Here is a 55,114-nt window from a genome sequence, read left to right as displayed (position 1 = left end):
GCATCGGCCAGAACAGCCGGACGGTCGCCGCTGCGGTAGACGTGCGGTTGAAGGAAATCGCACGCTCGCTACCTGCGGACATGCTGATCCGGCCAGTGCTCGATCGCACCCGCCTCGTTGACGCGACCATCAAGACAGTTGCGATCAATCTGACCGAGGGTGCGTTGCTGGTGATCGTGGTCCTGTTTGCGCTTCTCGGGAATCTGCGCGCGGCACTCATCGCCGCAGCGGTCATCCCGGTCACCATGATGCTGACCTCCGCCGGCATGCTCAAGGCAGGCTTATCGGCTAATCTCATGAGTCTGGGTGCGCTCGATTTTGGCCTGATTGTCGACGGCGCTGTGATCATCGTGGAAAACGCGCTGCGCCGCATCGCGGAACGACAGCATTCTCTCGGCAAAGTGCTTTCCAGGTCCGAGCGGCTGGAAACGGTAGCGGCTGCAGCGCGCGAAATGATCAGGCCGAGTGTCTACGGCCAAGCAATCATCATTCTCGTGTATGTGCCGCTGCTGACCTTTCAAGGCGTTGAAGGCCGCATGTTCGCGCCGATGGCATTGACTGTCATACTCGCCCTCTTGTTTGCCTTTATTCTCTCCCTGACGTTCGTGCCAGCGGCAATCGCACTATGGCTTTCCCGCCATGTCGATGAGAAGGAAAACAGGATGGTGAAAGCCGTATCGTCGACTTACGCGCCTTGGCTGGACCGGGCTCTGACCCGGCCCAAGCTGATCGGCGTGATCGCCGTCGCCGCTTTTGCCGGTGCCATTGGACTGTTTTCCACCCTGGGCCAGGAATTCCTCCCGACGCTCGATGAGGGAGACGTACTGCTACAGGTGGCCCGCATTCCAGGAACCTCCATCGATCAAAGCCAGGCCATGCAGTTCGCAGTGGAGAAGGCTGTCGCGAAGCTACCAGAGGTAAAGCTGGTATTTTCGAGAACCGGGACGGCCGAACTGGCGGCAGATCCCATGCCGCCCAATATCACGGACACCTTTGTCATTGTCAAGGACCGGGCCGAGTGGCCGAAGCCGAAGATGAGCAAGGCTGAACTGGTTGAGAAGATCGAGCATGCCGTAGCGGGCATCCCTGGTCAAAACTACGAACTTACGCAGCCGATCCAGATGCGCTTCAACGAGCTGCTTGCTGGCGTCCGCGGTGACATCGCCGTTAAGGTCTATGGTGACGACTTCGACGTGATGGTACGGACCGCGGAACAGATCGCGACGAAGCTGCGTGCCGTGGAGGGTGCTGAGGATGTGCGCGTGGAGCAAGTGCAAGGGCTACCACTACTCGATGCGCGCCTTGATCGCGACGCCATGGCGCGAGTGGGGCTCACTGCGCAGGACGTGTACGACACTTTGGCGGCGGCCGTCGCCGGGCGCGAGGCCGGTTCGATCTACGAGGGTGACAGGCGTTTCGATGTCGTGGTGAAGCTGGGTGAAGGGATACGAAACGATGTGGAGGCGCTGCGCCAACTGCCGGTCCTGACTCCGAGCGGAAAATTTGTGCCGTTGGGATCGGTGGCGGTACTAGCCACGGCCAAGGGCCCGAATCAGATCAGCCGTGAAAACGGCAAGCGCCGGGTGGTGGTGCAGGCAAACGTGCGCGGTCGCGACATCGCCGGCGTCGTCAAGGAAGCCCAGGGTAGTATCAACGCTGACGTGCGGGTGCCTGCGGGCGTATGGCTCACATGGGGCGGACAATTTGAAAATCTTGAGCGTGCCCGCTTGCGTTTGGCGGTGGTGGTTCCAGCATGCTTCGCGCTTATCGTAGTGTTGCTTTACTCGGCCGTAGGCTCATGGCGCGCCGCTGCTGTGGTGTTCACTGGAGTGCCACTTGCTCTGATCGGTGGTATCGCAGCGCTGTGGATTTGTGGCTTGCCGTTTTCAATATCGGCGGCGGTGGGTTTTATCGCGCTATCCGGTGTGGCGGTGCTAAACGGTCTGGTGATGGCCGGCTCAATCGACGACCTGGCGAAAACGCTGCCGTGGGATCAGGCCGTGCGCGAAGGTGCGTTGCGGCGACTGCGGCCGGTATTGATGACGGCACTGGTTGCCTCGCTCGGATTCGTGCCGATGGCCCTGGCGACAGGCGCGGGCGCCGAGGTCCAGCGGCCTTTGGCCATCGTCGTCATTGGCGGGCTGATTTCGGCCACAATCTTGACTCTGTTTATGCTGCCTACCCTGTACCGGCGCTTTGCGCGTCCCGAGGAAAGCCTGGCCGAGGGAATCTGATGAGAACGAAACTCGATTGTTATTGCACCTGAAGGACGGGACATGGAAAAACATTATGACGTAGCGATTATCGGCGCGGGCTCGGGCGGGTACATCGCCGCGATTCGGGCGGGACAGCTCGGGCTTTCGGTCGCCTGCATTGAATCGAATCCTTATGCGGCGCCGGACGGCCAACCGCGTCCCGGCGGGACATGCCTGAACGTGGGCTGCATCCCGTCTAAAGCATTGCTTGCGTCCAGTCACTTGTACGAGCAGGTGGTACACCACACTGCCGAGCATGGCATTAGCACTGGTCATGCGACGATCGACGTGAACAAGATGGTCGACCGCAAAGACGGTGTGGTGACCAAGATGGCCAAAGGTATCGAATACCTGTTCAAGAAGAACAAAGTCGAATTTATCAAGGCGCGCGCTAAATTCGTGGGCGCGGGCAATGGCGTATTCGAACTGGAGGTATTGAAAGACGGTACAACGCAACGGATCTCGGCACGACACATCATCGTCGCCACGGGATCGAAGCCACGCCAGCTGCCCGGCACGCCAATCGATAATCAGACCGTCTGCGACAATGCGGGCGCACTGGATTTTCGAGAGGTACCAAAGCGCCTATGCGTAATCGGGGCGGGGGTCATCGGCCTTGAGCTGGGGTCGGTGTGGCGCCGGCTGGGCGCTGAGGTAACCCTGCTCGACGCCATGCCTGACTTCCTGCCTGGCTGCGATATCGCTGTCTCGAAAGAGATGTTCAAGTTAATGTCGAGCCAAGGGCTGAAGCTGGAGCTTGGGGTGACCATTGACAGCATTGCACTCTCCAACGGGGAGGCGGTGATTTCGTATCGCGGCCCAACCGGCGCACCGATGCATCTCATCAGCGACAAGGTGGTCGTCGCGATCGGACGAATACCAAATACCGATGGCCTGGAGCTCGACGTCATTGGCGTGCAACCAGACGGTCGCGGATATATTCCCGTCGATGAGCACTGCAAGACAGCGGTGCCTAACGTGTTTGCGATCGGCGATGTAGTGCGCGGCCCCATGCTCGCGCATAAGGCCGAGGAAGAAGGCATCATGGTGGCCGAAATCATCGCCGGGCAATCCGGCCATGTAAGCTATAACGCTATTCCCTCAATCATCTACACCAGCCCCGAAGCGGCATGGGTCGGAAAGACGGAGCAGGAACTGACACGTGAGGGCCGCGCCTTCAAGTCGGGGCAGTTTCCGTTCGCGGCAAATGGCCGCGCTCTCGGTGGCGGAGAGGCACAGGGGTTTGTGAAGGTACTTGCTGACGCCCAGTCTGATCTGGTGTTGGGCGTGCACATTGTCAGCTCACTCGCGTCCGAAATGATTGGTGAGGCGGCGATGGCATTGGAGTTTTCAGCCTCGTCCGAAGACATCGCCCGGATTTGCCACGCGCACCCGACCCTGTATGAAGCGATCAGGGAAGCGGCCCTCGCCGTCGATAAGCGCGCCCTCAACATTTGATGTCCTCTGTTAGCAAAAACCATATGCGTAAGCCTTTAACTCCCCTCGCTGCTGTGTTGTTTGCCGGCCTGATTTGTGCGGCCGACCTCGGAAGCAAGGCTCTGGTGATTAAACACCTGGCGTACGGTCAGAAAATCGAGTTGATGCCGTCGCTGAACCTAGTTCATGCGGTCAACGAAGGTGCGGCCTTTGGTCTTCTCGCCACCGCGGGAGGCTGGCAACGCTATTTGTTCATAGCGATAGCCGTACTGGCATCGGCATTTTTGATTCACATGATAAGAAAGCCCCGGATCGGCTCTGTGGAAAGGCTTGGTCTGGCGATGATTCTCGGCGGCGCCGTCGGAAACCTGGCCGATCGAACCGCTCGCATGGGAGTTGTGGACTGGCTCGACTTGTACGCCGGGGTACATCACTGGCCAGCTTTCAACATCGCTGACATTGGCATCACGCTGGGCGCCGCTGTGCTCATCTTAAACGAGGTTTTCCGCGCCAGCGCGAACGTGTCGCCTGCCGGCAAAGGGTAATGCTGAGAGACGCAATGAGGACCGTGTGGTAAATTTGCGTCGGGGTTTTATTTTCAAAACCACATAAGGACGGCGTAAATGCTTAATCGCAAAAGAGAAATCGCCAAGTTTTTTTCCGGCTTCGAGGCTTTTCATACCGTTTTTCACGGCTATCTACTTGTTACAGGCGCAGAAGTCTCCGTACTTGGAGTCGCAGCCACTCCAGGGTGGAATTTAACAGGAATTATTCTGAACGGAACGATTGCCATAGCGCTCGGCATCTACGCGTGGAAAGCATAGGAAACCAAAGCACATTATGATCTTCAAACATAGGGCGCGCGCAATCCAACTATTGCTGGCCATTCCACCGGCTTCCGACCGCCCCTGTTAGCCGTTACCGCCGTGCTTTCACCACATTGAATCCAAATCCGATCACTGCAGCCGAAAGCAGGAGTAGCTGGGCGCCGTAGGTCTGCAAGGTTGGATAGATGCCAAGGATAGGTAGCCGCAGGCCGTCCACCGGTGTCGCCATCAACCAGCCTGCTTCCTGCAAACCGGCTATTCCCTTTCCAACGAGGACTACGGCCAGCGCGGCGATCAGCACGGAGCTGTATGAGAAAAATTTTCCGATTGGCATGCGCGCACTGGTGCGCAAGAACACGAAGGCAATCACTGACAACAGAACTAGCCCGGTCACGAATCCGCCGAGCAGTGCAGATCCGTTTCCATCGGCCGCGAGTGCTGAGTAAAAAAGGACCGTCTCAAACACTTCCCGGTACACAGCGATGAAGGCAAGCGCAAACAGCGCCCACGCCGAGCGTTTCTGCATCGCTGCGCTGAGCTGCCCGTGCAGATATGCCTGCCACTGCCCTGCCTGGCCCTTCTGGTGCATCCACAGCCCGACGGAGAGTAGCACCACCGCTGCAAAGAGCGACGACAAACCCTCTGTAATCTCCCGGCTGGCGCCACTGATGCTGACAACGTAGGTAGCCACTAGCCAAGTGACGCCGCCGGCCGCCAGCGCGGAGATCCATCCAGCATGTACGTAGCGCAGTACCTGTGGCCGCTCGGCTTTACGGAGGAATGCAACCATCGCGATCACGATCAGTAAGGCTTCGATCCCTTCGCGCAGGAGGATGGTGAGGGCGCCGACGAACACTGTGGTGGCGTCGGTTTTGTCTTTGCCGGTGACCGCTTCCACACGGACAAAATAGACATCGAGTTGCCGTGCGTGTTCCGAGGCGGCCGCCAGGTTGCCACTGGTGACGGCCCCCCTGTACAGTTGCATGGTTCTTTCTACGTCGATCAGTAGCTGGCGGTCGGTAGCATCAAGCGTCGCCTCGAGTGGTTCGAAGCCATCCAGGTATGCCGACAACGCCAGTTCGGTGGCCGTGGCGCGGTCCCCCACTTTCAACGCTTGCAAGCTGCCCTGAAGCAGTTTACGAGACAGAGCGATTCCGGACTGCCCCTTTTGCTGACCAACCACTTCGGGATGGGTCCGTGTATACGCAACTACCGCCCGGGCGGTAGTTGGCGGCATTGCCTTTGCAAGTTCCTCCTCCGTCACGGTTACAAGTGCACTCATGTCCGGTAGCGTTTTACCTGGCGCGGTATCGCGCGCGAACGCTTCTTTGCCCGCTTTGATGTCCGTATCGTTGAAGCCGAGAGTTCCTACAAAGAACGCCAGGGACCAGCGATCCGCGTCTGACAAGCTGGCAAAAGCCGGCATGGACGTCCCCGCAACACCTTGGCTGATCACCTGGTGTAATGCCATGAGTGAGCGCGACCGAGCCCGCTCCCTGTCGGTGAACGCGATTGGCTTCGGTTCAAGCCTCGTTGCGAGAGGGCCGTCACCGGCTCCGGCCGCGCCGTGGCAGGACGCGCACTGCGCCTTGTACAGCGTGGCGCCACGGGATAGCTCGGGCACGCTTCTAGGCGCCACCGGAAAAGGATAAGCCGCCAGGAGCAACTTGTTCGCGTCCCGGGCGAGCTCGCTGACGCGCAGCGGTGGATCTTTACGTGCAACCGCCTGTTGCAGGCGAGTTACGATCGAAGTCAACGCAGCGTGCGAAGCGTGGGGTGGCAGCGCGATAACCTGAGAGCGGGCGCGCTCAGAAAACTCCTGCATTTCCTTGTATTCCATCTCGCTGATAACCGACCCGTTTTGGACGGCGCCGGCGTAGTCCACGGCCACATAGTCGAGCAGTTGCCAAAGTTGTCGGACCTCCGGCTCGTTTGACTGGGGAGATGCGTGGACATTGTGTAGCGCGAAACCGCAGCAAAATGCGAGATGGAGAAATAGTTTCCAGATGGGGTGCTTCATTCTTGACCGTTCACAGCGACGTTATTGCGGGTATTACACACCTTGTAGCAGGTTGAAGGTCAAGGCTTTTCCAACCGCGCGGGGCGTTTCGCAACTGGCATAGTTGAGTCTCGTCATTTCGTGAGGACATTGCCGACTTATCATCGGAATGTGATTGTATAATGCGGCCATGAAACGCCTTCTCCTCATCTTTCTGATCATCCTGTTGCCGCTTCAAACGGCCTGGGCGGCAGGGCTGTGCAATATCGTGGGAAGCGCGGACGCGGCTGGTACTATCGCGATACTGCCCGAGAATGTAGCTGAAGCAGAGGCATTCGATACAATTGCGGAGCAAGGTTGTGGGACGGTCTGTCCTGCAGGCTGCACCCTGTCGGCCGCTGTTATATCCAGCTCGCTAAATCTGAGTTCGCTCGCAAATGCTGAGCGTACCCGGCTGCCTCCCGAACTCGATTTCGAGTCGCACATTTCCGACGGCCCCCGCCGGCCCAAATGGTTTTCTCGTCGCTAAGCCTGCAACAAGCGCACATCAAGTCTGGCCATCTGGCTCCTATACCGCCAAGCCCCAGACTATTTGAATCCTTCCAGGCATCCCTCATTCAACGTTGAGATACGCTGGCCAGTTCCTGGTCTGCGCCTCTATACCTAAATTCGTATCCCGTCTTTTGGAAATCAGATGGCGGGAAATATCCGACTCGCCGGCGAGTTTCGCACGGCCATTTCGGACAAGACGAGATATCGCTCCACAGGCGGCGTTCGCCGCCTTCTAACTACAAAACAAGGACTCAAAAATGAAACTGTCATCTATATTTCTCTCATGCGTGGTCGCCGGCGCACTCGTCATTTCGTCGACCGCATCGGCCGCTGACGCTAGTTCGCCGCAAGCGCCGGCGGCCGATAAAGTCAGGACCAACAAGGAAGTTCGTGAGGATAGCCCGTTCGGTTATGTTGCCGTACTTGGTACTGCTGCCGAGGAAATCATTATTGTTCCGGGCAAGACACGTCACATCAAAGTGGTCCGACTTGAAACATATCGGATCGTCCATGGTTCCTCTGTTGTGGTTTGGACATTCGATACTTTTGGCCTGCCGACGTTTCCATTATCAAAAATTCTACCTGGCTCGTCGGACGTTACGGTTCATGTGGGTGAAAACCCTATGTACGCCAATTAGTCAGCTTATGATGTCTGAGCAGTAGCTCTCCACGCGCCATTCTAAAGTCAACCGGTCTCGCCTCCTCTACATCGGAGGCGTCCGGGTACATGGCGCGGCAAAATGAGCCCCCCAGACAGCGGCCGCAGCCTGACGCCTTGCTGTCGTTCGCCCGGGAAGACGACACGGTAGTCGTGCACAGCATGTACCGTCTGGCTCGCAACCTGGACGATCTGCGCCGGCTGGTGCAGACCTTGACCAAACGCGGGATACGAATCGAATTCGTTAAAGAGTGCCTGAGCTTAGCCTGTGAGGACTCGCCCATGGCGAATTTGCTGCTGGCGGTTATGGGGCGTTTGGCGTTTTGCGGAATTCGAGCGTGCCTTGATCGGCGAGCGGCAACGCGAAGGGATCGCATTGGCCAAACAGCGCGGCGCCTATCAGGGCCGTAAGAAAGCTCTGGTGGAACCAGCTTGTCGAGCTGCGTCGCCGCGCTGGTGCCGGCGAAAAGAATCAACGCTAGGGCGCGAGTTCGGCATCAGTCGGGAAACCTTATATTAAAGGTGGCGCCAGCTACTTGACCTGGCTTTCGCTCATCAACACGTGAACCCTTATAACGCGCAACTGCAAGAAAAAAGGGCGGCTAGTTCGCCGCCCCGCTTACCTACCGCTTAGAAGCAGCAGGAAAGCATGTTGATACAGCACTCAATGCTGACGCAGCAATCGCTGGTCGCAGCGAAGGCAACGGCGGAAGTCGCCATCAGGGCGACAGCTGCTGTAACTTTAACGATTTTCGATTTCATTTGCGACTCCAGTTGTGAGATTAGATTGAAAAAATGGCCTATTCTTGTCTCGTTCAATCTGGTGGAGTCCAAATTTCTTTGTAACGACTCGGCAAGTAATGGCTAAGTTCATCGGGTATATCCCGCACGAACTGCTGGGCGACGAACACAGTAAAACGAACCCCAGCTATTGGACTAGCCGCAGGTAGGCAGCCCATCTCCAGGCATTGGACAACGCCGCACTCATCGTTCGCGCAACACGTGCGAACTTGTTCTGTCGCATGCACAACTGCGCTGGCAGCCAAAGTTAATGCGAGCAAAAGTGTAAGTAGGAACTTCATTTGTCCAGTATAAAACAAAAATTCGTGCCTAAGCTTAGTAAGCTGCCAGCCGCCCCACCTGTACAGCGTGTTCAGCGTTGGGTAAAGTCCGGGAATGGCAACAGCGAGTCGATCTGGCTGTTGGGGCACGTCGGGAGACGTTCCAATACGGTGGCCAGCCAGCGCGCCGGATCAAGCCCGTTGAGCTTGGCGGTGGCGAACAGGCTCTGGATCGCTGCGGCACGGCGGCCGGCCCGTTCCGAGCCGGTGAACAGCCAGTTCTTCTTGCCGATGGCGATAGGACGAATGGCGTTCTCGACCGGATTGTTGTCGATCGGCAGTGTGCCCGAGGCCGCATAGCGTTCCAGCGCCGGCCAGCGCTTGAGCGCGTGGTCGACGGCCTTGGCCGTGCCGCTGCCGACGGCGACGGTCCGTTGGGTCGCCAGCAGCCAGGCGTGCAGCTCGGCCAGCGCCGGCATGGCCAGTTTCTGGCGCAACGCCAGCCGCAGCGGCGGATCGAGTCCGGCGCCTTGCTGCTCGATCGCGTACAGCGCCGCGATGCGGCGTAGGGCCTCCTCGGCGACGGGGCTGCCGCTGGCGGCGTGCACGTCGAAGAATTTGCGCCGGATATGGGCCAGACAAGCCAGTTCGGTGGGGCCGTCCGTAAACAGAGCCTTGTAGCCCACATAGTCATCCACCATCAGGTGGCCGCGCCAGCCCTGCAGGAAGGCACGCGCATGGGCGCCGGCGCGGCTGGTCTGGTAGTCGAACACGACGATGGGCGGGCCGTCGTCATGCGCGCCGGAGCGGTAGGCCCACAGGTAGGCGTGGCGGGCCTTGCCGCTGCCCGGGTCGAGTTGGCGCACCGGGGTTTCGTCGGCGTGCAGGCAATCATGTTGCCGCAGCAGTTCGGCCAGCCGGTCGGCCAGCGGTTGCAGCGCCACGCCGATGCGGCCGATCCACTCGGCCAGCGTCGAGCGGGCCAGCGGCACGCCCTGGCGGGCGGCGATCTGCTCGATCCGGTACAGCGGCAGGTGGTCCAGATATTTGCAGGCCGCGATCCACGCCAGCAGGCCGACGGCGGCCATGCCGCCATCAATGACGGCCGGCGGGATAGTCGCGGCCGTCACCGACTGGCAAGGACGGCACGCGTATTGCGGACGGATATGGCGGTGCACGAAGAAGCGCGCCGGCTCCACGTCCAGCTGCTCGCTGACGTCCTCGCCGATCTTGACCAGGTCGGCGCCGCACTGGCCGCATTGGCACGACTCGGGTTCATGGCGGTGCTCGATGCGCGGCAATTCTGGCGGCAGCGGCTGGCGGCCGGCGCGCTTGCGACGCGGCTTGGCCGGCGCCTGGCCTTCGAGTTCCTCTTCGATCGCGGCCAGGTCCATGTCGACCGTTTCCTCGAACAGCAGGCGTTGCTCGCCGGCGAGTGCTTCACTGGCCTTGCCGAAGCGTATGCGCCGGTAGTAGGCCAGCTCGTGCGTCAGCGCGGTGATCTTGAAGTCCTTCTCGGCCAGCTTGGCCTGCTGCTGCGCGAACAGCGCCTGCACCTGCGCCAGCAGAGCCGGATCGATGTCGGTGCGGGCAAGTTCGTTGAGCAGGTCCATGCACGGTAGTTTACCGGGCGGGCGTGACGTTTACAAGTAAAACAGTTGACGTCGTCACAGGCGCCACTGGGTCGGCGCGGGCGCCGACAGACGCTGCCAGTCCACTCCGGCCACCAGCCATTGCCACTGCTCGGCGCTGATCTGCCAGCTCGCTTCGTCGGCCTGCGGCCAGGTGAACTGGCCACGATGCAGCCGGCGCACGCACATCCACACGCCGGTGCCGTCCCAGCACACCAGCTTGAGGCGGCTGCGACGGCGGTTGGCGAACACGTAGGCCGTGCCGTCGCACGGCGGGCGCCCCAGCGCCTGCTGCACATGCAATGACAAGCCGTCGATGCCGGTGCGCATGTCCACCGCCGCTGTCGCCAGCCAGATTGCATCGGCCGATAGTTCCATCACAGCGCGCGCATCAGTTCGGCCAGCCAGCTGGCCGGCACCTCGCTCGGCAAGCTCAACGTCCAGCCGCGCTCGTTGCGCAGGCTGATCGTAGCCACCAAAGGTGCCGCCGGCGCCACCCGCACCGGCAACAAGCTGGGCACGGACGACACCTTGGCCAACCGCCGTACCCAATAGCCAACTTGGCGAATCGGAAAGCCATGCTCGATGGCGTATGCCCTCTGCGACAGTCCGCTGGCCCGCCACTGCGCCACCCGCTCCTCCCACACCTTCTGCCGGTCCTCGTTTGACATCTTTACCTCCCGTAGTGATCGAGAGGATAGTTTGGCGAGGCCAATCAGGAATTCATAGATGGGATGGTTGGCCGCTTACGATCATCCAGTAAGTTATGGCCGATAGAAATGCGCCATGGTTCGCCTCGCCTGGCGCGACTTGAACCGGCAACGGATCGCTGTGCCGATCCGATTACACTAGTTGTCCAGGCGGCGACCAGTCTGATCAGTGGGCGATGTCCGGGGTGAGCGGGTGCAGGCACTGGCGCGACAGCGCGGTGAACTCGATTTTCAGCCATGTTCAGCCAGCTTCCATGCTTGTGCGTGTAATGGAATTTCACCTTTTGCAACAGGACGTTCGCCTTGTCGGGCGTGAAATTCGGTATCTTCCCGTGCCGGCTGGCCCGGCTGCATAGGCTGCGGGGGCCTGGCGTCGTCAATTAATTGTCGCGGCGTTTCATCGAAGCAGATGACCGGCCGTTGTCGGTCATACGGTGCGGCATTGAGATCGAGCGCATCTTCCATGGCCGCCACGAAATCGCCGCTCACTTCGGCGGTGCACCACTCCCGCTTTGCCAGGGCATGAGATCGTTTTTTTGAGGCGGGGGCGCACCGTCTCCGGCGAGATCGATTTGGCCAGCCTCAAGTCCACCACGCGCCCGACGAGCAATTTGAGCGTCCAGCGCGCATGTTGCTCATCGGGTGTGCTGCATGCCTGCGCAATCAACGGCGTTTGCGCCCGCTTTCATCATGATCGTGCTCCAGAAGAAATTTTCCTAAGGCTTGGGCATCACCACTGACGCTCCGCTGCACTCGTCTGCCGACGGGACGTCAAATTCAATTGGTTAGGCCACTAGCGTCATCCGTGGTCATTCTTTTCCCATGTCGATGATTGTCACCTGCACCTCAATGCGCTTGCAGGTCACGTGATGAGGCCTTGGTTGTTGCGCCACGGATGTTCCGCGTCGGGAGGCCCCATCAGCTGGTTTCGCGCGCGAAAGTCCAAAGCAGCCGCAAGGTCACGACCTGGGCCGCAATCCCGGTCTGTCGTGAACCGAGCCCCATATGGCCGGGTCTCGGCCCTGCGGGCTCGGCCCGGCGGCCTTCCGCTGCGCTCCAGCGCGACGAACGCGTCGCTCGGCATTGGTGGCGAGGCCAGCGCCGGCAGGGTGGCATGTACGCATAGAACCTGAAGTGATGGACCAGCGCTTTCAACCGCCGCGCCAGCCGAACAGCCCGGCTGTCACGCCGGTTGCGCCGCCGCTTGCGCTGTGAAGCCGGTCGCGCGAGGTCCAGGGGCCGGGTGCTTTCAAGGGCGGCGCCAGCCCAAAACCCGGCTGTCACCGTCCTTGCGCCGCCGCTTGCGCTCTACAGCCGGCCGCCCCGACCAACCCCGACGATGGCAGCACGGGCCGCGGCACCCCGTTCCTGCATCCCCGAGCAAGCGCCCCCCAGGCCAAGCGAGGGGGGCTTGCTTGGGGATAGAGGACGGAACGGGGCAGAGACAGCGGCCCCGTTCCTCGCTGCCTGAAACAAAGTCCCCCTCCCTCCGCCCTCCCAAGGGAGGGAACGAGGAAGTTCGAGCAAGAGGATCCGATTCGACCTCTTACCTCAGATCAACTTCTTCGAAGGGAAAGACCATGCAAACCAACCCGCACCTGAAACAGTCTGCGCGCGATCTGCCGATCGTCGCCACGCTGGTGGACAACGACCACGAGCGCCTGCGCTGCCTGCCAGCGATCGCCGGCAACCGTTGCGTCGTGCTGGAAAACACCATCTACGCCACGCTGGCGCGGATCTGCGCCTCCTATGACGGCGGCTATTGGCATTTCTACCAACTGTCCAATGGCGGTTTTTACATGGCTCCCGACTCGGACGCCATGTTGCGCCTGTCCTGCGCGAACTACTTCGAAGATGAGGTCAGCGCGAATACGGCGGGAATCATTGCCACCGCCTCCGCCTACAGCACGCTGTCATTCCTCCAGGACGGCGCGTGTTTCGCGATCGCCTATCACCAGTTGTCCGATTTTATCTTTCAGCACCGCGACGCGGGGCTGATCCGCGCGGCACTGGACTAAGCACAAGGCCTCAGGAACCGGTCCAGCCTGAGTTCCCTGGTAGCGGACCGCACCCTGCCGGGACGAGCCGATCGCGGCAGGGCACAGCCAACCATCCACTTCAGGAGCAGCAATCATGCAAGCAGAAATTCACCATACTACCCTCGCCAATGGCGTGCCTAAACTCGCGGCAATCGCGGACGCGGTGGCTGAACTGACCCGACACGCCACGGTTGTCACCGCTACCTGCGCGCAGCTGGTGCGCAGCAAGTACAACGTACGCACGAAACAAACCGACCTCAAGGTCCTCGCCGCCCTGATCCGCGCGCATGGGCTATTGCAGAACCTCGTCGGCTACAGGCAGCTGGTGGACGGCGTCGAGACGGGGGTGATCGAAATCGTCGCTGGCGGGCGCCGGCTTGAGGCCATCGGACAGCTGGTCGGTGCGGGCGAACTGCCATCGGACTACGGCATCGATGTCCTGCTGGTGACCGAGGACGAGGCCATCGACATCAGCTTGGCGGAGAACAGCGGCCGTGAGGATATGCATCCGGCAGACCTCTACGTGGCGATGCAGGCCATGATCCACCATGGCCGCGCCATCGAGGATGTGGCGTTGCGCTTTGAACTGGAGGTGGCAACCGTCAAGCGCTACCTCAAGCTGGCGAACATTTCGCCGCGCCTGCTCGCGATGTTTCGCGACGGCGAGTTGAACTTCGAACACATGATGGCGTTCGCGCTCGTTGACGACCACGCCGAGCAGGAGAGCGCGTGGGACAGCCTGTCGAAGTACAACCGCAGCGCCTACGATCTGCGCCGACTGCTGACGGCGCAGAAGATCAATACGCAGTCGGATCGCCTGGCGCGCTACGTGGGCATGGACAGTTTCGAGCAAGCCGGTGGCATGGTCGAACGCGACCTGTTCAGCGACAGCGGCACCGGCTACATCAGGGACGCGGGCTTGCTGGAGAAGCTGGCGATGCAGAAACTGGAACAGCACGCCAAAACACTCCGGAAAGAAGGCGCCGCATGGGTCGACATCATGCCACGGGCCGACCATGCCGATCTGGCGCAGTTCGGCCGCGTGCGTACCACGAACAGCGTGCTGAGCGAGGAGGCGCAGCAGCAGGTGGATGAACTGACCAAGCGCATGACCGTTCTTGTCGAACGCATCGACGCCGCCGATGAAAACGACGAGGAGGAGCTGGCCGGGCAGCTGCGCGAGGAGCAGGAGGCCTTGTCGACGCAGCGCGCAGCCATCCTCGCCACCTGTACCAAGGTGCCGCATGCCGAGGACAAGGCGATTGCCGGTGCCGTGCTCTACATCGACAGCAACGGCAAGCTGGCGGTGCTGCAGGACGCCATCCGGCTGGCCGACATGGCAAAGCGCGCCAGCGAGAAGGTCGGCGTGGCGGTGAGCAAGCGTCCCAAGGCCGACCATTCGGATCGGCTCACCGCCGAACTGAGCTCCCATCGCACGCTCGCCCTGCAGGCCGAAATGATGGACCAGAGCGATGTGGCATTGGTCTACCTGACCTACACGCTGCTGAAATCAGTGCTGATGGCCTACGGCGGCTACTCGCGCAGCACACTGGCGAAGATCAGCCTGAGCCGCCCCACGCTGACCGAGGAAGCCGGCAAGGGCGAGGCGGCAGCGGCCGTTGCGCAGCGCCGTGAGCAGCTGCTGGCCCGCCTGCCAGAGGGCAGCAATGCCGAAGGCTGGCTGGAATGGCTGGGCGCACAGCCGCAGGCGGTGGTGCTGGAGATGCTGGCCTTCTGTGTCGCCAACTCGCTCGACGCCACCCTGTCGCGCGAAGAAGCGTCGCCGCAGTTCGCCACACTGGGCCGGGCGCTCAAGCTGGACATGCGCAAGTGGTGGCGCGCATCGGCAGAGCACTACTTCGAGCATGTGTCGGTGGCGCGGATAGTGAAGGTGGTCAGCGAGGCAGCGTCGGCCGAGGCGGCGGTACCGCTGGAAAAGATGAAGAAGAAACAGGCCGCTGAGGCCGCCGAACGTGCGGTGGCGGACTGCCGCTGGCTGCCTGAGTTGCTGCGCACGGCCTAAACCAAGTGCCCCGGTCGCAGCTGGCCGGGGTTCCCGGCGGCCGCGTGGCCGCTGCCTACTGACTTTCGCGCGCGACAGTCGAAGGAGACCAGCATGACTTTACAGCGACATTGGATCGCGACGATGCGGGCGGGCGCGCGGCGTGGCAACGCCGACGCGGCTGACCTGGTGGCGTCGCGTCTGGAAAAACTGGAAACCGCCACGCAGCGCCTGCAAGTCGTCAGCACCCTGGCACGCAGCCGAGACGCGGGCGGCCTGCAACAATTCGGCTACCGAAGACCGGCGGTCAGCCGCTTGCTCAACTCCAGCGGCGAGCGTGCGCTACTGGCTGAACCGACGGTGCGCATCTTGAACACACAGCGCCAGATAGCGACGTTGCGCGAACTGGCGCAGCAGCTGGCGGTGGGCGAGGGCGCATCGGAACAGACTGGCGCCGCCGTGGTGGACGAGACTGGGGCACGCGTGTTGTACCGTTTTGCCAGCAAACCGGACAAATCACTGCGCGCGCTGGCAAGGCGGGCGGGTTTTTTTTCGGCCGAGGTACGCAACACCCATGTGCGCGCGCTCGATGCCCAGGCGTTGACCGCGCTGCGCTGGTTGCGCGATGAAATCGCGAAGCGTCAGCGCTGAGGGGGAGATCATGCGGGCAAGTATTAACCAAGTCACACTGATGGGAAATGTCGGCCGCATGCCCTGCTGGAGCGCATTGCCGAGTGGCGCGCCGGTATGCCATCTGCTGCTGGCCACCGACGACTTCGAAGAAGACTGGCGCACAGGCCAGTCCAGGACTGTCACCCACTGGCACCGGGTGGTGCTGACGGGAGCGCTGGCGCAGTCGATGCGCAAGCGCATCGCCAAGGGTGATGCATTGTATGTGGAGGGGCGGATGCAGAGCCGCAAGTGGACTGACAGGGCAGGCGGGATAAGGTACACCACAGAGGTCATTGCCAGCACCGTACTGGTGTACCCGAAACCGATGCCGTCGGCAGGCCGCAACCGGCATGGTGGCGTACCGGTGACCGACCGGGAAATTGCAGCGTGGATCGCCGACTACGATGCGGCAGATGCCTGCCTGCGGCGGGAGCAAGCGATGCGCGTGCCGCCAAGGCGAAACGGCGGTCTTCAGGGACGGCGCTGGCCGACGTGAGACGGAACGCTAGGAACCCAAGGCACGGGACTACCCGCTAAAACTTTGGAAACTCAGGCGGGTTGCCCGCCAGCACGCCTATCTACTTCGGCAAGACCTACTTCAAGAGCCACCGCCGACCTGGCCGGAGCCCAAAGATTTTGCCCTCCGGGCCGCTTGTGCCGCCACCCCCAAACCGCCGCATTGTCGCCCTGAAGCGCGTTTGATCTGCCGCAAAGTTACTATAGTATCTATTGATAGTCAATAGTTAGTGACCTATAATTAATCATGTAGGTTATTGATTATGTTGATATTTTACTGGAGGCAGTCATGCACAAAGTAGAAATTCAGGTCGATTTTATCGCTGACATCGGGCTGGCTGCGTGGCGGCAGGAATGTCAACGCATGTTTGATGCATCGTATCCCGGCTGCGGTCTGTCGCTGGAGGTGTTTGTTGCGCGTTTGAGCGCAGCGATTGACGAACGGCTTGCGCAAATTCCCTTCGCCGACCGAGATAACGCCATCGCTATTGCCGAGCAGTTTGGCTATCAAACCATGGCAGAACGCAATGAGGACGCGGCTTCGAATGCAGAGCACGGTGATTGCTGCCATGGCATTGCGTGGGGATGCTGCCCTGCGGGATGCGGCTCCGGTTACGACGATTAGACAAGCGCGTGGCGCAGTCGCCGCGCCGATCCGAGATTTTATGGAGGCACGATCATGCATACATCATCAAAACTGTATCTGAAACATCGCGTGGAGCGGCGGCGGGAACACACGCCCGGTCAGCTCAAAGCGATTTTCCAAAGAACACTGTCCCTCGGCAAGGATATGGATGACCGCGGGCTGCACTGGACGTTGCCAAAGGAAGTGATGCCAGAGCAGCGTCTGGCGTTTATGTTGGCCGTCTATTTCACCGGTGGCGGCTATGTCCTGATCGACGGCGCGCGCGGCTTGTTACCAGTGGAAAAGGTGGCACAACAATTTGCGAAGTTGCAAAAGGCGCGAAAAGCCGGATCGTATCACGCCGGACATGCGTTTGCGCAATTGCACGAAGCATTGGGCTATGGCCATCATGAAACGCAAGGCTTCGGCCTGATCCACGCTGACGATCTGCGTCCGGTCTACGGCTTCATCAAAGGATTTTCGGACAGCCTGGCCCAGTCACTGGAAGCGGACGTGATGCGTGTCATTCGGCCGGAATTAACAGCTGGCAATGAGTTATTGATCAATAACTTGCGCCGCTTCATCGGCGACCATCGAACCCTGGAAACTGTTGTTGATGACATTCCAGATCACGGGAGGGGAGCGTAATGAGCACCATGTCGATCGTGGGCCTCGAGCAGGCCATCAACCAATGCAAGCGACTGCATCCGCCGGTCGATTATGTCCTGACCCCCGAACTACGGATGCTGGCCACCTTATGGGGTGACATGATTTATCGGCACATCGAGACGATCGAACTGGATGCCTTGCCAGCCGAGCTCAAATCATTGGTCGAGCGGTGGCATCTGGGAATCGCATGCGATGTGTGTCAATAACAATCGGTTTCTAACGGAGAACAGCATGGAAAACAGTCAAATTGCAAAATCGGTAACGTGCAGTGAGATGATGATCGCCCTGTCCGAATTTATTGATCAGTGTGGTAGTCTGCCGGTCCAGGCGTCCGGTACGCAATGGGCCATCGGCATTCAAGCGCATGGTTCCGGCGCCATGCATCTGGCATCCCCCTATGCATTCCTGATCGAGGCGGTCGATGTCCAGTCGCCCCTGCCGCTCGATACCCGTGAATTACTGGGGCGCATGTCGGCATTTGTACGGAGCAACGGCGACCACCCGGTTTTCTTCCGGCACTACCGTACCTGCTTTGATGTCGTGCTGGGAGCCAATCCGGTGTTGGAAAATGCTTTGCCGCTATCATTCACGATTGAGGTGACTGCGGCTGTTGCCGACGAACACGGCAACTATATGCCACTGGATCAAGGCGACATCTTGATTCCCTATTGACACAGGTTTCAACGATTGACCATGCGGCGCAAGTGCACCCGTAGTGCCCGGTAGCACTTGCGCCTCAAGACCCTGCCCGATGATCGTCATTTCCACGCTTTTGCGCGCAATAATTGCCAGCACGTCATTTTCCCCTCGCTTTGTCATCCTTTGTTGGTGCCACCGCCTCTTTTGCCATGGGGGACAACTCAAATGTCTCGCGGGCCGATTTTGACAGCTTTGGCCAGGCTTTATCCAGCAACAAACCGTTGTGCATGAGCCTGATTTGGTTTTCGGATAACTCGCGACCGCTATTGCCGGAAATCATCATGCCACCTATCAAGCCTGCCGTGATACCTGCCAAGGTGCAAGCGCCCGCTCTCCACCAAAGACTGATGCCTGGCGCCTTGTGCGTGGCTTCCCGGCGCACCTGCTCGAGCGTGTCGGATGCCATGCGCGCAAATCTGGCTTGCATGGCCGCAAGCTCCTGCTCGGCCACCTGTTTGGTGCCATCGGCGATTTGCTGAAACGTCGATGCGACCATCTTTTGTACCTCGGTCGCCTGCTTTCTTTCCGCTTTTACTGCGTCGGCCAGTTGCGCGACAGCTTGACTGACCGCTTCTTGCATTTGCGAGGCCGCGTTGGCGCCAGATTTATTGATCAGTTCGGACTGAAACAGCGCTGCGAGGATGATGGGATCGTCCTGGGTGATCTTCTGTCCGGTCAGCCGGAATACCTCGGCACACAACGCCTCGACCTGGCTGGCCTGGCGCTGATGGGCCTCGCCGCTGCCGCCCTTCGCTTCAAGGACTCGGCCCAATGCGGGTTCCTGTTTGCCGCCCAGCGGCAGCTGGCGTTGGTCTTTCATATCAGAAACTCGCTGCGTCGAGCTGTGCGAACAGCGACTGACGCACCATTTTCAGGCGTTGTCTGGGCATGATGCTGAACATCGAAGATTGCTGGGCCTCATCGAATGTCAATTTGCTTTTGCCCAGCAATTCCATGTCTTTACCAAAGGTATCCGGATTGCCTTTTTCGATGCGAATGACGCTGTGTATGCGCGCCTGGTTTTCCTGATACAGCGTCGAATCTACAAATGCTCGCCCATCGCGTTCGACCACGCCAAAAAACTCGTTTAGCCAGACTATGATCGGTGCCGTCTGGTTGTGCAGCATGATGGACAATCCCTGCAGCGTATCGTCAAATGCCTGGCCGCCCGTGATCACAGAATGGATGAGCACCTTCTTGCCCGCGTCCTGGAGCAGCTCGATTGCCTTGTTTTCCACCATGTACGACATCAGCGGAATAAAGGTGGATGCCCCATTATCAACCACACAGGCATTGTCGCTGGTCAACAGGTCCTCAATCAGGCCATCAAATTCCCTGGCATTAATATTGTTCATCTGATCCAGAATGTCGATGCGTCGCGACGAAAATGCCTTGTATTGCGACAGGGTGTCGTTGACAGGATCGGTGTCGAACGGCTTGACCGCACCATGTCGATCTGCAAAATATTGCACAAGTATTGCCGCAATCAGTGATTTGCCAACACCGCCTTTTCCCTGCAAAATAAAATGTATTTGGTTCGAGTTCATATTGTCCTCACCAGGTTGGTTTGTCTTTCGCTCTATTTTTGCTCCAACTAAATTTTGGTAATTGCGACCTGTCTTCTGCTTGTTCCGGCTCCTGAGTAATGCCTGGAATCTCTGAGCCGGAGTGAATTTCTGGTTTGCAATTCGTCTGTGTCGATGTCTGCTGTGCAGGCAGATCATCTTCGGGCCGCAGCAGGTGGGTGCGCTTCTTTCGGTGAATAAATCGGTACACCTCCATTTTCGTCGCTTTAACACCGTTGAGCGCCAAAAAGGTGGCGATTTTTTGATATGAAACCCGTGCCCGATACAGTTGAAATATTTCGGCTTCCCATGCAGCAAGCTTGCCCATTCCACCTGCTAGCTGTGCCAAGTAAGTTTCGACGTCGACAGTCATGTCAAAAGGAAAAAATTTTTTGTGAAATTTGTTTAATGAAATTCGTTAAGTTTCAATAATTAAATGTATTCAAGCATTGCGCTTCAAAGTTTCAATTTGAAAAAATACTTCAAGCCATGTTATGTGAATATTTTAGTATAAAAATCGTGAATCGTATCCTTTTTGTATGCGGACCGTAGTATAGTTTTATCGAGCGTATCCTGAATGTATTCCTTATAAATTCATTTAATAAAATTTATTTGAGAAATTCTTTACAACATGAAATTTGTGGATAAAAAAAAGTCCTGCATCAGGGAACCCCACCCTGATGCAGGACGGCCCTGAGATCCCCACCAGGGGAAAAATCCCCCTGGTGGGACGGCGTTACATAAAGACAGGGCACCAAGAGGTGCCACGGGGGAGCCCCCGTGCCCCCTCTAGAGCCCCACACATCACGCAACCTCCGGTTGCCGCTGAAAGCCGCGCTGCGCTTGGCTTTCAGCGTTAACGAGTCGCTTGCGCTCTGTTAACGCGTTGCTTTTCTCAGGTCGCAAACCCTTTGATTTAAAAGGAGTTTTTGATGATGAAGAAAGATCCCAAAATTCTCGGGCTGCGTCTGCCAGCCGATCTGCGCAACTGGATCGCCAACCAGGCCACCCTGCTCAACAAATCCGAGACATTCATCGCCACAGAGTTGCTTATCCGCGGCTTGCGGGACAAGACTACCGATGAGTTGATCGCCAGCATCCAGGGCGCCGCCAACAATGGATATCAGCGCGAGACCCTGCGCCAGACCCTCGCCACGCGATACGTCGTCGAGGCGCAACTGCGCGGCATGGTTCGCCATCCGGAGACGCTCGGCACCGAGGCGTTGCGGTGGGCCGACAAGCAACTGGAGGCCATATATCCGCCCGGAGCAGCATCATGACCATCAGCCGAAACGACAAGCGGCACCAATTTACGCGCGGCGCCGAGGTCATGCGACATGAATATGGCCTGTATTTCAGCGCCCTGTTTTTCAGTTTCATGATGGCGCTGATCACTGCAGCCGGATCTTGCCTGTTCATCGGCAATGCCATGCTGAGTGAAGAAGAGGGACAAATCATCGTGAGCCGCACTGTCGCCACATTCAACGTAGAGTCAAACAAGCCGCAGGCTAAAGTCAAATTCACATTGGCCAGGCGTGGAGAAGACAAGACATTTCTTGTGCCGGCCGAGAAGCTCCTGCAAATAACCACTCCCGAATGGTCGGAGATAAAACGCAAGCTCAAGATGTGCGCATGGGTGTCGGTGGCCGCCGGCGCGGCGGTATTTTTCCTGACCAACTGGGCTTGGCGGCAGTTCGGCAAAAAGGTATCGAAAGACGAATTTGTGCGCGGAGCGGTATTTGCCGAACCAAAAGCCGTCATCAATGACCTTGAAGCGCAGGGAAAGTGCAGCGAGATCCATATCGCGGGCATTCCGATGGAAGCCGGACGCGAGGTCTACAACATAGCGGTATCCGGTGCGGTGGGTTCCGGTAAATCGGTCGCGATCAAGGCGGTGCTGAAAGACATACGCCGCATCGGCAAACGTGCACTGGTTTTTGATTCGACCGGTGAATTCATCGAGAATTTCTACCGACCCGGCATCGATATCATTCTCAATCCCTTCGACGAGCGCAGTCCCCCCTGGACGGCATGGAACGAGGCGCGCAAGATTTATGATTACGCGAACATATCGGAATCCTTCATTCCCGTGAAAACGCACAATGAACCATTTTGGGAAGAGGGCGGCCAGGCCGTGCTGGAGGACATTCTGGCGCGCCTGGCCAAGATCAATCAGGCGACCAACCGGCGGCTGGTGGAGGTGGTGAACGTGCTCACCCTGAAGGAGATCCAGGCGATCGTCAAGAAGCTGCCGGCGGCTGTCTACATGGATCCCGAGGCCGCCAAGACGGCACTCGGCATCCGGATGAATGTAGTGCGTGCGGCCAAGGCGATGCGCTATCTGGGCGACGGCGAGCCGTCAGCGCAGTTTTCCATCCGCGACTGGGTCAACGACGAGACGACCGATAGCTGGTTATTCCTCGCAACCAAGGAAGAAATGCTGAGCACGATGAAGCCGCTGCTCACCGCGTGGTTCGACATCGCGATGCGGGCTGTCATGTCGCTGCCGCCGAGCCGATCGCGGATGATTTTCTCCGTGCTCGACGAGTTGTCGTCGCTGGACCGGATCAGCACCCTGAAAGAAGTGGCGACGCGCGGTCGGAAATACGGTATCGCGCTAATGCTGGGTTACCAGAACATCGCGCAGGTGCGCAAGATTTACGGCGACGACGACGCGCAGACGATCATTTCCATGCTGCAGACGCGGCTGGCGATGCTGGTGCCGGACTACCTAACCGCCAAATATGTCAGCGAGAACCTGGGCGATCAGGAACTGATGGAAAAGGACGAAAACATCAGTTTTGGCGTCGACCCAACCCGGGACGGCGTGACGATTGCCACCCGGCGTGAGAAGCGCGAGCTGGTCATGGCATCGCAAATCATGGGCTTGCCGCCGTTAACCGGATACTTGCGCCTGGCCGGCCGCAACGAGGTCATGAAGGTCAACTTCGACTACCAGGAATACCCGTTGATCGCGCCGCCATTCATCGAAAAGGAGATCATCAGCTATGCTCTCGATGAGTAACGTCTCCAGTGTCGCCAGCGCCGCCAGCTACTACGCCGAGGACAACTACTACAGCCAGGACGAAAACCAGGCGATGTCGGCCTGGGCTGGCAAAGGTGCCGAGGCGCTGGGCCTGACAGGCAGCGTCGGACCGGAAGACTTTGCCAAGGTACTTGCCGGTGAGATCGGCGAGTTCGGTCTCGGCAAAATTCTTGGCAAGGGTCCTGATGGCGAGTTGTTGCGTGACCACCGGCCCGGCTTCGACGTCACCCTCTCGGCGCCAAAATCCGTCTCGATCCTGGCTGAGGTGGAAGACAAGCAGGATGTGCGCTGCGCGCACGAGGCGGCGGTGACCAAGGTGCTCGATTACATCGAGCAGAATCTGGTGCAGGCGCGGGTGACGGAAGCAGGTGAAACGACGACCGTGCGAACCGATAATCTGATCGTAGGCCGATTCCACCACACCACCAGCCGCGACCTTGATCCTCAGACCCATACACACCTGGTGATCGCCAACGCGACCCAACTGGAAGACGGGCGCTGGCGATCGATCTCCAATGAGCTGATCTACAAAAACCAGAAGCTGCTGGGGGCGATCTACGACAGCGAACTGGCCGCCAACCTGCGAGAGCTGGGCTATCGGCTGGAATCGACCCAGGACGGCCGGTGGGAGGTTGCCGGTATCTCGCGCGAACAGATCGGCCACTTCAGCCAGCGCAGCCAGGCCATCGAGGAACGTTTGGAAAAATTCGGCCTGACGCGCGAGACAGCCACGGCGGCGCAGCGCGAGGACGCCGCGCTGCGCACCCGCGATGCGAAGTCCGAGGTCGACCACCAGGCGCTGCGCGAAGACTGGCGGCAACGGGCCCGGTCCGTGGGGGTTGATTTCAGCAAGATCGAGGCCGAGCGTGAGCAAGGCGGCGCGCCGCCGACCGATCCAGCAGTAAGCGCGGCGAAGGCGACGGACGCGGTGCGCTTCGCCATCGCTCACCTGACCGAACGCGAAAGCGTGGTGCCGCGGGAAGAAGTGATCCGGGTCGCCCTGGAGCATGCGGTCAAAGATGCACCGTGGGCAAGCGTACGCCTGGAGGAGGTTGAAAAGGCGCTGGTCGCCAAGCTGGCGGCAAAAGAGGCACTGTCGACGCCCCTGGCAGGCCATATAACGACGCCAGAAGCACTGAAACGGGAGCGGGACATGCTCACCATGCTGGATGGTGGGCGAGGCGCCGTGCGGCCGATTATGGGCGTGGAAAAGGTGGAGGCGGCGGTCGTCGCTTTCGAGCAGGCGCGATCTGTGGCCAGCGACACGCCGTTCCGGCTGACTGTTGGCCAGGAGGATGCCGCGCGCGTGGTGTTGACCTCGCAAGACCGGTTCGTTGGACTGCAAGGGTACGCCGGCGTTGGCAAGACGACGATGCTCGAACTGGTGCGTACCGCCGCAGAGGAGGCTGGATACACCGTGCGCGGGATGGCGCCGAGCGCGATGGCGGCTCTGACCCTAGCGACGGAATCGGGTATCGAGAGCGTGACGACCGCCAGGTTCTTGCTGGACGAAGGCCGCCGCGCGGTCAACGAAGCCAAACCGGAACCGGTGACTCTGGAGTTATTTGGTGCGATCGACTTGGCCGGGAAGCAGTGGCGGACCGTGTCCGTCACACTGCCTGGCAAAGCCAAGGAAGGGGCCTATGCCCTCGAAGAACTGTGGATTATGGATGAGGCCTCGCTGTCGGGGCAGCGCGAGATGACGCAGCTGATGGTGATGGCCCAAAAGGCAGGCGCCCGGCTGGTGCTTGTAGGGGACGAGTTGCAGCACAACGCGGTGGAGGCTGGCAAACCATTTGAGCTGCTGCAGAAGGCAGGGATCGATGGCGCCGTGATGTCTGACATCAACCGGCAGCAGGTCGAAGACCTGAAGCAGGCGGTATCGGCGGCGGTCGCGCGGCAGAACACGACGGCGCTGGAATTTCTGGCCGATCGTATGGTCGAATTGGGCAACAAAGGTGCGTTGCTGGCCAGAGTAGCCGGCGACATCCTCGACAAGCATCCGCAGGATCGGGACAGGGCGCTGATCATTGTCCCTCTCAACGACGACCGCCATGTCATCAACAAGCTGGTGCGTGAGGGACTGCAGGAGCGCGGCGAGATTGGGGCAAAACAGGTGGAACGGAATATTCTGGTACCAACCGGCTTCACTGACGCGCAGAAGGCTTCGACTCCGTATTATGAACCGGGCATGGTGGTGCGGTTCGGGCGCGAGTACCGCAGTCTGGATGTGGCCAGCGGAGGCTATGGCACCGTGATGAGTGTCGACGTACCGCGCCATCAGGTGAAACTGCACATGGAAGATGGTCGTCATGTCACCTGGAGTCCCGAGAAGCATGCGAAGGTGGAGGCATACCAGCGTGACGCCCGTGAACTCGGCATCGGCGACGAACTGCGGTTCACGCGCAACAACAAGGAGCTGGGAGTCCACAACGGCACCCTGGGCAAGGTCACCGCGATCACGGAAGACGAGATCGTCCTAGATACTGCCAGGGGGTTGATTACATTGAAATCGACGGACAAGTCAGACTCCCATTGGGACTACGCCTATGCGATGACGGTGTACGCATCGCAAGGCAGGACCACCAACGACGTGAATTTTCTGATCACAGCCGATAGCGGCAGGGCGATGGGAGAGCGCTCCTTCTACGTGGGCATCACCCGCCCGAGGCTGGATCTGACGATCTACACCAATGACAGCGACAAGGTCAGGGAACTGATCGAGCAGGAGCAGAACAAGACCAGCGCTGTCGAAAAGCTCAGTGTGCAGGATCTGGTCAGCGGCCACAAGCTTGATGAGGACGCTAGCGCGAAGGCTGGAAAGGGGGCGCCCGGCAGCAGCGGGCGCAGCCCGGGCGTCGAGCGGTAGCAGGGCGGCACCGTTGGGCGCTGAGGACTTGTCGGACCTATTTTCGCTGCAATATTGAGGAAAGTCGCGGTTCGGGGATGCGGCGGCGGAAGAATGGAAAAAGGACAGACTGGAATCGATCCATGGACTTATTGCCTTCGACGCGCACGCGCTATCTATTATTGTTCATCTGCCTGGTGGCGGTGGTGGCTCTCGTCGAGGCACTGGCCAAGGCGGTCGCCGGCTGGGGCAACTCCGGTTTTGCCGTCACGCTGTGGGCGTGCTTCGGCGTGGCCTATGGCTGGCTGCTGATCGAGCCGATGGTGCGGGCGCTGCTACTCAAGCGCATGGTCGCGGGTGCCGGCCGACAGCACCGTGTGCGGCGGATCGGTGCCGCATTGGCCAGGGTCAGTGGTGTCGCCGTTCCCCGGTTTTATGTCTATGAAAGCGACAAGTTCGACGTGACGGTGAGCGGTATCGGGGAAGGCATCACCATCCTGGTCAGCGACCAGGCCGCCGGGATGGACGATGATCGGCTGGAGTCAGTTCTCGCACATGAGTTTGGCCATATCAGGTTGCGGCATGCCTTGATTCGCCTGACGATATACGGCTCGCTGCTGTCGCTGGTGATTATCGGGCACAGCACTGCGGCGATAGCGGTGATGGCCAACTTCTTTGTGCTGTGGACGATGCGGCAGATGGAATTTGCTGCCGATCACGACGCGGCGCGGATGGTCGGAGCCACCCGCATGCGCGCCGCGCTGGCCTACGTGGGCGAAGTTTTGGGCGACATCCCAGCCTCGCAGACAGTATGCAGCTCCCATCCCACGTTCCGCGCCCGCATCGCACGGCTGAACGACCAAACTACCCTTGATCAACACACACGAGGAGGCTCCACATGAAGAAAGCAATCGCGACCGCCATTGCACTGGCCACCATCAGCGGCAGTACCCCGGCGCTGGCCGATAATTCTTTCGGCGCCAATCCGGACGGCAACGAGAAAGTCTGCGCCCTCGGCATGGCGGCCCAGAACGAGCAGGGCTTTATCGAAGCTTTGCATCGCTGCAAGCGGGGTGATATCTTGGATATCGGCTGGGCCAAGAGCATATTGGCGATGCAGGTATGCGACTTCACCAAGAGCGTCGTCTACCATCCTGGTAACGGGGCCATCATTGCTTGCGTATACACTGGTAACCGCAGGGCGGTCGGCAAATAAGCAAGGAGGACGTGATGAAACAAAGATTGAGCAAGGAACAAGCGGTGGCCGCGGCGGATGCCCTGTTGTCACGGGGGGCGATGTTCGGCGACAGCTGGATCGGCCGGCTATTAAAGCGCTGGGGGCTGCGGCCGGTGCCGCGCAGCATGTGGGATCAGGAGTCTATTCGCCCGATGCCCAAGCCTACGGGCTTCGAGTCGCCTGGATCGGCAGAGTGGGGAGCGATGCATCCACACAAGCCGTTTGAGTAAGTGGCGGCAGTGGTGGCCTGCGGTGCGTCACCGCCGTCACTTCATGAGGGGCTTACCCAGCGCCAGACGCCGCAAGATCGAGAACAAGACACTTCGCTCTGTATCCTGATCTATTTCATGTTGCCACTCGGTCCATCCCGCGATGGGCACTGTGCCCCAGGCCAGATGTTGCCGCAGGGCCGCGCTATTTCGGCAATGTGGTTGGCATGGACATGTAACTGCCCCGTCGTGCCGGGAGTTCCTCGGCACTGATCAAGCCGGACGGACAAATATAGAACCGATACAGCCCGACGCCGCCAGACAGGTGGTGAGGCTGTTTCAGGTCTGCGACGAAGTCAGCTCGTCTGACCTTTGCCTCGATCATCGCCGAACAATGCGACCGGAATCCGATTACATCGGCCCGTTGTCGGCATCCGAGTGCGGACCGGTTGCTCGCTACCACCAGAAAACCGTTCCGCTTCAACCAGGCCGCTCCGCTGGCCGCGAGCTGCTCATGGCTTCGGCTTGGCATTTTCGATCCTGGCCAAAGCTAACGAGTGAGGGGTACGCCATTGCCGTACGGATTGCCCGTCCTGTCCTGCCAGAATGTCGCGCACCGAGCCGAGCACCATGGGGTGATGGCTGGTTCGCTCAGTGACTTGCCACCTGGCCGCCTGCAGCAGCGCTCGCGTTTGCGGTACAGGCAAGCGCTCGATCAGTGTATGCAGGTACCGCACCTGGTCTGCCGGGGAAAGTGGGATTTGCTCAATGCTCACGTGTTTAGTGGCGTGCGCGAAAGTCATCGTAGTATCGGTCAGTCACGACTTTCAAATAGCGCTTGGTTTGAACGGCCTGACACAACGCCCCGACCACGTCACCTTTCGCATCGAGCACGATGTGCCCACATCCGCTGATTTCATCGAGCGCCAAAATCAATTCGAAGTCATGTTCGCCAGCGGAGGCAATATATTGTTCGGCATTCAAGCCATGCTGGCGCAAGACCGCATCGGCATGCATGCGCCGGCGCTGCGTTTCGACATGGTCTATCCAGCGGATTGCTCCCATGCATGCGAGCGCAAGCAGCACGCCAATGCACATCAAACCAAGCTCATTCATGGCTTATCGTCTCCTTGTTTCTCGTTATGTGGTTTTGGCTGAGGTTTTTTTTGGTCTGACGGCCTGAACAAATCACGGTACACATTGTCCTGCTGATCGGCGACACTGCCGACGCCAGGCGGCTGATTTGGCCCTCTCAAGCCCGGGATCTGAGCGTCGCGCCGCAACTGGCCAGCGACTTCACTTTTACCTTTCTCATTGGCCCGCACGATATCGTCTTGCTGGCGTCCTATTATTTGCATGTTCGCGTCCACTGCCGCCTCTACCTTCGCTTCTACCTCGTTTGCCACATCGCCCTGCTGGTAGCCTTGGGCCTTTGCCGCAGCTTGGTGTTTGCGGTACGCCGAAGCGGTGCCGTCGCTTGCCTTGGTGTCATGGCGCCGATGTTCGCCCTCGATTGTCTTGCCGGACAAGACCGGAGAGCGATCCTGGACATCCTGCAGATTGGTCGAAACTCGCGCCGGTGTCGGCATGGCGTCGAAGTTGGTCTCGGCCAGGTAAGCGGCCGCCATGCGTGCGGCCTGGTCTGGGTTGGTCTGGTACAACATATTGAACGCGTCGAGCTTGCCGTCCTGGTGCAAACGGTCCGCCAGATAACCGGTGTAGTCCATGGACGAGTGCAGCCATTGCTCCTGCACGGTGCTCGCCTGCTGCGATAGGGAGAACGCCTGGGAACGCGCCGATTCGGCATTGCGCGTGTGCTGGGTCGCGCTGGTGAGCGCCGCCTCCTCTCCTTTGACCGACTCGCTGCGGTTCTGCTTGCCCCATAGGTAGGCCTCGGAGGTGCGGAAGTCCGAAGAGAGGGCATGCTCGGTTGTTACATTGCGGCTATGCAGCTGATCTCTGGCATAGCCCACGGCCGCATCGAATGCTTTCTGTTTGCTGGCGTCGTCGATCTTCTGATTGTTAATGCTGGTCTCGGCGCTGATGGACGCCTTACCTGATACAGGGAGAATGGAGGCCAGTCCGCCGCCAATCGTTGCTTCCACCGATGCCTTGCCGCCGGCGGCCAGCGTCCCGACAATACGCTGCCCGACTAAGCTGCTGGCGGACAAGCCGAGCTTTTTATTCACGTTTTCAGCGATCTGCTGCAGTTCAGAGACGGCGGTACCGGAGCGAGTTGCGCGGGAGGCGTCTTGCAGGTTGTGGGTCCCGTGCTGGTCGGAGAAAGCCTTGACAATACCCATACGCTCGATCAGCGCTGCAGTACGCATTTGTGTCGCGGCGGCCGTCTCGCGGATCGCCGATTCTTCGCGCTGGCCTGCTTCGCTGTTGAGGGCGTTGCCAATCTTCTGGCCGAAGTTTGCGCTCAGGCCCAGCGTACTCTGGTTACCCTGGAAGCGGAACTCACCATTCTGGCCAAAGATGGAGGTTCCAGCAGCGCCGCTGACCCGGCTGAATCCTGACGCCATGGAAGGAGCCGTATCATAATGATTGGCGTTGACGTTGTTGCTGCTGGTTGTATCGAGGGAGACATTTCCCTGGCTGATGTTGCCGACACCAATGCTGCTAGCCGAGGCGTCTACAGCGCCTTTCGACGGACTCATCGCGGCGTTGAACAGGGCCGAGCCGCCGATGTCACCGCCTTTGACCAGGGCATATGCGATCAGCGGCAGACACAGAGTCAGATAGCCGGCCAGCGCAGACTCGGACAGGCCGCGCTGACTCATTTGGCCAATGTTGACCAGGTTGACGGCGGCTGACGTTGTCGTTGACTCGGCGATGCCCACCAGCGTAGAGCGGGAGGCAGTCGTCATGGCGAAGTTGAGGATCGCGTATAAAGGCGGGATCAGCTGAACCCACACCAGCGACATCACGTACGCCTTGAGTATTTTGCCGGCGTGCTCGCCAGCGACGACCAGCAACAGTATCACCAAAGGAAACACGGCATAGCAAATGAGCTCGATCAGGTTGCGGATGACGGGCGCCGCCCTTTCAGCCACACGCGCCATGGTGAGATAATTCGTGTTGGCCGTCATCTCGGCCTGCGACTGCGCGGCGGCCACGATCGCGGCGCTTGGGGCGTCCAGATGCTGTGCCGAAACCATCTGAGAGTCGCGTACTGAGTTGAGCGTCATGTTCTGGCGCAGCATGTCGGTGGCCGATTTGGCGATATTGGTCAGCTGGGTGTAGGTGCTGGTGATCTGGGAACTCAGGGCGGCGCCGGCCGCCAGGTTGTCGATCGCATGGGGATTGAGTACGCGGCCGCGCGTCTGCATGGTTTGGGTGATCTCGCTACTCCAGCGAGTGGTGAGGTCGCTATAGGCGGTGGCGCATACCATGCTGCCTGTCGGTGAAGTCGACATCCGCGCGCTGAGCGTATTGGAGGTATTGGACATCATGGACCAGGCGTCATCCGTGCGCGCGAAAACATCTTGTGAAATGCGGCCGTTGATGATGTCGTAATAGGTGCAGCTGTTGATGAACGAGATCAGGTCGTCCCTGAACGACGTATTGGTTGGCACCGTCTGCAGCGTGTCGACCAGTACGGTATTGCCGAACATGATGCCGTTCTTTTGAAATTGCAGGTCGTTGGGCAGCGCGAAGACTGTCTCGAACGTGCGCGTCAGCGTGTCGCCCACGTGCGAGGTGACCGAGGCGAAGAAGGCAAGACCGATGGGTACATTCGATCGCACCGTGGGCGGAGAGGTGCCGGTTCTGTCGATCAGGATCACGTCGGCTTTGGGGATCAATAGCAAGGAGTGGATCATGACGATCAGCAGCAGCCATCTGAAGAACTCGATAGGATCCTGCGACTTGCCCGTTGCCATGCCCGCGATGAAGACGAGAAAGGCGAGCATGGCCACTAGCCGGAACACATCGAGGAAGTCGCCGCTGGCTGTGATGGCCGCAATGCCATCCATCAGCGTGGCCAGCTGGTCGACATTGAAATAGGCGTATACATCGAAACTGGCCATTGCTAGCTCCCGTTATTTTCCGGCGGAGGCGAAGCGCAGGTTGCCGGCTAGATTGGCGGGCAGGCTCGCCATGAGATTGCGCTCCATGTAAATCACTTCCTCGGCGATCCTGTTGACCGATTCGACCTTGGAGTAGGCCAGTCGCACCTCCTCGCGGGCGTCCGTGCGCAAGCGGTCGACGTTGGCTGCCATGGTCTTCATGTCATCGCTTGCGACGGCCGGGGCACCAGATGAGGCCTGGGAATAGGCTTGCTTGATCTGATGCGTTGCCTGGACGATGTATTGGTACGCGTATTCGGCAGCGATGAGGTCGGCGTACTTGCCGATCCAGATCGTGTCGAGGCCCACGTTGGGCGCGGCCGTCGATACGGCCAGCGCCTTGTAGACCGGCAAACCAGTGATATTGATGAAGGCGATCTCGTCGGTGGTAAGCGCGATGTTGTTCTTGAATTTGTCGGCGATCGCCAGCAGTTTCGCCTCCACCTTCTGCGCGAAAGCCGTTACTGCCAGTTCATCATCGGAAAGCACAAGGCAGCCTTCCGGCGTGGTACTGTCGACGCAGCCGTAGACGGGTAGCTTGCCATTCTGGTTGCCGCGGATGAACTGTTGGATGGTAATGGCCTTGGGCTCCTTGTACAACGGAGCAACGGTAGATGTTTGGTCTGAAGAAATTATAGTGGTACCCGACAGGGCCATTAAAATCTTGCGGTCGTCGACGTCCAGACCGGCCAGCCGCGACAGCGCACGCCAGGCGATATTGCCGGGCTGGACCTGTTCCCTGGTGGCGGGATCGGTCACGGCGGAGATGGCGGCATTGACCTTGGCGTTATCACCCTGGACAGCCTCCCGCGCCTCGCTGTGGTCGGTGAACAGCCCGGTAACCGGCGCCGTTACCTTGGCGAAATACTGTGCGGAACGCTGCCAGTCCCCTGCCACGCCCCGTGCCACGGCCTCGCCTGCCTCGCAGGAATTGATGTTCATGGCATTGAGGTCCTGGGCGGTCTGCTGCAGCTCGGTCAGGGTCTTGTTGATCTGCGGGCTGATCGAATCGAGTGCCAGCTTGAAGGCGTACGAAACCGCGCTGGAGCCGATGTTCTTCATCATGCTCACGAGCTCCGACTTGGAAATGAACGAGAATGACCCGGCATAAAGGTCGATGCCGCCGCAGCCCATCTTCAGGCTGGGCAAGGTGGCGCTGCCCGGGTTGTAGTTGCGCTGTGGCGTGCGCATGAAGAGGTTGCCGCCGGTGACGACATTCATCCTCTGGGCCCGGTAGGCGCCGGGGCCGGTGACATTGCCGAAGGCGCCCATGTCGTCAAACAGCTGCTGCATGCCGTTGTCGCCAGCGTTGGCCGCTTGGCTCAGAATCGCTGCGGCCACGGCCCAGGCGATGACTTTCTTGGCGATCATATCAATACTCCTGACCAGGCTGGGTGGAAGTGAGGACGTAGACGCGTTCCATGATCTCCTGCAGCGACATCAGGCCGTAGCCGACCGGTTGAACTTTGCCGGAGCGCTTGTCGGCCACGAACACGGCCGGCACGGTGGAGACGTTCAGGTTGGCGGCCGAGCCATTGTCCAGCTTTGCATTGGGGAACTCGGCAAGGGTGCCGCCGTCGAGCGAGACAGGGAAGATCTCGATGCCGGAGTTGCGCTGGTACATGCGTAGAATCGGCGCCAGTTGGTGGCAATAGGTGCAGTTGCCACGGAAATAGAAAAACAGCCCATGGGTCTGAGCCAACTGTTCCGATGCTGCGGTGCGCCTGCCATCGCGTTGCGCGTCGTAGGAGGCGATCGCCATGGCGTTGGTTGGCCGACTGCGCAGGCTGTAGTCAAGTTCGGGCGTCGTCCACACGGTCCTGCGGAATACGTCAGAGAACCGGCTGGCGCGATCCATCGCGTACTGCTGCAGGAACAGGTACTGCTTGACCGCCTCGGGACTCTGCTGCTCTACCGCCACATCCAGGAGGCGCTCGATTTCCTTGCCCAGTTCCTTGTTGGTCATCTGTGCGTAGGACTTATTTTTGGGCTTGACAGGCATCTCTTCGGTCTTGTGCGGCCTGGGCGGCGCGTACCACAGGAAGCCGCGATCCGGATCGGACCACGAGGACGATCCCCAGTAGGACTGCGCGGTCGGCGGCGCGTCGGCGGCGCGTGCCGCTGCCGGCGCCAGTAGCAGCATTATTACCAAGATCTTCATTTGCTTCTCCGTGTCAACGTGGATGGTGGATAGCCGTCGGCACAGATGTTCATCAGGGTCGACCATCGATAGGGGGCTGGCATGGCGGTGCCGGGAAGCAGCGCGGCGTCCTGAGTGAAATCGAGCTGGACGCGCCCGCAATCGGGCTGCTGGAACAGGTAGAGGCGCTGTACCACCAGTTGCAGGGTACCGGTCGCATTGAGGCGGCGGCGGGTTTCCTCGGCGACGGGGCCGCCAACCGTACCGGCGGCGCGCCCATCGTCAAGGGCCTGGCGCACCAGCTGGGGCGGGGTTTTGGTTTCCTGGGCGTAGGCAGAGAGCGATGCCGCCAGCAGGATGAGAGGCAGTACGCGTTTCATGACGGGCTCCTAATGGCCGAAGTAGGATTTGACCTTGTCCGCCGCGCGGTCCAGGACTTCGCTCTGGTTCGGCCCCTTGGGGACGATGTCGGCGTAAAAATCGCTGAAATCAACGGTGGACAAGTCCATGCTCTGAAACTGTGCGATGGTGATGCCCTGGCAGGATGGCGACTGCGGTGTACCCCAGCTCACGCCGGGCAGCTGGACACGCGCAGTATCGTTGATGATCCTGGAGAGCTTGCTGTTGAAGCAGCAATAAGTCTCCTTGTGCTGTACGCAGATTTTCGCGAACAGCAGGTTGATTTTCTTCGAGCAGTATTCGCCTACGTAGTGGCACAGGCGGTGGTCGCGCTTGACTGCCACCAGCACCTCGTCGCTTTCGCAGGTCAGCATTTGCTGGACCACCATGACCGCGATAGCGAGCGCAAACGAAGTTGGATCGAAACCGCCGATGACGAGTGTTGATTTCATGCCGCCACCAGCGAGTACGTCGAACGCATAGGCGCTGCCGCCGGCGATGGCCAGGTTGGTGAGTCCGTTGGTGGGCGAGGAAGCGCCCTTGCAGCAGTTTTTCAGAACGCTCTTGGAGCATCGGTTATCCTGGCCTTTGAAGACCTGAAAGGTAGACTCATCCACGTATACGCCAGCTTCGCGTGCGATCTCCAGGCCAGTCACTGCCTTGGCGAAGTCCGGATCGGGCACGGTGCCAGTGTCGAAGCAGTTGCCTTCGATGCAGAACTGTTGGCCGCCGCAGTTGGCGACCGTGTTGCTGGTGGCGGAGGCCACCTTGCAGGCGTATTCCCTGCGTTCGGTGATGCACTGGAACACGCCGTTGATGGTTACGCCCTGGTCGCAGGCGGTGCTGGCAACGGTGCAGCCCTTGGTGATCGCCGAACCGCATGTAGTCGACATGCTGTCCTCAATACAGGCGTACCGGGTGGTGCGCTCCCAGCAGGGTCTGACGACTTCCATGCCATCAATCATGACAGTGGCCGGCCCGGAGCTGCACGCCTGGCTGATGATGCCGCAGGACTTTGCTGCGAGCGCTTCGACAGAGCAGAGCAGGGCGGCCAGGAAGAGAAATGTACGCATGCTGGCTCCTAGTTGACAATCACGGCACCGTTGCCATCCAATTCGGCGCATGCGCTGTTGTCCCAGTGGTCCTGAAAAACGGGGACGTGCACGTGTATCCTGAAGGTGCCATCCGGCGTGAAGCAGTTCGCGTTGGTGCGCGGTGCGTCCGTGCACGAGCGGATCGGCTGACGAGATGGATCGGAGACAGCCGGCGTCGGCGGTGCGCTACAGGCCGAGGCGTCATAGCCGTGCCGGACCTCGTTCCCTGAGCAGTCCCGGTACCATATCTTGGTTTCGACGCCGGTGCCATGGCCGTTGGCTAAGCATGGTTCCGCCTCGGTGCGGTAGGCGTTCGCGTAGGGGATGCTGAGTCTGTCTCCGCGCACCTGGCCAGCGTCGCAATAACCATAGCGCAGGTCGGCGCCGGCCTGGCCGGCGAGGCGTTGCCAAGTATAGGTGACCGTTAGTGTGGCACTGCACTGGTTCTCGGTGACGGGACGGCCAACCTGGCAACGCTCCGTATCATATCGTTCAGGCTGATTGGTGGTCTGGTTGATGCACCCTGTATAGTTGCCGCTCAATCCGGACATACCGGCTGTGTGGGATTGGGCGGTGTTGCGAACATTGTTGCTCTCGATGATGAGTGGATCATTGAGCTTGTCGATGGTGTAGTGTGGCTTGGTGCTCGGAGTGCCGACCACGTAGTTGACGGTTTCGCATTCGGCATTTTTATAGGCGTCGCTGCCGGGCACGTAAGCGGCGCAGGCCGCGATCTTTTCCTGACCGGGTGCTGTCAGATTCGTACCGTATAAACCTGCCAGGCCGTTCGTCGTGTCCGTATCCTGACCCGGAACATGGGCCATTGCACCGGAGTTGATACCATTCTTGATGTCTGTGTTGGCGGGTTTATACGACTTGCCGTCGTTGAACGCCTGGGATTGCGTTGTCTGGGCCAGTGCCGAGCCGGCACCTGCGTGCAGGATAAGTAATAGCAACTTGAATGGGCACTTCACAGCTGCCCCCGGATCTGCTTGAGCCGCTCTCCGGCCAGGTGCGCGAAGCGCTGGTCACCCTGTTTGCTCAGGTGCTCCAGAGCGTAGTCGAGCGATACGTCGCCAGCCACCCGCGCGAATGTATTGTTGGCATCGCAGTCACGGCCGCAGGTCTGGTTGTCCTCCGGACGCACAGTCAGCACGAAGGTGGGTACTTGAACGACGTTGAACCGCCGGAACAGCGTGGGGTCGATATGAAACTGGGTCCCTGGATGCTTGCGAATGATGTCGGCAATTAACTCCGTGGTCTTTTTAAACGAGCCACCGAGCATGCCCCGTAACACAAGGGTGGCGCCGGCCTTGCCCGCCTGTGCCGCGAGGCGGTCGAGCGAGCCCGGTGGCATCGTCAACGACACGAGCACGAACAGGCCAGCATCAGGGCGCTGATCGGATTGGTAGCGCTTGGCGATAGCCGCCGGATCCGGGACGGACAGGACAGGAGGGCGGCCGACGTCCGGTACCGGCATCCGCAACTGCCGCGCCTGGCGTTCTGCTTTGGAAATGGCAGCCTCCGTGCGTGGCGCTTGCTTGACGGATTCACGCGCGATCGCGGTATCGCTCGGCAACTGCTGCGCTTGCGTCACCATGCAGGTGCAGATCACCAGCAGGAGCGCGGCTTTCGCGCGTGAAGGTTGCACTGCTTTATTCATGATCTCCTCCAGCGGTTGGGGTCTATTTGATCCAGCCGTAAATACGTTCGCAGCAGTTGCGCTTGCGATACATCATGTATGCGAAATCTTCGCCCTTGATTGGGTACTCCTTGCCCGCGCTCCATACATGCGTGGTGCGCCCCATCGGCTGGCAGCAACGACCGTCAGGTCCCTTGCCCTGGGCGCTCGGATACAGCATTGAATACTTGTAGATGCGCTTGTCGAGTACCGGCGCCGGGTACAAGCCGCACCAGCCGGCAGTACCGTTGCCGGCGAATGCGAGGAATTCACGGTGCAGTTTCATGGCGTAGCGCTGCATGATCAGGGATGAAGCTTGCACTCCGCCAACGTGGGACTGCACATGGCCGTTGAGCGGGAACATCGAACCCTGACAACCGCCACACCAGTGCATTGGCGATAGCGGGAATCCCGCAGTGGCGGCGACGCAGTCGGCGGCGCAGGCAGCCTGCGCGGCGGGGTTTGCGAAGAGGAATACGTCCGGACTGAGGATGACGGCCAAATCGTCGTCGTTCCAGGAGGGATCGAGTTCCGAGACGTAGGCGATGTCGAGGCCGCCATGTTCCAGGCAGCTGGTCTCAGACAGGACTTCGAGCCAGTACAACACCGGATTGACGTACCAGTGCGCCTGATAGAGAGAGGTATTGGAAGAACGGCGTGCACGGTTGCCCTGCCCCACGGACGGACTGGGCGCGATGTCGGCGCCGATGGTGACGCCACCGAGAGAGGTGAAACACCATGGCGTGCGCGTGACGTCGACCTGCCTGACAGGCTCCCAGAAGCCGATGCTGATGCCGACCTTGCCAAGGGGCGGGGGACCGCAAGAGCAGACCGGCGTGCCGACGTTCTCGATGTCTTCCTGGCCCATCTGCAGGATCGTAGTGCTGCCGATGCTGATGGGAAAAATGCATGACCAGCAGATGTCCGTGATCGGGTTCATGAACTTGCCGGTGCAGGTAACGTTGGAGGCGGCGAGGGCGGGATGGCATGCGCAGAGCACAACCATCAACAAGGCCAGCAGTTTAAAGAGCGATTTCATCGATTCTTAACCTTATGCCTTCCTGCGACACGATTGCCGGCACGTGCTGGATGCCCAGTTTCCGGATGAGTGCACCTTGTTGATCGAAGTAGACGGGGGTGTCCCACTTTTTCATCAGCTCGAAGTAGCTGCCGCCCACCAGGATCGGCTTGGCGAGGCCTGCGCGCGAGTCGAGAAAGCGCTTGGCGAAGGCAACTTGGTTCTTGTCGCGGGCGTCGAAGAACACCAGAGGCCGGGACAAGCCGATTCGGTTCAGCGGATTGATTGTGGTACCCGCGGCAACGAGGATCTGGCCGCGCTCGTTGACAATGTTCTCCTCCACCGTGAAGGTCGGGTCGTAATACTGCGTGCGGTTTCTGGCAGCGTGCGTGACGCTGCGCAGCGGCTCCGGGTTGAGCAGCTTGCGCTTGATCTTTTCTGCCTGTTGCTGCTGGTAGCGCAGCGCTTCGCCACTGGCCACCTTTGCGGTTACGCGCTGTTCGATCCACTCCAGCATATCGGCTTCGGTGATCTCGTAGGTAGTGCCGATCTTGCCGTAGTCGACTGCGCTAGCGTGTGGCAAGGCGACGGCAAAGGCCACGACAGCGACGAAAACGAGCGTGTCAGAAAATCGCATAAGCTTTCCCGATAATGCGGGACGACTGGATCAGGCCGGTAACGCTGTATCGGCTGTCGAGACTGTCCGGATGGGTGGCGGTGGCATAGATGTAGCCGGGGGGGATGACGCCCGGTGGGATCGGATCGAGCGGGACGCCGTGGCTGCTCACCGTTTTTGCATGCCCGACAGATTTGCCGTCGATATAGACGTTGCGGCCGCTGACGGTCACTGCCTGGCCAGGCACGCCGGCCACGCGTTTGATGAAGGTCCAGTCGCGCCGGTAGAACTGGTCGCGCTGCCATTCAAAGGCGACGAAATCCCCGACGCCGGTCGGCTGCGATCCCAGCACGACGAGATACATGGACTGCGGCATGCTGTTTGACATGTTGAGCGCAACGCGATAGTGGGTGTCGCACCAGGCGAAGGCTGCGGCGGCTATCCCGTACAGCCACCAGCGACGCCGGGCGTGCATGCCCAAGACATGCACGACATAGCGCCATTGGGGAATAGAAGATATACGCATATGCTCCTCACTTTCTGTCCAACCGGGAAATAAGCGCCGGCGTCAGATCCTCCAGATCTCCGGCCACGACGGCTTCCCGCATCAGCAGTACGCAACCGCACTCATCGCTCAATTCGCGTACCCTGTGGTCAAGCTGCTGGCCGAAGTCGTGGGTCTGGGCCAGTACGGCTGTCCTGGCGGATTGCTCTGCACCCTTGGCGGCCAACAACGCGACTGCCTTCTGCTGGTGAGCGCGCACCACCGATGCCAGGTCGACCACGGCGAAGCGCTCGTGGCTCTGGTGCTTGAGCCGCGGCAAAGTCATGAACGCGATGGCGACAATCACGCCCGACGCCAGGCACAGGCCTGCGATCGCCCAAGGGGACGGTAATAAGTCAGTACGGACAGAGGTCATGCCGGGCTCCCCGCACGTTCCTCGCGCTCCTGCAGGACGGCGTTGATCGCGTCCGTGACGTCGAGACCCTGATCGCGATATTGCTGGATCGCATTCCAGTCGATCGGGTCGGTGCTATAGGCAAGCAAGGTAAACGGATCGACGATCAGGCGGCCGATGCCGGCGCCCATGGGCGAATTGATGTAGATCTCCGAATACAGGCCCTGCTCGGTTTTCACCGACAGCAGCACGCGCTTGGTGGCTTCATCGAGCTTGAGCTTTCCGCCGCGGTCGAGTTGCTCGATCGATTCCTTTTTCTGTTTGAGCAGGAACAACCAGTCGGAGTTTTCCAGCGCCGCTTGGGACGCCGGGTTCTTGTAGTAGTCCATCACCGATTGTGTCAACGTGCCGAACGCGCCGCCGTACTTCCGGGCGCGGCGGTAGCCCACCTCAATGAACTTGCCGGAGTTGGCGCCGTCCATCAGATCCCAAGCCTCGTCGATGATGCAGATCTTTTTGCGATCGCGGCGGTCGTGGTACATCGCCTGGGTGATGCGGAACATCATGATGAACAGGATGACGCTCTGCAGGTCCTTCTTGGAATTGAGCTCCTCCAGTTCCAGGACTACCAGGTCTTTGCTAAAATCGACATTGCTCTTGCCGGTGAAGTACATGCCGTACATGCCTTCACGCGTATAGGGGAACAGCTGGTCGCCCAACCGTCGGGCGTTGCGGTCCTTGCACTTCTTTAACGCCTCGGCAACGTCGGTGATCTCCATCAGATTGCCCATTTCTGCCCATTTTTCGATGATCGCAATCTCGATGAGCGAACGGTCGTGGTCGGTCAGCGTGCCGGAGGGCGAGGCCATCTGCGCCACCAGCGGCTTGATCATTTCCATGTCTTCAATGATGTCGACGATGTTGTCGAAGGGGTTGACGCAGATACGGAAGTCAGGCCGCTTGACGAATTCGATGTACTCCCCGTCGTAACGGCGGCAAATCTTCTCGTAGCTGCGGCCGACATCGATGATGAAGATCTTGGCACCCACGCCGAGATAGGACGAGGCGATCTCGTTGGCCAGGACAGATTTGCCGGACCCGGACGAAGCCGCGCAAGAAAAGTTGTAGTTGCCACCTTTGTTGTCGAACAGGTCGATGCTCATGAGCTGACCGCGCCGCCCGATCAGATTCAGCACAGGCGTTGCGGTTCCCTTCCATTCGGCGATCAGGGGCGCCAGATTGACGGCGTTGAGGCTGGTCTTGCGGCAGCTGAGTCCCTTGCGCTTGTAGAACTTCTGCATGGTGGGCGTAAAGCCCAGCGGGAGCGAGGTCAGGATGCCCGGCACCTGCATGTATTGCATCGGCACCAGGTTGAAGCCGCGCGAGCGCCAGATCGAACGGGTGGCGGTTTCGGCAGCCTCGATCTCAGCCGGGGGCGCCATCAGCAATACCTGGTGATACATGTCGACCTCACCCATGCCGGCGGCGTACGAACGGTTGACCGTGTCCCAGTCGCGTTTCTTGTCCTGAAACTCCGGAAGGAAGCGCGCCATCTGCGAGCTGGCGTTGGTGGTGGCGCGCGCTCCCTTGATCTGGGCGACATTTTTGTGGTCGGCCTGCTCCAGTACCAGGATGCCCATGGTGATGACAAACGGGCATGGATAGCCGAGCTGCCCATGGTAGTAGTCGCCGATGAGGTTACCCATGCCCCATAACGGGAAGTCCTTCGGGTACCCCGTGACACTGTATAGCCGGCTATGGACCTCACTGGCCTCGCCAGGCAAGCCGTATCGTAGCGACTTGCCGTCGTTGGTTGGGGTGCAGACCGTGTCCTGGTCAACGATCTGATGCCGGATCAGGCGCCCGGGATCGTAGGTCTTCTTGTAGTGCGCCGAGCGCGTCAGCAGTTTGTTTGGATTGGTGAGCTCGTAGCACCAGTTGATCAGATCGGTCGGACTCCAGTTCCAACAGTCGAAGCTTGCAGCCTTGAGCGTTGCGTGGACGCCGTCGCGCATCCGCATTAACTCCTCGATCATCTTCAGGTCGCGCGGGTCGCAGTGGCGCGAGATGGAGAGCACCAGTCGGAAGTCACGCACCAGAAATGGAATGTGCGGAACAAGGCGTTTGGCGGTGCCGCGCAGGTAGTAATCGATGCGGCGGCGCGCCATGGCGCGAAACAGTCCTTTGCTGCGCCGCTCGCCGTCACTTTGCGATTCGAGCGCATCGGTGTCGCGCAGCAGCGCGAACAGCTTCATGCGGTCGATGATGCGTGAGCCGCCGTATAGGCTGAACTGCATGAACGTGCCGCCGGGCGCACCTGCGATGATGGGTGCGAGCACGTTGATCATCTCCTCTGTGGCGCCGGTCTGCGGCGTGAGCTCAATTACCATGCCCAGCGCGTCGCTGCGCCCTTTCGGATCGCGCTCGCCGGTGTCGAGCACGAACAAGCCATCGACCTCGTCGTACGCGCAATGCGGCAGAATGGAACGAAAGCTCTCGGTGTTGGTGATCTCGCGCATGGCGCGCAGCGGCGTCGGCTGGTAGGGCTGCTCTTCCTGAGAGCTGAACATATCGCGCAGCGGGCTGAACAAGGTTTTGAGGGCGGTATTCATTTTCATTTCACATCCTCCGGGGCGCCTGGCACCACAGCGGCCTCACGGGCGGACTGCTGCACCTGCGCGTTGTTGCGGACGTTGGCCAGCTGTTCTCCGGCTGCAGCCTGTTCGGGTTGACTGGACGCCGCTGCGGCAATGCGCGGCTTGCCGAGCGGTTGCAGGCGTGTCATGGTTTTTTGCACCGTGGCGTCGCGGCTGCGCTCGACAAGCCACTGCCCTGGATCGACCATCACGTACATGTAGGCCTGATCATGCAGCGTGTCGTCCTCGTCGCGCCATGGCGCCATCCAGATCCGGAGCATGCGCGGCTGGCTGCGGATAGGCATTCCGGCGGCGAGCACAGGGAACGCGGTTGCGCCTGCGGACGATGGCAGGCCGCTGGTATCGACCTGTTGCGAGACCGGCCGCGCGGGTCCATTGTTCAGCGATGAGTTGGCGTACACGCCGCTCACGGAAGTACAGGTGGTGCCGGCGGGGGCCTTACAGGCGAATTTTGTGCTGTCAGTCAGCCCCGACATCGAGATACAGCCGGTCAGCGCGGCGGCGCTGACAATGGATAGGGCAAGGCGTACGATCATGGTGTCCTCCTTAGTTGCTGGACAGTCGTTGCTCGAGGGCGGCTGCCGGCATGGCGCCGGGCGCCTGAGTGCCGTTGGCGAAGAGCAGGTATGGCGTGCCGAAAATGCCGGCGCTGTTGGCCAGTGCGACGTTGCGGTTGATCGGTGTGTCGCAGCGGATGACCTTGGGCTTTTTGCCGGTTGTCATGTACTGCCGCCATGCGGCGCTCTTGTCCTTCGCACACCAGATCGACTGCGCCACCGAAGCGGCCTGCGGATGCAGTGACTCGATCGGGTACAGGAAGGTATAGATCGTGACGTTGTCGAGCTTGGCCAGCTCCAGCTCCAGCTGGCGGCAGTACGGACAGTGGGGATCGGAGAATACGGCCATCTTGCGCTGGCCGTTGCCGCGAACGGCCTTGATGGCGTCGCCGAGCGGCAGGTCGGCGAACTTGATCCGGGGCCGAGCGCTCTCCGCCTGCACACTGGCCTGCTCTTTCTTTGCCGCCGTCAGGTCGGTCTGTGTCTGCATGTCGTAGAGGTGGCCGAAGATGAAGTGCCGGCCCTCATCGTTGACGTAGGCGACGTTATTACCCATCCACACTTCCCATATGCCAGGGATGGCGGAGCGCTGGATATCGCCGAATCGGGTGTGGGGATAGAGGCGGGTCAACGTCTGGCGCAGGGAGACTGTCGCTGGGTCGCCTGCCGTTGATGGTGCCGACGGCGCTGCGGGATCAGTGATAGGGGACGCCAAAGCGGGCGCAAGCGAGGTCGCAAGCTCCTGCTTGGCAAGTATGGAGGATGGTTCTGCGGCGGTCACCGAATTGGCAGCGACGATGCCCGCGATGATCACGCCGATGGCGGACAGGGAGGGCGCGATCAGCTGCTTTCGCGCGCGAAAACTATTCTGGTTTGGATTCGACATCGACAGTGACTCCTTGTGTGAGAACGACATCGACGGACCTGTCCGCGTCGATCTCGATTACCGGGAACATTTTTTCGGCCAGCTGGATGTAGTAGTTGGCGAGGCGGTCGAGCGCACGTCCGACCCCTGCGCCAATGCCGGACTGGAACTCCTGGCCTGACTTGATGGTGCTTGTCGATCCGAGTGGCGAGACGGACTGGATCGTCGAAGAGCGTTCCAGTCCAGTACCAATGCCCGATACCACGCCGGCGAGCAGGGCGTTGCCCAGCACCTGTCCCTGTTTGCTGACCAGCCGTCCGCGCATGCCGGCCTTGCCATCCTCGCCGGCGATGAAACCCTTGATGGGAACATCGAGAACCATGCCATCCTTCGACACGCAGGACAGCGACTCGGTACGGATATAGGCGCGTTCGCTGCTGAGTTCGCCGTAACCGGCGCCGACGATCAGGCACTTTGCCCAGTCATAGCGATATTGGTTGGGCAAAATGGCCGGGTCCATCAGTTGCAGCAGCACTGGATGGGGATTCGACTGCGCCTGCCCGCCGGTCGGCGCGTCGAGGCCGGAGAGCAGCTTGGCGTGACCGAACATGCCGGCAGGCAGGTAGTTTTGCGCGGTGCGTACGTGGCGCTTCTGGTCTGGAGCGGACGAGGTGGTCGTCGGGCCACCTTTTGAGGCGTCCACCGGGCGTGCCATTTTCACGGTCAAGATCCCGCCGGTAAAGGGCTGCGCGTCGCGCCTGGCGCCTGGCGCAGCGCTCTTGGGACTTGGCGACGGCGCTGGTTGGCCGATGCCAGGCTGCGGTGCACGCGCCGGGGCCTGGCCGGCCACCGGCGCGGAAGGGGTTCCGCCAGGGTAGCTCGATTTGGGCTTGTCGACACTTTTTTCGTATTCGGCCAGGCGCCGATCGAGATCGGTGTCGCTCATCTGTTCGGGCGACTTGCCGCCAGCTGCTGCTGCTGCTGCTGCTGCGCCGCCGGAAAGTCGGGAGTTGAGAATTCGATTCTCATTCTCCAGGGCGGTGAGCTTGGCCTCCATGGTGGTGAGGCGCGAATCGGACACGCCCCGCCATGCGTCCTGCGGGTCGACCTTTTCTCCGGGGGCGATGTAGCTTTTGGTCTTGATGTCGGATTTGCGCGTCACCCCTGACGCGGGTGCTGAGTCGGAAGTGAAATACACGCCCACCGAGGCGATGGACATGATGCCGATGAGGACGCCGGCCAGCAGCAGGTACTGCTTGCGCCGAGCACGGTTGGTCGGGGAGATTTCATTCATTTTGGGCCTTCTCCCTCACCACGTAGAGGCGGGTCGACGCGCCAGGCGCGAGATTGAGCTGATCCAAGGCGACGACGCTGACCCCCTTGCGGTAGAACTCGCGCTCGTCCAACACCATGGCGGCCTGCGACACGTTGGCAATGGTGTAGCGCTCCCCGACCATGTCGCCAATGAAGTACTGCGTCTCCAGTGTCATGGAAGCTTCTTGCCACAGGTCGAGCTTGCGGCCGGACTGCTTGACCTGGACATCGTCTGGCAGTTCGTCGTTCGCCATCAGCGTGACGAGGCGCCTGATGGCCTTGTCGTAGCTGGTGGACTGGAAGTCGTTGCGTGTCTGCGCAGCCCGCGCCTTTGGTTGCTTGACGATAATGGAGTCCGCCGGCGAGTCGACGATCTGCAGCACGAGCGTGTAGGTGTTGCCGTTGTCAGTGACCAGGAATCCATTTATCGGTTTGCTGGCGCCGTCGGGTACGGTCAGGAAGACCTGTCCCGTGTCTTCGTCGGCGTCGATGCCCAGTTCACCCTCGCGCACACGCAGCGAGGCGATCCGGCCGTGCTCGACTGAGAGCCGCGTCATTTCCTGCTTCGACAGCTTTGCATAGATGGTGCTACCGTCGCCGCCTTCGACGATCTGGACGGCGCCGACAGCGCCGGCGGTACCGGACAGGGCTATCGCCAGTGCCGCCGAGGAAAGCGTGCTGCGGCTATTTTTTCTCAGCAAAGGGATCAGCATTGTCAGCCTCATGGTGGTTTGTGATATAGAAACGGCCCCCGGAATGCACGAAGTCGATCACGTAGGTCTGGCGGCGCGGAGGGAAAGGTTTGCCGGCGATGATCGTGACCAGGTCGCCGCCAATGGCGACGCGCCGGTTCTTCATGTCAGTATTGATTTCCTTCACCGAAAACATGGAAGTAGAGCCGTCGCGCTTGACCCTGGCCTCTTGCAGATCGCATTTTTTCCTGTACGCGTCGCGGTCCTTGTCGAGCACGTAGGTCAGGTACTGCTGGCACGCCCGTTTCACTGTCTCGGGCGTGACGTTCAGCGACAGGCCGTTGATGAACTGGGCCAGGTCCTCGTAGTAGGACTGCGAGGCGTCCTCGCTGCTGATCCAGAACGGTCTGGTAATCTCGGGCGGGACGAACGCCGTTTTGGTTTCCCCCGTCTGCGCGCGGATAGTGCTCGCCATCACCAGGATCACGAAGATGGCTCCGCCGAGCAGCCAGCGCAGGTCGCGGTTTTTCTTTTGCTCGACTTCGAGCTGCCCGAGGTAGGAATTCTTGTCCATGGTTAGCCTATGAATTCGCGGATGGAGGATGGCGGCAGAGGCGGGAACGGGAAGATGATCTGGCTCGGCAGGTACCAGTACAGGATGTGCACCACGTAGTAGCGGTGCTTGCCGGCCTTTTTCTTGCTGTACCAGCGAGCGGTCCAGACACCGATCACCACCCCCAGGAACAGAAAGCCGGACAGGATGCCAAACACCACGAAGAGCATGAAAATCGTGGCCTGGTCAAAGTCCCACCACAGCATTTTGGGCGGCTCGTCGTGTTTCGAGGGGATGGCGAAGTCCATGGTGGCCCCTTAGACGGTGGCGGTCAGGATGGACTCGATCAGCGACGGGCCGAAGCCGATGATCAGTGCCAGGACCAGGCCGAAGATGGCTGGCATCGGATTCTGGCGCGCCGCAGAGAAGCCAGCGCCGATCAGGAAGGCTGCTACCGCGAAGATCTTGCCCAGGTAGCCCTTGGCCCAGCCGATGATCAGGTCATAGGTGGGCTGGAACTCGACACCGGTGACGCCCGCATGAGCGGTGGCCATCAGTGCCATGATCACCATCAGGAGCATTGTGGCGATGACCAGCGTTTTACGGGAAAGGGTGGAGGATTGGAGAGTAGCGTTCACTTTGAGATTCCTTTCGGTTGCACATCGATGGAAGGGTTGAAACGCACCGATCCGCGCCGCTGCGTTGCCTGTTCGGCCTGGGCAACCCGTTGCGGGCCGGCTACCTCGTGACGCTCGATGAACTGGGCGTCCTGGGTCTGGGGCGCGACGATGCTGCGCATCGCTTTGGCGCGCGCCGCGATCACCTTCTGCTGGCTGACGGGCGGCCCCACAAAATCTGAGCGGGCGGTAATCTCGACACTGGCTCCTGGATGGGCGGTGGCAGCCCGCTCCAGTACGCTTCGGTCGCCGTCGCTGACGTGCGACGAATTGAATGGGAAGGCGATGTCGACCTCAGCTGGCATGGTTGCCATCGCTACCGGCGCGAGCGGGGGCGCGCTTGCCAGTGTTTTTTCGGTGGGGGCCGGGCAGCTTCCGATGTCGCAGTAGACGTAGCGGGTCGCCTGCCCGCTCCCAACCTGGGTGATGCCGAGCATCGTCGGCTTTGGTACCGGCGCCGTTTCGGTCATCGCAACGGGTATGCTCCCGCAGCCGGCCAGGTGCAGCAGCGCGCACAGCGTTAGCGTGCGGGGGAAAGATGTTTGTAAATTTTCCATGCGTATTCAATCCGTTTGTATTCGCTTTTCGCGTTGTAGGCACCGAGCGCTTGCCATGAATCGCCGTACTGGCGGACGTTTTTGGCGAAAATCCAAGCCCCGACGTGGACGTTGATGCAAGGGGCGTACAGGTCTTGCTCGCTCAGACCAAACTTCTTTTGCAACGTGGGTAGCCAGCTGCTGTTGATGCCCATGCAGCCGATGTCGTAGCTGCCGTCGGCGTTGGCAGGGTGGCGCGCGATGCAGCGGCCAGACGACTCCTGCTGCGCAATGGCGCGGAGTACATCCGGACTAGTCAGCCTGAAACGCTCGCTTGCCTGCGCGAAACACTGGGACGGGATGGGCGAAGCGTCTGCCAGTGTGTGCACAGCAAGAAGCATCGCGACGGTAACCGCAGCGCCCGCAGCGGCGGCGCTGCGAACCTTGGCGCGGTGGCATGTGGTGGGGGACTGGCGCATCTGCGATCACCATGGCAAAAAGCTAAATAAATGAAATTTTGTTAAAACATGCATTTAAAGCCAGTTTAGTCAAAGAAGATTGCATGTCAAGGAAGTAAAATCATCAAAAAGCTATTAATCTAGCCAATTAAATTGCATTAAAAGAAAATAAATGTCCTCAAGTATTGTTGCCATGTCTTGAAAAGCCCATTTTTTTTCATGCGGAGGTGGTATGCACAACGAGCTGATGATTACAACCCACGATGTAGTGCGATCGGACGCCATGCTGGCTGCCGTGACTGGCGCGGCGGGATTGCTGTACACCGGGCTGAACGGCATGCCCGGGTTCGTGTGGGCGTCGCTGCTGGCGATAACCGCTGGCACGTGGGAGCACAGCCGGAAATGTTGCGGGGGGCAAGCACCACGCAAGGTTCTTTCGAGCTTGAGCAAGGTGTACGTGTGGACCGCCATCGGCGCTGTCGCCATCGCGCTGCTTGTGCCGATCCTGGTCCCGGTCACTGCGTTTGAACGCGGCAGCTGGCTCGTGTGGGTTGATGGTGTTCTGATGTTGGGCGGGCTGATGGCCGTGCCCGGTGCCCACGCACTGCTGGCAGTGGCCAGCATGGTGGCGCGTCGCCGCCCTTCCCGTTCGGATCGGCGCTAAGGGGACGTCATGCGCGGTCAGTTCGCCCTCTTCAAACTGTGCTGCCGGTGCGGACCTTGGGCCATTCTGTGCCTCACCGGCAGCGTTTATCTGCTTCTCCGGCTGCTTGTGCCCTACTCCTTGCGGGACCTTCCCCTGCTTGCGCCGCTATCCCGGCTCGCAGTGACGGCGGCGCCATGGCTGGCCGCTAAGTTTCTGCTGCCACTGCCGGTGGCGATTTGGCGTGCCTCACGCGAGCGTCGCCTGGTACGCAAGATGGCGTCGATCGGGACGCTGCGCGCCATGCGGTGGGATGAATTGGAGATGGCGGTGCGGTGCCTGTTCGAGCAATACGGTTATACCGCCTCTCGCGTTGGAGGCGCGGGGGCGGATGGCGGCGTCGACGTCATTGTGCGCAAAGCGGGGCGAACGCTGCTAGTGCAGTGCAAGCAGTGGCATGCGAGGCAGGTGAGCGTGAGTGTGGTGCGTGAGCTGGGGTGGTGCACGGCGCCGACGGCGGTGTCATTGTCACTTGCGGCGCGTTCACCAAGGAAGCCAGGTCGTTTGCATCGCACGCCGGTATTGTTCTGGTCGACGGCTTTGAGCTGCTGAGAATGCGTCACTCGCCGGGTTTCTCTTTGCCTGTCTCGCCGGTCCTGGCGTCAGGCGCACCGGTAGCACCGGAAAACACAGATGGTTGCCCGAACTGTGGTGTGATCATGATCCGCCGCAGCGCCAGGAGCGGCAGATCCGCAGGGCGGCAGTTCCTGGGCTGTGCGAACTACCCAGTTTGCTGCGGCACACGTCCCTTGTGACTTTCGCGCGCGAAAGCGTTTGCCGTTTCCACCTGCGGCAAAGGCGGCATTTCCTCCTGATCGGGATGCCAGATCCACGAGGCTGTCTTGCTGCCGTCGACCAGTTCCGCCAGCGCGATGGCATACTCCTCCCCTGCCCCCGGCGGGTGTATGTACATTACCGTGGGCACATGCGTGTCGGTCAGCACCGCCGCGGCCAGTGGGCGCGTGTCCGCCAGATTGTAGCGTAGACCCTTGATGAAGCGCCTTTCATCACGCGACAATTTATCAATGAGATTTTTTTCCGGCAAGCTCTCAAATGGAATCCAGCTGTCCGTAGTCACCATGAGGCCCATTTCCTCGATCGAGGCTACGCCGGCCTTGTTGACGCCAAAGGTGGCAATCGCAACGAGATGGGTACCTTCAATACTGGCCGACAAGCTTATCTCCAGGTCGAACCGCTTGACTAGTCGCTTATGCAGATCAGGGTTCATCAGAAAGTGAAAATCGCTGAGATGTTTGGCGATCAGCTTGTAGCCGTTGCGGGACGGCGCCAGTTCCTTGACCTCGGCGATCAGCACCATGAGCTTGCGGGCGCCAGTCTGGCCGTGGCCTTCGGCGATCCGCGACAGCTGGGCAGTACGGCGCTGGGCAATTCCTTCTTTCCGCTCAAGCGAGAAAGGCTCAGGAATATACAGGAGATCCGCCAACTCGCTGCCCTTGGTGTTCTTGTGCCGGGATGCCTGGAGGAGATACTTTCTCAACACGCTCCAGTTGCGTTTTCCGTGCATCGCCGGCGACCATTTCTGAAAGCCCGCCTGGTCCCAAAGGAAGTGCAACAACGCGCGAATCGAGAGCCTGGTGCCGTCGGTTCTCACACTGTCGCTCGCGCCCTCCCCTGGCGTGGGCGCGGCGCGCCCGCTTGCCTTGGTCAGGGAGAACTGAAGCTTCAGAGTGGTCGTGCCGATGTCAGGATTTTCGACAATCGCCGTACCCAGGACTTGCCCGAGGCCGGATAACTCAGCTGGCGGTTCGTAGGACGCGCAGCTTGGATCATGATCGCCGCCGGTATTGGGCATACGTTTGATGAAATACCGTCCCTCGAGGCGTACGACATACATCTCAATTCCTGCGGGACGGCATAGGCAGACAGGGCGTATCCTGCTGCCATGAATCGCGGCGAGCATCCTTTCGAGCTGGTTCGAACCCTTTTCAATCAGCTCCTCTCCAATACGGTAGGTCGTCATGCCAGCCTCCCAATCAAAATATTCACTTGGAAATGTTTCTTTTGTTCAGCAAAAGGATGTAATACTAGCGTCCTATGCATACTATTTTACTATTGTTAGCATTTTATGGAAATTGGTAGAAGGGTTGCCAAATATGAAAATATTGGATGTGAAAAAATATTCTCAGTTGCTACAATTTGCGGAAAGTTGGGCATACGGAGATTTCGCGCGCGAAATTAACAGGCCACGCGTTCCACTACATCGAGAAAAAAATGCACCTGAGCGAGCAGCCGGATAATTCAAATTCAATCCTGACGGCAGTGAAGGGGTTGATGTTTCGCAGCGGGGTGAGTGATCGCCAGCAAAGCAGGAAGTTGGCGGAAATCCTGAACCTGAGCTACTCGCAGGCACATCGGAAGCTGAATGGCGGAGTCGACTGGACGATCGGCCAACTGCAGATCGTCGCCGATTATTTCGGTGAATCCTTATCCGTCATCGGGCTGGGAGGGGGAGAAGACAGCAACAGCGGCGTGGCCCATCGGGCCACGGTAACGCTTGGCCAGGAGTGCATGCAGTATCCCTGCCTGGTCTGGGTCGGCGAGCCACTGGGAGCAAATGCCAGGGTTGATTTTGTAGCGCTGCGCGACGGCGATAATTGGTCAGTGATGGAGGCCACGCGGCTCACAGATAATCGGCCGCGATACCGGGTAAACAAGCTGGAGCTGGAAGTGAGGCAGCCGTCGGCGCCCACCGTGGCGATCGTCGATGATGAAGCGGGTTTCGCGGATAACCTGTGCGAATTCCTCAATGACAGCGGTTTCCAGGCCTTCGCCTTTTACACCCCGGTCTCGCTTGAACGCGCCATGGAAGAGAGAGACTTCGACGGCTACATCATTGACTGGATATTGGGCGAGCGGACCGCTGAGAACCTGATCCGCAAGATCCGAACCTCCACGAGCCAAGAGGTCCCAGTCTACTTGCTGACCGGCGAAATAGTCACCGGCTTGGTTGACGAATCAGAGGCCGCCAGGGTGATCAAGCAATTTGGCGTGCAGTGGAAGGAAAAACCGATCAGGATGGCGACCTTTGCCGCAGAGCTTCAAAAAACCTTGGGCGTATGACGACGCCAGTGGAGGCCAAGGTCAGGTTGAGATGGCGGGCCATTGCAGCATTTCCAGTTTCTGCAAGGCAGAGATGGTGTCACGGACCTCCATCGGCGATGCTTACCCGGGGAACAAGCAGCCACATCACCAAGTCAAGGCATTGATTAGCAAAAACGCGCCCTGTTCGCTTGCTTGCAAGCGGTATGAACCTCACTGCCTGGTTCGTTAGTATTGTCGATGATGAGAACCTCAGCCATGATCTGGCGTAGCGTGGCAAGGCGAACAGGCTTCGCGACATGGGCCGTAAAATGCACCCATTGCACCGGCGTTCCGGCATCAGGTGAATACGCGCTGAGGGCGACGATTGGAATCGCTTGATTGTCGCCAGGCGAGGCCCTGACGGTTGCCGCGACCTCGAACCCATCCATGCCCGGCATGCTGATGTCCAACAAGATGGCGTCGTAAGCGTGTGTGGCCAGCTTCTGCAGGGCGACGTTGCCGCTGTCCGCCACATCCGCCACGTAGCCGATTTCGGAAAGGATTTCCTGCATCGAGATGCGTACCTCCGCATTGTCGTCGACCAATAGTATCCGTTGTCGTGCCGGCGCCTCATTCTGAACCTGTGGGGCGGTGCCGGCATCGTTTGCCAGCACCTCCACCGGTAACTGCACCGCGAAGCGGGTACCGCGGCCGGGCATCGATTGCACGTCGATCCGACCGCCGAAAAGCTCGACCAGGCGGCGGACGATGGCCAGGCCCATGCCGGCACCGTCGTACTTGCGGGTCCTGCTCTGGTCGAGCTGAGTAAACGGTTCAAATAGCGTAGGCAGCTTTTCCTCACTGATACCAGGTCCCGTGTCTTCGACCATCAGGCGTAACAGCGGCTGCGCGCCGTCGATGATGTCGAGCGAAACCTGAATGCGACCGCTTGGAGTGTACTTGATGGCGTTGGTGATTAAATTGGCCGCGATCTGTTCGATGCGGCGCGCATCAGATGCAACCAACGATACACTTCGCTTGCGCCGTATGACGAGGTCAAGGTTCTTGCGTTGTGCCACCTCCTGAAACTCGTTGACCACCCTGTCCAGCAAATCGCCTGGATCGAACTCGATGCGCCGCAGCGCCAACTTGCCGGCGCCGAGCCTCGCGTAATCGGTCAAGTCTTCCATTTGCGCCTCCAGTCGCTCGGCCGCTGCCAAGAGCCGGTTGACCACGACGATATCCCGCTCATTTTTCATGCGCTTGACCAACAGGTCGATCGAGGACATGATCGTCTGCAAGGGCGTCTTCAATTCGTGGCTGAGGGTACCGAGGATGGTGTTTTTCGTGAAGACAGCTTCGGCAAGCGCCTCCTCTGCTCGCCGCTCCGCCAGCAAGGAGGCCTCATTTTGCAGCGTCAGTTTCTTGGAACGATAGAAGTTCAACATGAGCAGTCCTGCGCCGACGAGAAACATAATCCACAACACCATAACCAACGCATACAGCTTGCTGCGCTTATCGGTGAAGTCGGCCAGCGTCGCTTCGCGTTGCTTCATCTCTGCAAACCGAACGGCGTTCGAGAGCGTGCTGACGGTGTCGCGGATTTCGTCGAAGCGTCCAACAAGTTTGCTGACTGTGGCGGGCCGGGTACGGAGCAGATCGATATCGGCATCGGCGTCAGCCATGAACATGCCGAGCTTGTCGACCGATTCCCGGTACAGCGGGACACTGTTGACGAAAAAGGCGGTCAAGGTGGACTCGCTGGCCAGGATTTGGTATTTCGACTGCAGGACCTGCTGACGCAGCTTGAGCGTGTCGACGTTCGTATCCAAGCCCGAAGCGAAGCGCACGATCTGGTTGTCGAGCCGCTCGAAATGGATCTGGTACTGGGCGACGGTCCAGTAATAGCCCTCTTTTGGCCCTGCGGTTGCAATGAACTGTGTCGGCGATACAAGCAGTGCATAGCTGTAATAGCCGATTATTCCGGTGGCAACGATGCTAATGGCCAAAAACACGACAAACTTGGCCCAATTTTCACGGATCAGCGCAATCATTTAAACTCAATTCGGTTAACCTGCCAGATAAATTTGGCTTCGGCCGTAGGGGTGCTCAACTCATGAGGATACTTGTCCCTCGGATAAATGATGAAGTATGGCCCAAAACCGTTGCGCAGCAGGGGCTGGCCATTCATGTATCGTGCAATGATAACGCCATATTTTCTGAAATCTGACACCGGTATGCGCACTGAGTAATCGTCCAGCGCATATACCATTGCGTAACTTCCCTGGGCCCCGGCCGCTTGCATCAAATCCTCCATCTTCACGCCCGAGAAGGTGACCACCGGAGTCCACGATGTCGCCGTAGTGATGGAATATTGTGGCAAGGCGTGGAACTGCGTCGGCGTCAACTGGAACAGGCGCCTGGCAGGATCGCTGAAGTTCCTGATGTTGCCGACGACTTCAAGCGTCACCATGTGCTCGGCGCCGGCGCCGGCAGTGGCAGTGATTATTCCGGCTGCCAAATACAGACCACCCAGGAAGCTGAAGATCATGCCCATCTAGTCACCTTTGATTATGCATTGCAATAAAAGTAACTTAGCATTAATAGCAATAACGTCGGTTCCAAAAGTACCATATTGAGATGGGTAACAATAGTTTCTGAGGTGTTTGCATGAGCTAGGTTAAGCCACGTTGTTGATCGTTCTAGTACCTAAGTTTTCGATCCCGCAATTTATTCGACGCGATTCAACAATCTATCTTGAGCGCATGCATCCGCCTTCGCGCGCGGAAGTCGGCCAGGACTATCCGGAGGTCGTGGCTTTCAACAGTCGCTTGCGCTACGCAGCCGGCCGCTCCCGGCCAACCCCGACGCTGGCAGCACGGGCCGTAGTACCCCACTCGTCGCTGCCTGATACCAAAGCCCCCTTCCCTCCGCCCTCCCATGGCAGGCAGCGAGGAAGTCCGAGCAAGAGGGTTATGTGGACAACACCATCTATGAATTGAATTTCTGGCTCTGCCCGGTATTGCTCCCCGACGGAGGTAGGTCGGCGAAGCCGGCCACTACCGGTACTCACTTCGATTACGTCTGCCCGCTGCGAGTGGCGGGTTGGCGTTGACAAAATTAACGTCGAGCAACACCTACTTACAGGAAAACACAGGCGGTTTGACGAGGGAGAGTTCCGAGCCAACTGGGAACATCTGGTTGCCAATGTCGACCGCTGCCTTCGTTCGGCTTTTACCATTGGCATGGAACGAATGGTCAAGGGTGAACGAGATGGTTGACCAGGCTGATCGCACCCGGCATGAGATGGCAGCGGTTGCGCGCTTCGCGCTGCAGACAGCGTCTCATTGCCTTGGCAGCAACGCGGTGGTGGTGCGAATTATCCAAGTCAAAACAAGGCCGGATTTATCCGACATCAAAGTTTTATCTATTGATTGTCAATAGACGATGTATTACTATTGATTGAAATTGCACTTGATGGTGTTATCTGGAATGTTGAGATTGTTGTTTGTTGGTTATCATCAACACACCATGAGTGATCCGAACTTTAGGAGCGTAAGCCATGAAGCCAAGGATTGAATGGGAAAAACCTGTTGCGCATCCTCAGCAGAAATCAGCAGCGAAGCGCATTCAAGTCGCCGCGTCGCCAGCCGAAGCCGACGCTGGCCAAGGAAACGCCGCTGAACACCGCCGCGGTGTCGAAGACCCGGTGTCCGCAGGTCCTGCTACCGGTGAATCAAAAGGTACGGTAACAAAGCTTCGCACCACGCCACGCACTATTGCGATCGAAGATGCAACAACGGTCGCCGCCGGTGAGCGCACGGTCAAGGGGGAGCAGCTCTATGCTCAGCCTGCAGAGTTATTCGAAAATGGCCGCTATAAC

At 59.6% G+C, this 55,114-nt stretch carries 59 protein-coding genes and 1 pseudogene (2 of these 60 cut by a window edge); 26 read left to right on the top strand and 34 right to left on the bottom strand.

The window, feature by feature from the left end; genetic code table 11:
- The 4 genes from Q8L25_RS31405 to Q8L25_RS31390 form a co-directional block, all read left to right on the top strand.
- A protein-coding gene (locus tag Q8L25_RS31405) for an efflux RND transporter permease subunit (RefSeq protein ID WP_070221981.1) crosses the window boundary here: on the top strand, nt 1-2,234 show its 3' portion. The gene continues 952 nt to the left of window position 1, outside the view; 2,234 of the gene's 3,186 nt are visible here — the last part of the coding sequence; its start codon lies beyond the left edge, outside the window; its stop codon occupies nt 2,232-2,234.
- A 42-nt stretch (nt 2,235-2,276) separates the two neighbouring features.
- Nucleotides 2,277-3,713, top strand: a complete 1,437-nt coding sequence (lpdA, locus tag Q8L25_RS31400; protein ID WP_070221983.1) for a dihydrolipoyl dehydrogenase — start codon at nt 2,277-2,279, stop codon at nt 3,711-3,713.
- A 23-nt stretch (nt 3,714-3,736) separates the two neighbouring features.
- On the top strand, nt 3,737-4,237 hold the full coding sequence (lspA, locus tag Q8L25_RS31395) for a signal peptidase II (RefSeq protein WP_070221985.1): 501 nt from the start codon (nt 3,737-3,739) through the stop codon (nt 4,235-4,237).
- Nucleotides 4,238-4,315: 78 nt separating this feature from the next.
- Entirely contained in the window at nt 4,316-4,516 is a 201-nt protein-coding gene (locus Q8L25_RS31390) for a hypothetical protein (protein WP_139142992.1), read from the top strand.
- 94 nt (nt 4,517-4,610) lie between these two features.
- Here the strand turns inward: Q8L25_RS31390 and Q8L25_RS31385 are convergent, their stop codons facing one another.
- Nucleotides 4,611-6,539, bottom strand: a complete 1,929-nt coding sequence (locus tag Q8L25_RS31385) for a cytochrome c/FTR1 family iron permease (protein ID WP_308925885.1) — start codon at nt 6,537-6,539, stop codon at nt 4,611-4,613.
- Between the two features lie 169 nt (nt 6,540-6,708).
- Here Q8L25_RS31385 and Q8L25_RS31380 point away from each other — a divergent pair, with 169 nt between their 5' ends.
- The 3 genes and pseudogenes from Q8L25_RS31380 to Q8L25_RS31370 all read left to right on the top strand — a co-directional run bounded on the left by Q8L25_RS31380 (nt 6,709) and on the right by Q8L25_RS31370 (nt 8,248).
- Nucleotides 6,709-7,047, top strand: coding sequence for a hypothetical protein (locus tag Q8L25_RS31380; RefSeq protein WP_139142993.1), 339 nt, complete (start codon nt 6,709-6,711; stop codon nt 7,045-7,047).
- A 280-nt stretch (nt 7,048-7,327) separates the two neighbouring features.
- Nucleotides 7,328-7,708, top strand: coding sequence for a CzcE family metal-binding protein (locus tag Q8L25_RS31375; protein WP_071650215.1), 381 nt, complete (start codon nt 7,328-7,330; stop codon nt 7,706-7,708).
- Nucleotides 7,709-7,722: 14 nt separating this feature from the next.
- Nucleotides 7,723-8,248 (top strand): annotated as a pseudogene (locus tag Q8L25_RS31370) (recombinase family protein).
- Nucleotides 8,249-8,358: 110 nt separating this feature from the next.
- Here the strand turns inward: Q8L25_RS31370 and Q8L25_RS31365 are convergent.
- From Q8L25_RS31365 to Q8L25_RS31345, 5 genes are all read right to left on the bottom strand, one after another.
- Entirely contained in the window at nt 8,359-8,490 is a 132-nt protein-coding gene (locus Q8L25_RS31365) for a hypothetical protein (RefSeq protein WP_308925884.1), read from the bottom strand.
- Nucleotides 8,491-8,881: 391 nt separating this feature from the next.
- Nucleotides 8,882-10,402, bottom strand: coding sequence for an IS66 family transposase (locus Q8L25_RS31360; protein ID WP_308925883.1), 1,521 nt, complete (start codon nt 10,400-10,402; stop codon nt 8,882-8,884).
- A gap of 54 nt (nt 10,403-10,456) precedes the next feature.
- A complete protein-coding gene (tnpB, locus tag Q8L25_RS31355) occupies nt 10,457-10,798 on the bottom strand; it encodes an IS66 family insertion sequence element accessory protein TnpB (protein WP_308925882.1) in 342 nt (113 codons plus the stop codon).
- A complete protein-coding gene (locus Q8L25_RS31350) occupies nt 10,798-11,091 on the bottom strand; it encodes a hypothetical protein (protein WP_308925881.1) in 294 nt (97 codons plus the stop codon). Before Q8L25_RS31350 ends, tnpB begins: the two co-directional genes overlap by 1 nt.
- 270 nt (nt 11,092-11,361) lie before the next feature.
- Nucleotides 11,362-11,619: a hypothetical protein gene (locus tag Q8L25_RS31345; protein WP_308925880.1), complete on the bottom strand. Its 258-nt coding sequence runs from the start codon at nt 11,617-11,619 to the stop codon at nt 11,362-11,364.
- Nucleotides 11,620-12,710: 1,091 nt separating this feature from the next.
- Between Q8L25_RS31345 and Q8L25_RS31340 the strand changes: the two genes are divergently transcribed.
- The 8 genes from Q8L25_RS31340 to Q8L25_RS31305 all read left to right on the top strand — a co-directional run bounded on the left by Q8L25_RS31340 (nt 12,711) and on the right by Q8L25_RS31305 (nt 18,325).
- Nucleotides 12,711-13,148, top strand: a complete 438-nt coding sequence (locus tag Q8L25_RS31340) for an antirestriction protein (protein WP_308925879.1) — start codon at nt 12,711-12,713, stop codon at nt 13,146-13,148.
- A gap of 115 nt (nt 13,149-13,263) precedes the next feature.
- Nucleotides 13,264-15,192, top strand: a complete 1,929-nt coding sequence (locus Q8L25_RS31335; RefSeq protein ID WP_308925878.1) for a ParB/RepB/Spo0J family partition protein — start codon at nt 13,264-13,266, stop codon at nt 15,190-15,192.
- 93 nt (nt 15,193-15,285) lie between these two features.
- The gene (locus Q8L25_RS31330) at nt 15,286-15,822 is read left to right on the top strand and encodes a hypothetical protein (protein ID WP_308925877.1); all 537 of its coding nucleotides are present in this window, start codon (nt 15,286-15,288) and stop codon (nt 15,820-15,822) included.
- A complete protein-coding gene (locus Q8L25_RS31325; RefSeq protein WP_308925876.1) occupies nt 15,797-16,339 on the top strand; it encodes a single-stranded DNA-binding protein in 543 nt (180 codons plus the stop codon). Before Q8L25_RS31330 ends, Q8L25_RS31325 begins: the two co-directional genes overlap by 26 nt.
- Before the next feature lie 309 nt (nt 16,340-16,648).
- On the top strand, nt 16,649-16,984 hold the full coding sequence (locus tag Q8L25_RS31320) for a hypothetical protein (protein ID WP_308925875.1): 336 nt from the start codon (nt 16,649-16,651) through the stop codon (nt 16,982-16,984).
- 54 nt (nt 16,985-17,038) lie between these two features.
- Nucleotides 17,039-17,632: a hypothetical protein gene (locus Q8L25_RS31315; protein WP_308925874.1), complete on the top strand. Its 594-nt coding sequence runs from the start codon at nt 17,039-17,041 to the stop codon at nt 17,630-17,632.
- Nucleotides 17,632-17,859 (top strand): DUF3717 domain-containing protein, encoded by a 228-nt coding sequence (locus Q8L25_RS31310; protein ID WP_308925873.1) that lies wholly within the window; start codon nt 17,632-17,634, stop codon nt 17,857-17,859. Before Q8L25_RS31315 ends, Q8L25_RS31310 begins: the two co-directional genes overlap by 1 nt.
- Before the next feature lie 25 nt (nt 17,860-17,884).
- Nucleotides 17,885-18,325, top strand: a complete 441-nt coding sequence (locus tag Q8L25_RS31305; RefSeq protein WP_308925872.1) for a hypothetical protein — start codon at nt 17,885-17,887, stop codon at nt 18,323-18,325.
- A 124-nt stretch (nt 18,326-18,449) separates the two neighbouring features.
- On the opposite strand, the gene Q8L25_RS31300 is transcribed toward Q8L25_RS31305, so the two are convergent.
- The 3 genes from Q8L25_RS31300 to Q8L25_RS31290 are packed head-to-tail and all read right to left on the bottom strand — an operon-like array spanning nt 18,450 to nt 20,290.
- Nucleotides 18,450-19,172 carry a hypothetical protein gene (locus Q8L25_RS31300; protein ID WP_308925871.1) on the bottom strand — a complete coding sequence of 241 codons (723 nt, stop codon included), beginning with the start codon at nt 19,170-19,172 and terminating at the stop codon, nt 18,450-18,452.
- A 1-nt stretch (nt 19,173) separates the two neighbouring features.
- A complete protein-coding gene (locus tag Q8L25_RS31295) occupies nt 19,174-19,899 on the bottom strand; it encodes a conjugal transfer protein TraL (protein WP_308925870.1) in 726 nt (241 codons plus the stop codon).
- Nucleotides 19,900-19,906: 7 nt separating this feature from the next.
- The gene (locus Q8L25_RS31290; protein WP_308925869.1) at nt 19,907-20,290 is read right to left on the bottom strand and encodes a hypothetical protein; all 384 of its coding nucleotides are present in this window, start codon (nt 20,288-20,290) and stop codon (nt 19,907-19,909) included.
- A 559-nt stretch (nt 20,291-20,849) separates the two neighbouring features.
- Here Q8L25_RS31290 and Q8L25_RS31285 point away from each other — a divergent pair.
- The 6 genes from Q8L25_RS31285 (at nt 20,850) to Q8L25_RS31260 (ending at nt 27,278) form a co-directional block, all read left to right on the top strand.
- The gene (locus tag Q8L25_RS31285) at nt 20,850-21,197 is read left to right on the top strand and encodes a hypothetical protein (protein WP_308925868.1); all 348 of its coding nucleotides are present in this window, start codon (nt 20,850-20,852) and stop codon (nt 21,195-21,197) included.
- The gene (locus Q8L25_RS31280; protein ID WP_308925867.1) at nt 21,194-22,942 is read left to right on the top strand and encodes a type IV secretion system DNA-binding domain-containing protein; all 1,749 of its coding nucleotides are present in this window, start codon (nt 21,194-21,196) and stop codon (nt 22,940-22,942) included. Before Q8L25_RS31285 ends, Q8L25_RS31280 begins: the two co-directional genes overlap by 4 nt.
- Nucleotides 22,935-25,832 (top strand): MobF family relaxase, encoded by a 2,898-nt coding sequence (gene mobF / locus Q8L25_RS31275; RefSeq protein ID WP_308925866.1) that lies wholly within the window; start codon nt 22,935-22,937, stop codon nt 25,830-25,832. The genes Q8L25_RS31280 and mobF overlap by 8 nt, the downstream gene beginning before the upstream one ends.
- 122 nt (nt 25,833-25,954) lie before the next feature.
- Nucleotides 25,955-26,713: a M48 family metalloprotease gene (locus Q8L25_RS31270; RefSeq protein ID WP_308925865.1), complete on the top strand. Its 759-nt coding sequence runs from the start codon at nt 25,955-25,957 to the stop codon at nt 26,711-26,713.
- Nucleotides 26,710-27,027 carry a hypothetical protein gene (locus Q8L25_RS31265; protein WP_308925864.1) on the top strand — a complete coding sequence of 106 codons (318 nt, stop codon included), beginning with the start codon at nt 26,710-26,712 and terminating at the stop codon, nt 27,025-27,027. Before Q8L25_RS31270 ends, Q8L25_RS31265 begins: the two co-directional genes overlap by 4 nt.
- A 14-nt stretch (nt 27,028-27,041) precedes the next feature.
- Nucleotides 27,042-27,278: a hypothetical protein gene (locus Q8L25_RS31260; RefSeq protein WP_308925863.1), complete on the top strand. Its 237-nt coding sequence runs from the start codon at nt 27,042-27,044 to the stop codon at nt 27,276-27,278.
- Nucleotides 27,279-28,037: 759 nt separating this feature from the next.
- On the opposite strand, the gene Q8L25_RS31255 is transcribed toward Q8L25_RS31260, so the two are convergent.
- The 22 genes from Q8L25_RS31255 to Q8L25_RS31150 are packed head-to-tail and all read right to left on the bottom strand — an operon-like array spanning nt 28,038 to nt 47,507.
- The gene (locus tag Q8L25_RS31255) at nt 28,038-28,373 is read right to left on the bottom strand and encodes a hypothetical protein (RefSeq protein ID WP_308925862.1); all 336 of its coding nucleotides are present in this window, start codon (nt 28,371-28,373) and stop codon (nt 28,038-28,040) included.
- A complete protein-coding gene (locus Q8L25_RS31250) occupies nt 28,370-31,291 on the bottom strand; it encodes a conjugal transfer protein TraG N-terminal domain-containing protein (protein ID WP_308925861.1) in 2,922 nt (973 codons plus the stop codon). The genes Q8L25_RS31255 and Q8L25_RS31250 overlap by 4 nt, the downstream gene beginning before the upstream one ends.
- A gap of 12 nt (nt 31,292-31,303) precedes the next feature.
- Complete coding sequence (locus Q8L25_RS31245; RefSeq protein ID WP_308925860.1) at nt 31,304-32,701, bottom strand: conjugal transfer protein TraH; 1,398 nt, start codon at nt 32,699-32,701, stop codon at nt 31,304-31,306.
- A gap of 1 nt (nt 32,702) precedes the next feature.
- Nucleotides 32,703-33,491: a conjugal transfer protein TraF gene (locus tag Q8L25_RS31240; protein WP_308925859.1), complete on the bottom strand. Its 789-nt coding sequence runs from the start codon at nt 33,489-33,491 to the stop codon at nt 32,703-32,705.
- On the bottom strand, nt 33,488-33,850 hold the full coding sequence (locus tag Q8L25_RS31235; protein WP_308925858.1) for a hypothetical protein: 363 nt from the start codon (nt 33,848-33,850) through the stop codon (nt 33,488-33,490). Before Q8L25_RS31235 ends, Q8L25_RS31240 begins: the two co-directional genes overlap by 4 nt.
- A gap of 9 nt (nt 33,851-33,859) precedes the next feature.
- Entirely contained in the window at nt 33,860-34,942 is a 1,083-nt protein-coding gene (locus tag Q8L25_RS31230) for a conjugal transfer protein TraN (protein WP_308925857.1), read from the bottom strand.
- A gap of 8 nt (nt 34,943-34,950) precedes the next feature.
- Entirely contained in the window at nt 34,951-35,937 is a 987-nt protein-coding gene (locus Q8L25_RS31225; protein WP_308925856.1) for a hypothetical protein, read from the bottom strand.
- A complete protein-coding gene (gene trbC, locus Q8L25_RS31220) occupies nt 35,934-36,626 on the bottom strand; it encodes a type-F conjugative transfer system pilin assembly protein TrbC (RefSeq protein WP_308925855.1) in 693 nt (230 codons plus the stop codon). The genes Q8L25_RS31225 and trbC overlap by 4 nt, the downstream gene beginning before the upstream one ends.
- A 22-nt stretch (nt 36,627-36,648) precedes the next feature.
- Nucleotides 36,649-37,683 carry a conjugal transfer pilus assembly protein TraU gene (gene traU, locus Q8L25_RS31215; RefSeq protein ID WP_308925854.1) on the bottom strand — a complete coding sequence of 345 codons (1,035 nt, stop codon included), beginning with the start codon at nt 37,681-37,683 and terminating at the stop codon, nt 36,649-36,651.
- Nucleotides 37,667-38,299, bottom strand: coding sequence for a type-F conjugative transfer system protein TraW (gene traW, locus Q8L25_RS31210; RefSeq protein WP_308925853.1), 633 nt, complete (start codon nt 38,297-38,299; stop codon nt 37,667-37,669). The genes traU and traW overlap by 17 nt, the downstream gene beginning before the upstream one ends.
- Complete coding sequence (locus Q8L25_RS31205) at nt 38,286-38,804, bottom strand: S26 family signal peptidase (protein WP_308925852.1); 519 nt, start codon at nt 38,802-38,804, stop codon at nt 38,286-38,288. Before Q8L25_RS31205 ends, traW begins: the two co-directional genes overlap by 14 nt.
- Before the next feature lie 7 nt (nt 38,805-38,811).
- A complete protein-coding gene (locus Q8L25_RS31200) occupies nt 38,812-39,198 on the bottom strand; it encodes a hypothetical protein (RefSeq protein WP_308925851.1) in 387 nt (128 codons plus the stop codon).
- Entirely contained in the window at nt 39,195-41,795 is a 2,601-nt protein-coding gene (gene traC / locus Q8L25_RS31195; RefSeq protein ID WP_308925850.1) for a type IV secretion system protein TraC, read from the bottom strand. The genes Q8L25_RS31200 and traC overlap by 4 nt, the downstream gene beginning before the upstream one ends.
- Nucleotides 41,792-42,370 carry a TraV family lipoprotein gene (locus Q8L25_RS31190; protein WP_308925849.1) on the bottom strand — a complete coding sequence of 193 codons (579 nt, stop codon included), beginning with the start codon at nt 42,368-42,370 and terminating at the stop codon, nt 41,792-41,794. The genes traC and Q8L25_RS31190 overlap by 4 nt, the downstream gene beginning before the upstream one ends.
- Before the next feature lie 10 nt (nt 42,371-42,380).
- Nucleotides 42,381-43,277, bottom strand: coding sequence for a DsbC family protein (locus Q8L25_RS31185; RefSeq protein ID WP_308925848.1), 897 nt, complete (start codon nt 43,275-43,277; stop codon nt 42,381-42,383).
- Nucleotides 43,255-44,550 (bottom strand): TrbI/VirB10 family protein, encoded by a 1,296-nt coding sequence (locus tag Q8L25_RS31180; RefSeq protein ID WP_308925847.1) that lies wholly within the window; start codon nt 44,548-44,550, stop codon nt 43,255-43,257. Before Q8L25_RS31180 ends, Q8L25_RS31185 begins: the two co-directional genes overlap by 23 nt.
- Nucleotides 44,543-45,283, bottom strand: a complete 741-nt coding sequence (locus Q8L25_RS31175) for a type-F conjugative transfer system secretin TraK (RefSeq protein ID WP_308925846.1) — start codon at nt 45,281-45,283, stop codon at nt 44,543-44,545. Before Q8L25_RS31175 ends, Q8L25_RS31180 begins: the two co-directional genes overlap by 8 nt.
- A complete protein-coding gene (locus tag Q8L25_RS31170) occupies nt 45,255-45,836 on the bottom strand; it encodes a TraE/TraK family type IV conjugative transfer system protein (RefSeq protein ID WP_308925845.1) in 582 nt (193 codons plus the stop codon). Before Q8L25_RS31170 ends, Q8L25_RS31175 begins: the two co-directional genes overlap by 29 nt.
- Before the next feature lie 2 nt (nt 45,837-45,838).
- Complete coding sequence (gene traL / locus Q8L25_RS31165; protein ID WP_308925844.1) at nt 45,839-46,123, bottom strand: type IV conjugative transfer system protein TraL; 285 nt, start codon at nt 46,121-46,123, stop codon at nt 45,839-45,841.
- 9 nt (nt 46,124-46,132) lie between these two features.
- Complete coding sequence (gene traA / locus Q8L25_RS31160; protein WP_308925843.1) at nt 46,133-46,453, bottom strand: TraA family conjugative transfer protein; 321 nt, start codon at nt 46,451-46,453, stop codon at nt 46,133-46,135.
- Nucleotides 46,450-47,049, bottom strand: coding sequence for a hypothetical protein (locus Q8L25_RS31155; protein ID WP_308925842.1), 600 nt, complete (start codon nt 47,047-47,049; stop codon nt 46,450-46,452). The genes traA and Q8L25_RS31155 overlap by 4 nt, the downstream gene beginning before the upstream one ends.
- A complete protein-coding gene (locus Q8L25_RS31150) occupies nt 47,013-47,507 on the bottom strand; it encodes a lytic transglycosylase domain-containing protein (RefSeq protein WP_308925841.1) in 495 nt (164 codons plus the stop codon). Before Q8L25_RS31150 ends, Q8L25_RS31155 begins: the two co-directional genes overlap by 37 nt.
- Before the next feature lie 211 nt (nt 47,508-47,718).
- Between Q8L25_RS31150 and Q8L25_RS31145 the strand changes: the two genes are divergently transcribed.
- Genes Q8L25_RS31145 through Q8L25_RS31795 form a run of 3 tightly spaced genes read left to right on the top strand, consistent with a single transcriptional unit; the run spans nt 47,719 to nt 48,944 of the window.
- Complete coding sequence (locus Q8L25_RS31145; protein ID WP_308925840.1) at nt 47,719-48,150, top strand: hypothetical protein; 432 nt, start codon at nt 47,719-47,721, stop codon at nt 48,148-48,150.
- 9 nt (nt 48,151-48,159) lie between these two features.
- Complete coding sequence (locus Q8L25_RS31140) at nt 48,160-48,741, top strand: restriction endonuclease (protein WP_308925839.1); 582 nt, start codon at nt 48,160-48,162, stop codon at nt 48,739-48,741.
- Entirely contained in the window at nt 48,627-48,944 is a 318-nt protein-coding gene (locus tag Q8L25_RS31795) for a restriction endonuclease (RefSeq protein ID WP_374694335.1), read from the top strand. Before Q8L25_RS31140 ends, Q8L25_RS31795 begins: the two co-directional genes overlap by 115 nt.
- Here Q8L25_RS31795 and Q8L25_RS31135 read toward each other — a convergent pair.
- Nucleotides 48,911-50,170, bottom strand: coding sequence for a DUF1173 domain-containing protein (locus tag Q8L25_RS31135; RefSeq protein ID WP_308925838.1), 1,260 nt, complete (start codon nt 50,168-50,170; stop codon nt 48,911-48,913). The genes Q8L25_RS31795 and Q8L25_RS31135 overlap by 34 nt on opposite strands.
- Before the next feature lie 251 nt (nt 50,171-50,421).
- Between Q8L25_RS31135 and Q8L25_RS31130 the strand changes: the two genes are divergently transcribed.
- Nucleotides 50,422-51,270, top strand: a complete 849-nt coding sequence (locus Q8L25_RS31130) for a helix-turn-helix domain-containing protein (protein WP_308925837.1) — start codon at nt 50,422-50,424, stop codon at nt 51,268-51,270.
- Between the two features lie 146 nt (nt 51,271-51,416).
- Here the strand turns inward: Q8L25_RS31130 and Q8L25_RS31125 are convergent, their stop codons facing one another.
- Both Q8L25_RS31125 and Q8L25_RS31120 read right to left on the bottom strand, forming a co-directional pair.
- The gene (locus Q8L25_RS31125) at nt 51,417-53,285 is read right to left on the bottom strand and encodes a hybrid sensor histidine kinase/response regulator (protein ID WP_308925952.1); all 1,869 of its coding nucleotides are present in this window, start codon (nt 53,283-53,285) and stop codon (nt 51,417-51,419) included.
- Nucleotides 53,282-53,788 (bottom strand): molybdopterin-dependent oxidoreductase, encoded by a 507-nt coding sequence (locus tag Q8L25_RS31120; protein ID WP_308925951.1) that lies wholly within the window; start codon nt 53,786-53,788, stop codon nt 53,282-53,284. The genes Q8L25_RS31125 and Q8L25_RS31120 overlap by 4 nt, the downstream gene beginning before the upstream one ends.
- A 1,005-nt stretch (nt 53,789-54,793) precedes the next feature.
- Here Q8L25_RS31120 and Q8L25_RS31115 point away from each other — a divergent pair.
- On the top strand, nt 54,794-55,114 hold the 5' portion of the coding sequence (locus tag Q8L25_RS31115) for a hypothetical protein (protein ID WP_308925950.1). It continues 225 nt past the right edge of the window; 321 of the gene's 546 nt are visible here — the first part of the coding sequence; its start codon is at nt 54,794-54,796; the stop codon falls past the right edge of the window.

The sequence above is a fragment of the Janthinobacterium sp. J1-1 genome (assembly GCF_030944405.1).
Lineage (GTDB): Bacteria > Pseudomonadota > Gammaproteobacteria > Burkholderiales > Burkholderiaceae_D > Janthinobacterium.
Note: the sequence above shows the minus strand (reverse complement) of the source record. Positions and strands in the feature narration are given on the sequence as shown.

Excerpts from the sequence above, each read along its gene's own strand:
- Q8L25_RS31310 (WP_308925873.1), top strand. The coding sequence starts at position 17,632 with ATGAGCACCATGTCGATCGTGGGCCTCGAGCAGGCCATCAACCAATGC.
- Q8L25_RS31125 (WP_308925952.1), bottom strand. The coding sequence starts at position 53,285 with ATGATTGCGCTGATCCGTGAAAATTGGGCCAAGTTTGTCGTGTTTTTG.
- Q8L25_RS31270 (WP_308925865.1), top strand. The coding sequence starts at position 25,955 with ATGGACTTATTGCCTTCGACGCGCACGCGCTATCTATTATTGTTCATC.
- Q8L25_RS31315 (WP_308925874.1), top strand. The coding sequence starts at position 17,039 with ATGCATACATCATCAAAACTGTATCTGAAACATCGCGTGGAGCGGCGG.
- traW (WP_308925853.1), bottom strand. The coding sequence starts at position 38,299 with ATGCGATTTTCTGACACGCTCGTTTTCGTCGCTGTCGTGGCCTTTGCC.
- Q8L25_RS31245 (WP_308925860.1), bottom strand. The coding sequence starts at position 32,701 with ATGATCGCCAAGAAAGTCATCGCCTGGGCCGTGGCCGCAGCGATTCTG.
- Q8L25_RS31155 (WP_308925842.1), bottom strand. The coding sequence starts at position 47,049 with ATGGAAAATTTACAAACATCTTTCCCCCGCACGCTAACGCTGTGCGCG.
- Q8L25_RS31250 (WP_308925861.1), bottom strand. The coding sequence starts at position 31,291 with ATGGCCAGTTTCGATGTATACGCCTATTTCAATGTCGACCAGCTGGCC.
- traL (WP_308925844.1), bottom strand. The coding sequence starts at position 46,123 with ATGGACTTCGCCATCCCCTCGAAACACGACGAGCCGCCCAAAATGCTG.
- Q8L25_RS31360 (WP_308925883.1), bottom strand. The coding sequence starts at position 10,402 with ATGGACCTGCTCAACGAACTTGCCCGCACCGACATCGATCCGGCTCTG.
- Q8L25_RS31265 (WP_308925864.1), top strand. The coding sequence starts at position 26,710 with ATGAAGAAAGCAATCGCGACCGCCATTGCACTGGCCACCATCAGCGGC.
- Q8L25_RS31205 (WP_308925852.1), bottom strand. The coding sequence starts at position 38,804 with ATGCGTATATCTTCTATTCCCCAATGGCGCTATGTCGTGCATGTCTTG.
- Q8L25_RS31200 (WP_308925851.1), bottom strand. The coding sequence starts at position 39,198 with ATGACCTCTGTCCGTACTGACTTATTACCGTCCCCTTGGGCGATCGCA.
- Q8L25_RS31305 (WP_308925872.1), top strand. The coding sequence starts at position 17,885 with ATGGAAAACAGTCAAATTGCAAAATCGGTAACGTGCAGTGAGATGATG.
- Q8L25_RS31290 (WP_308925869.1), bottom strand. The coding sequence starts at position 20,290 with ATGACTGTCGACGTCGAAACTTACTTGGCACAGCTAGCAGGTGGAATG.
- Q8L25_RS31170 (WP_308925845.1), bottom strand. The coding sequence starts at position 45,836 with ATGGACAAGAATTCCTACCTCGGGCAGCTCGAAGTCGAGCAAAAGAAA.
- Q8L25_RS31300 (WP_308925871.1), bottom strand. The coding sequence starts at position 19,172 with ATGAAAGACCAACGCCAGCTGCCGCTGGGCGGCAAACAGGAACCCGCA.
- Q8L25_RS31365 (WP_308925884.1), bottom strand. The coding sequence starts at position 8,490 with ATGAAATCGAAAATCGTTAAAGTTACAGCAGCTGTCGCCCTGATGGCG.
- Q8L25_RS31330 (WP_308925877.1), top strand. The coding sequence starts at position 15,286 with ATGACTTTACAGCGACATTGGATCGCGACGATGCGGGCGGGCGCGCGG.
- mobF (WP_308925866.1), top strand. The coding sequence starts at position 22,935 with ATGAGTAACGTCTCCAGTGTCGCCAGCGCCGCCAGCTACTACGCCGAG.
- traU (WP_308925854.1), bottom strand. The coding sequence starts at position 37,683 with ATGAAATCGCTCTTTAAACTGCTGGCCTTGTTGATGGTTGTGCTCTGC.
- Q8L25_RS31230 (WP_308925857.1), bottom strand. The coding sequence starts at position 34,942 with ATGCGTACATTTCTCTTCCTGGCCGCCCTGCTCTGCTCTGTCGAAGCG.
- Q8L25_RS31255 (WP_308925862.1), bottom strand. The coding sequence starts at position 28,373 with ATGAATGAGCTTGGTTTGATGTGCATTGGCGTGCTGCTTGCGCTCGCA.
- Q8L25_RS31285 (WP_308925868.1), top strand. The coding sequence starts at position 20,850 with ATGATGAAGAAAGATCCCAAAATTCTCGGGCTGCGTCTGCCAGCCGAT.
- Q8L25_RS31145 (WP_308925840.1), top strand. The coding sequence starts at position 47,719 with ATGCACAACGAGCTGATGATTACAACCCACGATGTAGTGCGATCGGAC.
- Q8L25_RS31335 (WP_308925878.1), top strand. The coding sequence starts at position 13,264 with ATGCAAGCAGAAATTCACCATACTACCCTCGCCAATGGCGTGCCTAAA.
- Q8L25_RS31390 (WP_139142992.1), top strand. The coding sequence starts at position 4,316 with ATGCTTAATCGCAAAAGAGAAATCGCCAAGTTTTTTTCCGGCTTCGAG.
- Q8L25_RS31150 (WP_308925841.1), bottom strand. The coding sequence starts at position 47,507 with ATGCGCCAGTCCCCCACCACATGCCACCGCGCCAAGGTTCGCAGCGCC.
- Q8L25_RS31295 (WP_308925870.1), bottom strand. The coding sequence starts at position 19,899 with ATGAACTCGAACCAAATACATTTTATTTTGCAGGGAAAAGGCGGTGTT.
- Q8L25_RS31180 (WP_308925847.1), bottom strand. The coding sequence starts at position 44,550 with ATGAATGAAATCTCCCCGACCAACCGTGCTCGGCGCAAGCAGTACCTG.
- trbC (WP_308925855.1), bottom strand. The coding sequence starts at position 36,626 with ATGAATAAAGCAGTGCAACCTTCACGCGCGAAAGCCGCGCTCCTGCTG.
- traC (WP_308925850.1), bottom strand. The coding sequence starts at position 41,795 with ATGAAAATGAATACCGCCCTCAAAACCTTGTTCAGCCCGCTGCGCGAT.
- Q8L25_RS31260 (WP_308925863.1), top strand. The coding sequence starts at position 27,042 with ATGAAACAAAGATTGAGCAAGGAACAAGCGGTGGCCGCGGCGGATGCC.
- Q8L25_RS31340 (WP_308925879.1), top strand. The coding sequence starts at position 12,711 with ATGCAAACCAACCCGCACCTGAAACAGTCTGCGCGCGATCTGCCGATC.
- Q8L25_RS31190 (WP_308925849.1), bottom strand. The coding sequence starts at position 42,370 with ATGATCGTACGCCTTGCCCTATCCATTGTCAGCGCCGCCGCGCTGACC.
- Q8L25_RS31120 (WP_308925951.1), bottom strand. The coding sequence starts at position 53,788 with ATGGGCATGATCTTCAGCTTCCTGGGTGGTCTGTATTTGGCAGCCGGA.
- Q8L25_RS31280 (WP_308925867.1), top strand. The coding sequence starts at position 21,194 with ATGACCATCAGCCGAAACGACAAGCGGCACCAATTTACGCGCGGCGCC.
- lspA (WP_070221985.1), top strand. The coding sequence starts at position 3,737 with ATGCGTAAGCCTTTAACTCCCCTCGCTGCTGTGTTGTTTGCCGGCCTG.
- Q8L25_RS31375 (WP_071650215.1), top strand. The coding sequence starts at position 7,328 with ATGAAACTGTCATCTATATTTCTCTCATGCGTGGTCGCCGGCGCACTC.
- Q8L25_RS31135 (WP_308925838.1), bottom strand. The coding sequence starts at position 50,170 with ATGACGACCTACCGTATTGGAGAGGAGCTGATTGAAAAGGGTTCGAAC.
- tnpB (WP_308925882.1), bottom strand. The coding sequence starts at position 10,798 with ATGGAACTATCGGCCGATGCAATCTGGCTGGCGACAGCGGCGGTGGAC.
- Q8L25_RS31385 (WP_308925885.1), bottom strand. The coding sequence starts at position 6,539 with ATGAAGCACCCCATCTGGAAACTATTTCTCCATCTCGCATTTTGCTGC.
- Q8L25_RS31380 (WP_139142993.1), top strand. The coding sequence starts at position 6,709 with ATGAAACGCCTTCTCCTCATCTTTCTGATCATCCTGTTGCCGCTTCAA.
- Q8L25_RS31320 (WP_308925875.1), top strand. The coding sequence starts at position 16,649 with ATGCACAAAGTAGAAATTCAGGTCGATTTTATCGCTGACATCGGGCTG.
- Q8L25_RS31130 (WP_308925837.1), top strand. The coding sequence starts at position 50,422 with ATGCACCTGAGCGAGCAGCCGGATAATTCAAATTCAATCCTGACGGCA.
- Q8L25_RS31140 (WP_308925839.1), top strand. The coding sequence starts at position 48,160 with ATGCGCGGTCAGTTCGCCCTCTTCAAACTGTGCTGCCGGTGCGGACCT.
- Q8L25_RS31175 (WP_308925846.1), bottom strand. The coding sequence starts at position 45,283 with ATGCTGATCCCTTTGCTGAGAAAAAATAGCCGCAGCACGCTTTCCTCG.
- Q8L25_RS31240 (WP_308925859.1), bottom strand. The coding sequence starts at position 33,491 with ATGAAGATCTTGGTAATAATGCTGCTACTGGCGCCGGCAGCGGCACGC.
- Q8L25_RS31325 (WP_308925876.1), top strand. The coding sequence starts at position 15,797 with ATGAAATCGCGAAGCGTCAGCGCTGAGGGGGAGATCATGCGGGCAAGT.
- lpdA (WP_070221983.1), top strand. The coding sequence starts at position 2,277 with ATGGAAAAACATTATGACGTAGCGATTATCGGCGCGGGCTCGGGCGGG.
- Q8L25_RS31235 (WP_308925858.1), bottom strand. The coding sequence starts at position 33,850 with ATGAAACGCGTACTGCCTCTCATCCTGCTGGCGGCATCGCTCTCTGCC.
- Q8L25_RS31185 (WP_308925848.1), bottom strand. The coding sequence starts at position 43,277 with ATGTCGAATCCAAACCAGAATAGTTTTCGCGCGCGAAAGCAGCTGATC.
- Q8L25_RS31350 (WP_308925881.1), bottom strand. The coding sequence starts at position 11,091 with ATGTCAAACGAGGACCGGCAGAAGGTGTGGGAGGAGCGGGTGGCGCAG.